This is a genomic window from Thermus albus (assembly GCF_022760855.1).
GTDB classification, from domain to species: domain Bacteria; phylum Deinococcota; class Deinococci; order Deinococcales; family Thermaceae; genus Thermus; species Thermus albus.
Genome location: NZ_JAKTNR010000002.1, coordinates 276192 through 330848, shown reverse-complemented (window position 1 = coordinate 330848; position 54657 = coordinate 276192). Strand labels below are relative to the sequence as shown.

General features: G+C 64.0%; 56 protein-coding genes and 2 pseudogenes (2 of these 58 running past the window's edge). 34 read left to right on the top strand and 24 right to left on the bottom strand.

The features are described from left to right. Together L0D18_RS03595 and hslV are read right to left on the bottom strand one after the other, a co-directional pair. Positions 1-947, bottom strand: the 5' portion of a protein-coding gene (locus tag L0D18_RS03595) for an ATP-dependent protease ATPase subunit HslU (protein WP_243027403.1). 304 nt of this gene lie to the left of the window's left edge; only the first 947 of its 1251 coding nucleotides appear in the window; the start codon lies at positions 945-947; its stop codon lies off the left edge, out of view. Then, entirely contained in the window at positions 944-1486 is a 543-nt protein-coding gene (hslV, locus tag L0D18_RS03590; RefSeq protein WP_243027402.1) for an ATP-dependent protease subunit HslV, read from the bottom strand. Before hslV ends, L0D18_RS03595 begins: the two co-directional genes overlap by 4 nt. 328 nt (positions 1487-1814) lie before the next feature. Here hslV and L0D18_RS03585 point away from each other — a divergent pair, with 328 nt between their 5' ends. The 6 genes from L0D18_RS03585 (at position 1815) to bshA (ending at position 7175) form a co-directional block, all read left to right on the top strand. Next, positions 1815-3209 carry a sigma 54-interacting transcriptional regulator gene (locus L0D18_RS03585; RefSeq protein WP_243027401.1) on the top strand — a complete coding sequence of 465 codons (1395 nt, stop codon included), beginning with the start codon at positions 1815-1817 and terminating at the stop codon, positions 3207-3209. Next, entirely contained in the window at positions 3199-3873 is a 675-nt protein-coding gene (locus tag L0D18_RS03580; protein WP_243027400.1) for a nucleotidyltransferase substrate binding protein, read from the top strand. Before L0D18_RS03585 ends, L0D18_RS03580 begins: the two co-directional genes overlap by 11 nt. Beyond that, complete coding sequence (locus L0D18_RS03575) at positions 3870-5093, top strand: vWA domain-containing protein (protein ID WP_243027399.1); 1224 nt, start codon at positions 3870-3872, stop codon at positions 5091-5093. The genes L0D18_RS03580 and L0D18_RS03575 overlap by 4 nt, the downstream gene beginning before the upstream one ends. 2 nt (positions 5094-5095) lie before the next feature. Continuing rightward, on the top strand, positions 5096-5341 hold the full coding sequence (locus tag L0D18_RS03570) for a hypothetical protein (RefSeq protein ID WP_243027398.1): 246 nt from the start codon (positions 5096-5098) through the stop codon (positions 5339-5341). A gap of 82 nt (positions 5342-5423) precedes the next feature. Continuing rightward, positions 5424-5921, top strand: coding sequence for a hypothetical protein (locus tag L0D18_RS03565; protein WP_243027397.1), 498 nt, complete (start codon positions 5424-5426; stop codon positions 5919-5921). 135 nt (positions 5922-6056) lie between these two features. Further along, a complete protein-coding gene (gene bshA / locus L0D18_RS03560) occupies positions 6057-7175 on the top strand; it encodes an N-acetyl-alpha-D-glucosaminyl L-malate synthase BshA (RefSeq protein WP_243027396.1) in 1119 nt (372 codons plus the stop codon). A gap of 62 nt (positions 7176-7237) precedes the next feature. On the opposite strand, the gene lon is transcribed toward bshA, so the two are convergent. After that, a complete protein-coding gene (gene lon / locus L0D18_RS03555) occupies positions 7238-9664 on the bottom strand; it encodes an endopeptidase La (RefSeq protein WP_243027446.1) in 2427 nt (808 codons plus the stop codon). Positions 9665-9774: 110 nt separating this feature from the next. Here lon and L0D18_RS03550 point away from each other — a divergent pair, with 110 nt between their 5' ends. Genes L0D18_RS03550 through L0D18_RS03535 form a run of 4 tightly spaced genes read left to right on the top strand, consistent with a single transcriptional unit; the run spans position 9775 to position 12790 of the window. Then, positions 9775-10614 carry a DUF1517 domain-containing protein gene (locus tag L0D18_RS03550; protein WP_243027395.1) on the top strand — a complete coding sequence of 280 codons (840 nt, stop codon included), beginning with the start codon at positions 9775-9777 and terminating at the stop codon, positions 10612-10614. Between the two features lie 31 nt (positions 10615-10645). Further along, positions 10646-11584 (top strand): alpha/beta hydrolase-fold protein, encoded by a 939-nt coding sequence (locus L0D18_RS03545; RefSeq protein ID WP_243027394.1) that lies wholly within the window; start codon positions 10646-10648, stop codon positions 11582-11584. Further along, entirely contained in the window at positions 11581-12255 is a 675-nt protein-coding gene (locus tag L0D18_RS03540) for a TerC family protein (protein WP_243027393.1), read from the top strand. The genes L0D18_RS03545 and L0D18_RS03540 overlap by 4 nt, the downstream gene beginning before the upstream one ends. Then, positions 12248-12790: a class I SAM-dependent methyltransferase gene (locus tag L0D18_RS03535; protein ID WP_243027392.1), complete on the top strand. Its 543-nt coding sequence runs from the start codon at positions 12248-12250 to the stop codon at positions 12788-12790. The genes L0D18_RS03540 and L0D18_RS03535 overlap by 8 nt, the downstream gene beginning before the upstream one ends. Here L0D18_RS03535 and L0D18_RS03530 read toward each other — a convergent pair. Continuing rightward, complete coding sequence (locus L0D18_RS03530; RefSeq protein WP_243027391.1) at positions 12780-14765, bottom strand: (Fe-S)-binding protein; 1986 nt, start codon at positions 14763-14765, stop codon at positions 12780-12782. The genes L0D18_RS03535 and L0D18_RS03530 overlap by 11 nt on opposite strands. Before the next feature lie 66 nt (positions 14766-14831). Between L0D18_RS03530 and L0D18_RS03525 the strand changes: the two genes are divergently transcribed. Continuing rightward, the gene (locus L0D18_RS03525) at positions 14832-15032 is read left to right on the top strand and encodes a hypothetical protein (RefSeq protein ID WP_243027390.1); all 201 of its coding nucleotides are present in this window, start codon (positions 14832-14834) and stop codon (positions 15030-15032) included. On the opposite strand, the gene L0D18_RS03520 is transcribed toward L0D18_RS03525, so the two are convergent. From L0D18_RS03520 to L0D18_RS03470, 11 genes are all read right to left on the bottom strand, one after another. Then, complete coding sequence (locus L0D18_RS03520) at positions 15011-15466, bottom strand: divergent PAP2 family protein (protein WP_243027389.1); 456 nt, start codon at positions 15464-15466, stop codon at positions 15011-15013. The genes L0D18_RS03525 and L0D18_RS03520 overlap by 22 nt on opposite strands. After that, positions 15450-16301 (bottom strand): tetrahydrofolate dehydrogenase/cyclohydrolase catalytic domain-containing protein, encoded by an 852-nt coding sequence (locus tag L0D18_RS03515; protein WP_243027388.1) that lies wholly within the window; start codon positions 16299-16301, stop codon positions 15450-15452. Before L0D18_RS03515 ends, L0D18_RS03520 begins: the two co-directional genes overlap by 17 nt. 1 nt (position 16302) lies before the next feature. After that, positions 16303-16758, bottom strand: coding sequence for a transcription antitermination factor NusB (nusB, locus tag L0D18_RS03510; RefSeq protein ID WP_243027387.1), 456 nt, complete (start codon positions 16756-16758; stop codon positions 16303-16305). Further along, positions 16751-17080, bottom strand: a complete 330-nt coding sequence (locus L0D18_RS03505; protein WP_243027445.1) for an Asp23/Gls24 family envelope stress response protein — start codon at positions 17078-17080, stop codon at positions 16751-16753. Before L0D18_RS03505 ends, nusB begins: the two co-directional genes overlap by 8 nt. Positions 17081-17092: 12 nt before the next feature. Further along, positions 17093-18430 carry an acetyl-CoA carboxylase biotin carboxylase subunit gene (gene accC / locus L0D18_RS03500; RefSeq protein ID WP_243027386.1) on the bottom strand — a complete coding sequence of 446 codons (1338 nt, stop codon included), beginning with the start codon at positions 18428-18430 and terminating at the stop codon, positions 17093-17095. Further along, positions 18427-18945: an acetyl-CoA carboxylase biotin carboxyl carrier protein gene (gene accB / locus L0D18_RS03495; RefSeq protein WP_243027444.1), complete on the bottom strand. Its 519-nt coding sequence runs from the start codon at positions 18943-18945 to the stop codon at positions 18427-18429. The genes accC and accB overlap by 4 nt, the downstream gene beginning before the upstream one ends. Before the next feature lie 185 nt (positions 18946-19130). Next, a complete protein-coding gene (gene efp / locus L0D18_RS03490) occupies positions 19131-19685 on the bottom strand; it encodes an elongation factor P (RefSeq protein WP_243027385.1) in 555 nt (184 codons plus the stop codon). Continuing rightward, entirely contained in the window at positions 19682-20584 is a 903-nt protein-coding gene (locus L0D18_RS03485) for a quinate 5-dehydrogenase (RefSeq protein WP_243027384.1), read from the bottom strand. Before L0D18_RS03485 ends, efp begins: the two co-directional genes overlap by 4 nt. 6 nt (positions 20585-20590) lie before the next feature. Beyond that, on the bottom strand, positions 20591-20755 hold the full coding sequence (locus tag L0D18_RS03480) for a hypothetical protein (protein ID WP_243027383.1): 165 nt from the start codon (positions 20753-20755) through the stop codon (positions 20591-20593). 250 nt (positions 20756-21005) lie between these two features. After that, complete coding sequence (gene speB / locus L0D18_RS03475) at positions 21006-21881, bottom strand: agmatinase (RefSeq protein WP_243027382.1); 876 nt, start codon at positions 21879-21881, stop codon at positions 21006-21008. Between the two features lie 24 nt (positions 21882-21905). Beyond that, a complete protein-coding gene (locus L0D18_RS03470; protein WP_243027381.1) occupies positions 21906-23231 on the bottom strand; it encodes a M20/M25/M40 family metallo-hydrolase in 1326 nt (441 codons plus the stop codon). A gap of 17 nt (positions 23232-23248) precedes the next feature. Between L0D18_RS03470 and mglB the strand changes: the two genes are divergently transcribed. From mglB to L0D18_RS03415, 11 genes are all read left to right on the top strand, one after another. After that, on the top strand, positions 23249-23740 hold the full coding sequence (gene mglB, locus L0D18_RS03465; RefSeq protein WP_243027380.1) for a GTPase-activating protein MglB: 492 nt from the start codon (positions 23249-23251) through the stop codon (positions 23738-23740). A gap of 1 nt (position 23741) precedes the next feature. Then, positions 23742-24329, top strand: a complete 588-nt coding sequence (gene mglA, locus L0D18_RS03460) for a GTPase MglA (RefSeq protein WP_243027379.1) — start codon at positions 23742-23744, stop codon at positions 24327-24329. Between the two features lie 181 nt (positions 24330-24510). Then, positions 24511-24615: a cytochrome c oxidase subunit 2A gene (locus L0D18_RS03455; RefSeq protein WP_243027378.1), complete on the top strand. Its 105-nt coding sequence runs from the start codon at positions 24511-24513 to the stop codon at positions 24613-24615. Positions 24616-24618: 3 nt separating this feature from the next. After that, positions 24619-25125, top strand: coding sequence for a cupredoxin domain-containing protein (locus L0D18_RS03450; RefSeq protein ID WP_243027377.1), 507 nt, complete (start codon positions 24619-24621; stop codon positions 25123-25125). 3 nt (positions 25126-25128) lie between these two features. Beyond that, on the top strand, positions 25129-26817 hold the full coding sequence (locus tag L0D18_RS03445; RefSeq protein ID WP_243027376.1) for a b(o/a)3-type cytochrome-c oxidase subunit 1: 1689 nt from the start codon (positions 25129-25131) through the stop codon (positions 26815-26817). 67 nt (positions 26818-26884) lie between these two features. Continuing rightward, positions 26885-27370: a hypothetical protein gene (locus tag L0D18_RS03440; protein WP_243027375.1), complete on the top strand. Its 486-nt coding sequence runs from the start codon at positions 26885-26887 to the stop codon at positions 27368-27370. Further along, the gene (locus L0D18_RS03435; protein WP_243027374.1) at positions 27367-28521 is read left to right on the top strand and encodes an MFS transporter; all 1155 of its coding nucleotides are present in this window, start codon (positions 27367-27369) and stop codon (positions 28519-28521) included. The genes L0D18_RS03440 and L0D18_RS03435 overlap by 4 nt, the downstream gene beginning before the upstream one ends. Before the next feature lie 71 nt (positions 28522-28592). Further along, a complete protein-coding gene (gene rpsO, locus L0D18_RS03430) occupies positions 28593-28862 on the top strand; it encodes a 30S ribosomal protein S15 (RefSeq protein WP_243027373.1) in 270 nt (89 codons plus the stop codon). A 58-nt stretch (positions 28863-28920) separates the two neighbouring features. After that, positions 28921-31065: a polyribonucleotide nucleotidyltransferase gene (pnp, locus tag L0D18_RS03425; RefSeq protein WP_243027372.1), complete on the top strand. Its 2145-nt coding sequence runs from the start codon at positions 28921-28923 to the stop codon at positions 31063-31065. Positions 31066-31122: 57 nt separating this feature from the next. Then, positions 31123-32853 (top strand): ribonuclease J, encoded by a 1731-nt coding sequence (locus L0D18_RS03420; protein ID WP_243027371.1) that lies wholly within the window; start codon positions 31123-31125, stop codon positions 32851-32853. A 3-nt stretch (positions 32854-32856) separates the two neighbouring features. Next, positions 32857-33318: a universal stress protein gene (locus tag L0D18_RS03415; protein WP_243027370.1), complete on the top strand. Its 462-nt coding sequence runs from the start codon at positions 32857-32859 to the stop codon at positions 33316-33318. Here L0D18_RS03415 and L0D18_RS03410 read toward each other — a convergent pair. Genes L0D18_RS03410 through L0D18_RS03400 form a run of 3 tightly spaced genes read right to left on the bottom strand, consistent with a single transcriptional unit; the run spans position 33282 to position 37131 of the window. Next, positions 33282-34247: a sodium:calcium antiporter gene (locus L0D18_RS03410; protein ID WP_243027369.1), complete on the bottom strand. Its 966-nt coding sequence runs from the start codon at positions 34245-34247 to the stop codon at positions 33282-33284. The two genes, L0D18_RS03415 and L0D18_RS03410, sit on opposite strands and share 37 nt — an antisense overlap. Then, positions 34244-34693, bottom strand: a complete 450-nt coding sequence (locus tag L0D18_RS03405) for a CBS domain-containing protein (RefSeq protein WP_243027368.1) — start codon at positions 34691-34693, stop codon at positions 34244-34246. Before L0D18_RS03405 ends, L0D18_RS03410 begins: the two co-directional genes overlap by 4 nt. After that, on the bottom strand, positions 34690-37131 hold the full coding sequence (locus L0D18_RS03400; RefSeq protein WP_243027367.1) for a cation-translocating P-type ATPase: 2442 nt from the start codon (positions 37129-37131) through the stop codon (positions 34690-34692). The genes L0D18_RS03405 and L0D18_RS03400 overlap by 4 nt, the downstream gene beginning before the upstream one ends. A gap of 67 nt (positions 37132-37198) precedes the next feature. Here L0D18_RS03400 and L0D18_RS03395 point away from each other — a divergent pair, with 67 nt between their 5' ends. From L0D18_RS03395 to L0D18_RS03385, 3 genes and pseudogenes are all read left to right on the top strand, one after another. Continuing rightward, complete coding sequence (locus L0D18_RS03395; RefSeq protein ID WP_243027366.1) at positions 37199-37765, top strand: thioredoxin family protein; 567 nt, start codon at positions 37199-37201, stop codon at positions 37763-37765. A gap of 83 nt (positions 37766-37848) precedes the next feature. Next, complete coding sequence (locus L0D18_RS03390; protein WP_243027365.1) at positions 37849-38781, top strand: NAD-dependent epimerase/dehydratase family protein; 933 nt, start codon at positions 37849-37851, stop codon at positions 38779-38781. Between the two features lie 32 nt (positions 38782-38813). Next, positions 38814-39725, top strand: a pseudogene (locus tag L0D18_RS03385) (SLAC1 family transporter); the annotation flags it as partial. A 15-nt stretch (positions 39726-39740) separates the two neighbouring features. Here L0D18_RS03385 and L0D18_RS03380 read toward each other — a convergent pair. Next, positions 39741-41177: a lyase family protein gene (locus tag L0D18_RS03380; protein ID WP_243027364.1), complete on the bottom strand. Its 1437-nt coding sequence runs from the start codon at positions 41175-41177 to the stop codon at positions 39741-39743. 89 nt (positions 41178-41266) lie between these two features. Here L0D18_RS03380 and L0D18_RS03375 point away from each other — a divergent pair, with 89 nt between their 5' ends. From L0D18_RS03375 to L0D18_RS03350, 7 genes and pseudogenes are all read left to right on the top strand, one after another. Continuing rightward, positions 41267-42451 (top strand): ABC transporter substrate-binding protein, encoded by a 1185-nt coding sequence (locus L0D18_RS03375; RefSeq protein WP_243027363.1) that lies wholly within the window; start codon positions 41267-41269, stop codon positions 42449-42451. 50 nt (positions 42452-42501) lie between these two features. Continuing rightward, on the top strand, positions 42502-43377 hold the full coding sequence (locus L0D18_RS03370) for a branched-chain amino acid ABC transporter permease (protein ID WP_243027362.1): 876 nt from the start codon (positions 42502-42504) through the stop codon (positions 43375-43377). Then, on the top strand, positions 43377-44153 hold the full coding sequence (locus L0D18_RS03365) for an ABC transporter ATP-binding protein (RefSeq protein WP_243027361.1): 777 nt from the start codon (positions 43377-43379) through the stop codon (positions 44151-44153). The genes L0D18_RS03370 and L0D18_RS03365 overlap by 1 nt, the downstream gene beginning before the upstream one ends. Then, a pseudogene (locus tag L0D18_RS03360) lies at positions 44144-44659 on the top strand (ABC transporter ATP-binding protein); the annotation flags it as partial. The gene L0D18_RS03365 and the pseudogene L0D18_RS03360, both read left to right, overlap by 10 nt. A 6-nt stretch (positions 44660-44665) precedes the next feature. Continuing rightward, positions 44666-44893 (top strand): ABC transporter ATP-binding protein C-terminal domain-containing protein, encoded by a 228-nt coding sequence (locus L0D18_RS12005; RefSeq protein ID WP_423247892.1) that lies wholly within the window; start codon positions 44666-44668, stop codon positions 44891-44893. Positions 44894-44899: 6 nt separating this feature from the next. After that, positions 44900-46753 carry an AMP-binding protein gene (locus tag L0D18_RS03355; protein ID WP_243027359.1) on the top strand — a complete coding sequence of 618 codons (1854 nt, stop codon included), beginning with the start codon at positions 44900-44902 and terminating at the stop codon, positions 46751-46753. Position 46754: 1 nt separating this feature from the next. Next, positions 46755-47822: a branched-chain amino acid ABC transporter permease gene (locus L0D18_RS03350; RefSeq protein ID WP_243027358.1), complete on the top strand. Its 1068-nt coding sequence runs from the start codon at positions 46755-46757 to the stop codon at positions 47820-47822. On the opposite strand, the gene L0D18_RS03345 is transcribed toward L0D18_RS03350, so the two are convergent. The 4 genes from L0D18_RS03345 to coaE are packed head-to-tail and all read right to left on the bottom strand — an operon-like array spanning position 47819 to position 50084. Continuing rightward, positions 47819-48361 carry a glycerol-3-phosphate acyltransferase gene (locus L0D18_RS03345; RefSeq protein WP_243027357.1) on the bottom strand — a complete coding sequence of 181 codons (543 nt, stop codon included), beginning with the start codon at positions 48359-48361 and terminating at the stop codon, positions 47819-47821. The two genes, L0D18_RS03350 and L0D18_RS03345, sit on opposite strands and share 4 nt — an antisense overlap. A gap of 2 nt (positions 48362-48363) precedes the next feature. Beyond that, positions 48364-48771: a SufE family protein gene (locus L0D18_RS03340; protein ID WP_243027356.1), complete on the bottom strand. Its 408-nt coding sequence runs from the start codon at positions 48769-48771 to the stop codon at positions 48364-48366. A 9-nt stretch (positions 48772-48780) separates the two neighbouring features. Beyond that, on the bottom strand, positions 48781-49473 hold the full coding sequence (locus L0D18_RS03335; RefSeq protein ID WP_243027355.1) for an SDR family oxidoreductase: 693 nt from the start codon (positions 49471-49473) through the stop codon (positions 48781-48783). Between the two features lie 5 nt (positions 49474-49478). After that, on the bottom strand, positions 49479-50084 hold the full coding sequence (gene coaE / locus L0D18_RS03330) for a dephospho-CoA kinase (RefSeq protein WP_243027354.1): 606 nt from the start codon (positions 50082-50084) through the stop codon (positions 49479-49481). Between coaE and L0D18_RS03325 the strand changes: the two genes are divergently transcribed. Further along, entirely contained in the window at positions 50064-51380 is a 1317-nt protein-coding gene (locus L0D18_RS03325; protein ID WP_243027353.1) for an HDIG domain-containing metalloprotein, read from the top strand. The two genes, coaE and L0D18_RS03325, sit on opposite strands and share 21 nt — an antisense overlap. Continuing rightward, the gene (gene amrB, locus L0D18_RS03320; RefSeq protein ID WP_243027352.1) at positions 51337-52449 is read left to right on the top strand and encodes an AmmeMemoRadiSam system protein B; all 1113 of its coding nucleotides are present in this window, start codon (positions 51337-51339) and stop codon (positions 52447-52449) included. The genes L0D18_RS03325 and amrB overlap by 44 nt, the downstream gene beginning before the upstream one ends. On the opposite strand, the gene rnr is transcribed toward amrB, so the two are convergent. Further along, positions 52446-54657, bottom strand: the 3' portion of a protein-coding gene (rnr, locus tag L0D18_RS03315) for a ribonuclease R (protein ID WP_243027351.1). The gene runs 41 nt beyond the window's last position; only the last 2212 of its 2253 coding nucleotides appear in the window; the start codon falls outside the window, past its right edge — the gene reads right to left on this strand; its stop codon occupies positions 52446-52448. The two genes, amrB and rnr, sit on opposite strands and share 4 nt — an antisense overlap.

The window sequence follows — 54657 nt, the reverse complement described above, 5'->3', positions numbered from 1 at the left end:
AACTCCTCGGGGCCCAAGGGGGAAAGCTCCACCCGGATGGGGAAGCGGCCCTGAAGCTCGGGGATTAGGTCCGAGGGCTTGGCCACATGGAAGGCCCCGGCAGCGATGAAGAGCACGTGCTCCGTGGATACCGGCCCGATGCGGGTGGAGACCACCGTACCCTCCACGATGGGCAAAAGGTCCCGCTGCACGCCCTCCCCGGACACATCCGGCCCCACCGTCCCTTCCCGACGGGCCACCTTGTCTATCTCGTCAATGAAGACGATGCCGTCCTCCTGGGCCCGCCTTCTCGCCTCCTCCTTGAGTTCCTCTTTGTCAATCAGGCGCTCGGCGTGCTGGTTCTTGAGTACCTCCCTCGCCTCCTTCACCGTCATGCGCTTGCGCACCGGGCGCTTAGGGAGAAGGCCTTTCAGCATCTCTCCCATGCCCCCAAAACCCTCCCCACCCAAAACCCCCATGAAGGGCAGGCCCATCTCCTCCTCCACCTGCACCTCCACGGAGAGGCTATCCAGCCGTCCCGAGCGCACCTCGGCAAGGGAGGCGCGAAGCAGGGTGGCGAGCTCCTCCTCGGCGAAAGCCAAGGCCTTTTCCTCCACTTTTTTCTTCATCTCCTCGAGGACCAGCCCGTAGCTGGCCTCCGCCAGGTCCCGCACAATAGCGTCCACGTCCCGGCCCACATACCCCACCTCGGTGAACTTGGTGGCCTCCACCTTCACGAAAGGGGCCCCGGCCAGGCGGGCCAGGCGCCGGGCGATCTCCGTCTTGCCCACCCCCGTGGGCCCGATCATGAGGATGTTCTTGGGGGTCACCTCCCGGGCCACCTCGGGAGGAAGCTTCTTCCGGCGGTAGCGGTTCCTTAGGGCCACGGCCACCGCTCGCTTGGCCGCCTCCTGGCCCACGATGTGTTTGGAAAGCTCACGGACAATCTCTGCAGGCGTCAGGTTCATGCCTCCCCCAAGGTTAACACCGTCACCTGGCCCGAGGTGTAGAGATCCACCTCAGCGGCAATCTTAAGGGCCTCCTCGGCGATCTCCCGAGCCGAAAGGCCCGAGTGGCGGTAGAGGGCCTTGGCGGCCGCTAGGGCATAGGGGCCCCCAGAACCCACCGCCAAAAGGGGCTCCTCCGGGGCGATCACCTCCCCGCTTCCGGAAAGGAGCACCAGGGTTTCCCGGTCGGCGGCGATGATCATGGCCTGGAGGTGGCGCAGGACCCTGTCGGTGCGCCAAAGCTTAGCGGTTTCCACCGCTCCCTTTAAGAGGTTCCCCTTAGCCTCCTTGAGCTTTTCCTCAAAGCGCTCCAAAAGGCTTAAGGCATCGGCCACCCCGCCGGCGAAACCCACCAGGACGCCTTCCCCCACCTCGAGGCGCCTCACCTTCACCGCTCCCCGCTTGAGCACGGTCTGGCCGAAGGTAACCTGGCCATCCCCCGCCAAGGCGGTAACCCCGTCCTTGCGCACGGCCAGAATGGTGGTGCCGTGGATCTCCACGAGAGGTACCTTAACCCTTGGGGATGAGAAGGGCGTTAGGCAGGGGTTATGGAGAAGCACGGGCCACAAGGCAGGTCCCCACCCTTAGGCCCCCTGCGGGACCGGGGCTATGACCGGAAGGAGAGGGGAAAGCTGTGCCCCCCTCGTCAAGGCCGCCGGCCGAGCCTCTGGAGCACCGCGGCTATGTCCCCAAATCCTGGTCCGTCCCCCGCTCTGTTGCGCTCCCTATCCAAGGCCCCTTCTGGGGCTCCCGTCCCAGCCTGCCGTGGGTGCCCCCTTACCACTTCCCGCCACAAACCTCTTCCTTTCACGGCCCTAAACTAAGGGGGTGAAGGCCAAGACGCTCGGTGAACTCCGGCGCACCTATCCCTTGGATAGGCTGAGGCGCACGGTGAAAGAGGAAGCCCGGGAAAACCTCCGGGGAAAGCTGCAGGGAGGCGAGCCCCTTTTCCCCGGCATCCACGGGTACGAGGACACCGTGATTCCCGCCCTGGTGCAGGCCATCTTGGCCAAGCAAAACTTCATCCTCCTGGGCACCCGGGGCCAGGCGAAAAGCCGTATCCTGCGTTCCTTGGTAAACCTGTTAGACGAAGAGATCCCCGCCTTGGCTACGGAACTCCGCGATAACCCCTTAAGGCCCATCTCCCCCGAAGGGAAAAGGCTCTTGGAGGAGGCGGGGGATGAGGCCCCCATCGTCTGGATCCCCCGGGAGGAGCGCTATGTGGAAAAGCTGGCCACCCCTGACACCACCGTGGCGGACCTGCTCGGGGACATGGACCCCATCAAGGCAGCGCGAAGGGGTACGGGCCTAGCCGACCTGGAGAGCATCCACTTCGGCCTCCTGCCCCGGGCGAACCGGGGTATCTTCGCCGTGAACGAGCTGGCGGATCTGGCCCCCAAGGTGCAGGTAGCCCTCTTCAACATCCTCGAGGAGGGAGATGTGCAGATCAGGGGCTACCCCATCCGCCTGCCCCTGGACGTCTGGCTGGTCTTCACCGCCAACCCCCAGGACTACACCGCCCGGGGGCGGATCGTCACGCCCCTGAAGGACCGGATTGGCAGCGAAATCCGCACCCACTACCCGAGGACCCTCGAGGAGGGCCTAAAGATAAGCGCCCAGGAGGCCTTTGTGCCGGAAGGGGTCCTGATACCGGAATGGATACGGCTTAGCGTGGAGGCGGTGGCCTTCGCCGCCCGGGAGGACCGCCGGGTGGACCAGACCGCTGGGGTTTCCCAGCGCCTCCCCATAAGCCTCCTGGAGGTGGTAGCGGCCAGCGCCGAGAGGCGGGCCCTCCTCCAGGGCATAAGACCTGTGGCCAGGCCCCTGGACCTCTACGCCGGGCTTCCCGCCATCACGGGGAAGCTGGAGCTGGAGTATGAGGGGGAGCTCCAGGGAGCGGAAAAGGTGGCCCGGGACCTGGTGCAAAGGGCCTTTGGCCTGGTCCTTCCCCGCTACCGCCTTAAGACCGAGGCCATCGTGGCCTACTTTGAGGAGGGGAACCTTCTCACCCTTCCGGAGGGAAACCTGGAGGAAGCCCTAAGGGCTATGGAAGAGGTGCCAGGCCTCCTGGAGGCGGCCCAGGTCCTGGCGGAAAGCCAGGAGGCGGAGGTGCTCCTTTCCGCGGGGGAGTTCATCCTGGAGGGGCTGGTGGGCAGGAGGAAGCTGGCGCGGGGCGAGACCAGCTACCAGGCCGCGGAAAGGGCGAGGGGTTATGACAACTAGCCTGGAGCGGGACAAGGAAGCCGTGCTGAAGACGCTAGCCCCCTACCTTCAGGGCAAAGGGGTGAAGCTGATCCTCTATGGCTCCCACGCCCGGGGAGACGCCCAGCGCGGTTCGGACCTGGACCTAGCCCTCTTGGGCCCCCTGCCCCTCGGGGAGCTCCTTCCCCTCCAAAGGGAAGCCTTGGAGGAAGCCCCGGTGCTTGGACGGGTAGGACCTGGTGGACCTGGAGGAAGTAGATCCCGCCTTTGGCGAAAAGGTTCTGAAGGAAGGGATGGTATGGGCCGAGTTCTAGAACGCCTGGCGATAGCCAAAAGGGCTCTTGGTACCCTGGAAGAGCTGGCATACCGGGAAGCACCAAGCCCGTTAGAACGCGATGCGGCCACACGGCGCTTTGAGCATACCTTTGAGGCCTTTTGGAAGGCCCTCGGAGCTTTTCTAAAGGAGAAGGAAGGGTTGGAGGCGGCAAGCCCCAAACGGGCCTTCCGGCTGGCCCATGAGGTAGGCCTAATGGAGGAAGAAGAGGCCCGCCTGGCCCTATCCATGGCCGACGACCGCCACCTAACGGTTCACACCTACAATGAGGCCTTGGCACAGGCCATCTTCACAAGGCTTGGCGGCTATGCCCGGCTCATGGGCACGGTTCTTTGGGAGGATGATGGATGAGGGCCATCCGCTATAGCCGCTACGAGGGAGGCCTGGAAGACCTTTCCCCCGAGGAGATCCTCAGCCTCCTCGAGGATTTCCTTCTGGACTCGGGCTTTTCCGACCCCTTCCAGCGCTACGACCCGGACCCTGAACGCCGGCCCACCCTCGAGGACCTCTACGACGCCCTCCTCCAGGCCCTCCTCAAAAACGAGCTGGTGCCGGAGGACTGGCTTCGGGAAGCCCGCTTCGCCGAGCGCAAGGAGGACACCCGGCTCCACCAGGCCCTCACCCGCATGCTGGAAAGGCTACGGGAGGCCGGGTACATCCGCCTACCTGGAGAGGACCCTACGCACCCCGCCCAAGGTGGGTACACGGGAGAGGCGGGAGAAGCCCGTTTTGAGCTCACGGAAAAAGCTTCCGACTTCCTGGGCCTCAAGAGCCTCCGGGAACTCCTGGGGGCTTTAGGCCGCAACGCCCCGGGCCTCCACCCCACCCCCCACCACGCCCCAGGGGTGGAAAAAACCGGGGAAACCAAGGGCTTTGAGTGGGGAGACCCCTTGGAGCTCAACGTACCGGAAACCCTCAAAAGGGCCGCCATTAAGAGCCTGGCGGAGCTTTCCCCAGAGGATCTGGTCATAGATTTGGCGGAGTACACCGCCAGCATGAGCACCGTGGTCCTCCTAGACTGTTCCCACTCCATGATCCTCTATGGGGAGGACCGCTTCACCCCCGCCAAGAAGGTGGCCCTGGCCCTGGCCCACCTCATCCGCACCCAGTACCCCGGGGACCGGGTGCGCTTCGTCCTCTTCCACGATAGCGCCGAGGAGATCCCCCTTTCCCGGCTACCCCTGGCCCAGGTGGGGCCCTACCACACCAACACCAAGGCGGGGCTGGAGCTGGCCCGGACCCTCCTCAAGAAGATGGGCGGGGAGATGCGGCAGATGATCCTCATCACCGACGGCAAGCCCTCGGCCATCACCTTGCCCAGCGGGGAGATCTACAAAAACGCCTGGGGCCTGGATCCCTTGATCCTGGCGGAAACCCTGAAGGAGGCCACCTTAGCCCGGAAGGAGGGCATCCCGATCCACACCTTCATGCTGGCCCGGGAGCCCGAGCTTCTGGCCTTCGTGAAGAAGCTCTCCCAGATCACCCGGGGTAAGGCCTACCTCACCCACCCGGGCAACATCGGAAGGTACCTTCTTCTGGACTTCCTGAACAAAAAGGTCAGGAGGAACTGAGCATGAAAAGGGGCCCTTCCCCCGGTCGCCAAACCCTTTGGGTCTTCCGCCTGAGCCTTCTCTTGGAAAGGCTCCGTCCCCGCCTCTACCCCAAGCCTCCCCCCGCCTTGGTCCAGGAATACCAGCAACTCCGCTCCCCCCTCCGCCTGGACCTTCCCTACTATGCGGCCTGTTCAGGCCAGGAGCGCGTCCTGATCCCCTGGGATCAGTACATGGAGGAAGGGGAGGAAATCCTTAGAAGCCTTTGAAGTGGATAAGCCCAGCCAGAGGGCCATCCCCTTGGGGTACGCATCACCCACCCCTTCCCCTGGCCATGGCATCATGAAGGGCATGGGCACCTGGAGGTCCTGCCTTTTCCTGGCCTTGGGCTTCCTGGCCTTTCCTTGGGCCTTGGCCGAGGACTGGCGGCTCACCCGGAGCCAGACCCTAACCCAGGGGAAAGCCCAGGAGTGGCGCTACACCCTGAGTCCTTCTGGAAAGGAATCCCAGGAGCTATGGAGGCGGCTCTCCGAGCAGTACCGGGACCACCTGCGGGCGGGGTACCGGGTGGAGCTTGGGGCCTGGAGGGTGTACTTCCTGGGGGGTAGGCTACGGGTGGAACCCCACTGCCAGGCGGTCAACCCCGCCTGCTTCACCTTCGGGGCTCTCCCCGTGGCCAAGGAGCGCCAGGACCGGTTTCTCCTGGAGCTTTCCGCCCTTTTGGACCAGGCCCTGGTCCAGGCTAACGGCACGGGAGGCGTGGTCAGCCTCCCGCGGCTTTTCCGCCTCGAGGTCCCCAAGAAGGCCAACCCTCCCTACCCCGCAAGCCCCTCGGGCTGGCGTCCGTAAGGACCTTCGTCCCCTGCGGTAAACTGGGGGCATGACCCGTCGGTGGCTAAAGGAAGCACCTAGAAAAACCGCCTCCTCCTTAAGGAGGTGCCGGGAAAGGCAGGCTAAACCCCTTTCCCACCCACGGGTTTTAGCGTGAAGGCCTTGAGGATCGGCCTGGTCGCCTACCCCGGCCTCGGGGGCAGTGGCATCGTGGCCACGGAGCTGGCCCACCGCCTGGCCCAGATGGGCCACCGGGTCTATCTTTTCGCCACGGAAAGGCCCTTCCGCCTCCCCAAGGACAGCCCTGTGGTCTACATCCCTGTGGACCTCCCCTTTTACCCCGTCTTCCCCGGCCCCCTTTACACCCTTTCCCTGGCTGGGGTGCTGGAGCGAGAAGCCAAACGCCTGCAGCTGGACCTGGTCCACACCCACTATGCCATCCCCCACGCCGCCGCCGCCTACCTGGCCCTTGGGGAGGAACTGCCCATAGTGCACACCCTCCATGGCACGGACGTATCGGTTTTGGGGATGGACCCCGCCTTCCATGGGCCCACCCGGAAGGCCCTGCAAAGGGCCAAGGCCACCACCGCGGTCAGCCGGGCCTTGGCCCAGGAGGCAGAGAAGGCCTTTGGGGTTAGCCCCGTGGTGATCCACAACGCGGTGGACCCGGAGCGCTTCTACCCCAGGCCGGAGCGTAAGAAGCTTTATACGGAAGAGGGGGAGTGGCTTTTGGTGCACGCCTCCAACTTCCGCCCCATCAAGAGGGTGCCGGACATCGTCAGGGCCTTCGCCAAGGTGCGGAGAAGGGCAAAGGCCAGGCTTCTCCTTCTGGGCAAGGGCCCGGAGGAGGGGGAGGCCAAGCGGGTGGCCGAGGAGCTGGGGGTGGGGCGCTGGGTTTCCTTCCATCCCCCCACCCCCCACCCGGAGGAGATTCTGGGAGCCGCCGATCTATTTCTCCTGGCCTCGGAGGAGGAATCCTTCGGGCAGGCGGCCCTCGAGGCCCTGGCCAGCGGGGTTCCCGTGGTGGCCACCGCGGTGGGCGGCGTTCCTGAACTGGTTCGCCCCGAGGTGGGGCGCCTGGTGGAGTTGGGGGACCTGGAAGGCTTCGCCCAGGCGGTGCTGGACCTCCTCGCCCATCCCAAACTCCCCAGGATGCGCAAGTTAGCCCGGGAATACGCCATGGCCCATTTCCACCCCGAAAGGATCACCCAGGCCTACCTGGAGGTGTACCAGAAGGCCCTGGGGGCCCCCCCTTGCGGATCGGAAACCTAAACCCCGCCGGGGAAGGTCCCACGGCGGGGAGAAAACGGGGTTCCCGTCACCGGGGCTGCCCCCTAGGCATGGGCCACCACTTCCTTCCTGGCCCGCCCCCTTGCACCCTTGGCCTTGGTCTGCCGGGCCCGTTCCTCCAGGGCCTTAAGCCCCCCCACCAGGGCCAGGTCCAGGACCTGGTCCAGGTGCTCCACGAACTGGAAGGTCATGTTCTGGCGCAGGGGCTTGGGGATGTCGCTGAGATCGGCTTCGTTTTGCTTGGGAAGGATCACCTCCCGGATCCCCGCCCGCCTGGCCCCCAGCACCTTCTCCTTAACCCCCCCGATGGGCAAGACCCGGCCCGTCAAGGTGATCTCCCCGGTCATGGCGATGTCGTGGCGCACGGGCACCTCCGTGAGGGCGCTGACCAAGGCGCTCACGATGGCCACCCCGGCGGAAGGACCTTCCTTGGGAATGGCCCCCGCCGGCACATGGATGTGGATGTCCGACTCCTCAAAGCGCTTCAAGGGGATGCCGAAGCGCTCGGCGTTGCGCTTAGCGTAGGAAAGCGCTGCCCGGGCGGATTCCTTCATCACATCCCCCAGCTGCCCGGTGAGGATCAGGTTGCCCTTGCCGGGCATCACCGAGACCTCCACAAACATGATGTCCCCGCCCACGGGGGTGTAGTACATGCCCGTGGCCACCCCCACCTGGGGCTCGCGGGCCTCGGTTTCCGGGAGGAAGCGGGGAGGGCCTAGGTACCTTTCCAGGTCCCTTTCCGTGATGCGTACCCGTTTCTTGCCCTCTTCCAGAATCTGCCGCGCCGCCTTGCGCAACAAGGAGCCGATCTCCCGTTCCAGCTGGCGCACCCCGGCCTCGCGGGTGTAATGGGTGATGAGGCGCATAAGGGCCGCCTCCGTGATCACCACTTGGCCCTCGAGGAGGCCGGTCTCCCGCATCTGCCGGGGTAGGAGGTAGCGCTTGGCGATCTCCAGCTTCTCCTGCTCAATGTAGCTGGTAAACTCTATGGCCTCCATCCGGTCCCAAAGGGGGGCCGGGATGTTCTGGGGGAAGTTGGCGGTGCAGATGAACATCACCTCGGAAAGGTCAAAGGGCACCCCCAGGTAGTGGTCCACGAACTCCTTGTTCTGAGCGGGGTCCAGGACCTCGAGGAGGGCCGCCGCCGGGTCGCCCTGGTAGGAGATCCCCAGCTTGTCCACCTCGTCCAGGAGGAAGACGGGGTTCTTGGTGCCCGCCTGGCGCAGGCCCTGGATGATGCGGCCGGGCATGGCCCCGATGTAGGTGCGCCGGTGCCCCCGGATGTCGGATTCATCCCGCACACCCCCCAAGGAGATGCGCACATACTTGCGGCCCAGGGCCTCGGCGATGCTCTTGGCGATGGAGGTCTTCCCCACCCCCGGAGGCCCCACGAAGAGGAGGATGGGCCCCTTGTTCACCTCCTCTTTGGGAATCTCCCCCCGATTGGCCCTTTCCGCCTTCAGCTTCCGCACCGCCAGATACTCCAACACCCGGTCCTTCACCTTCTCCAAACCGTAGTGGTCCCGCTCCAGGATCTCCTTGGCCCGGTTTAGGTCCAGGTTGTCCTCGGTGCGCACGTTCCAGGGAAGGTTGACGATCCAGTCCAGATAGGTGCGGATGACGCTGGCCTCGGCGGAATCGGGGTGCATGCGGGCGAAGCGGTTGAGTTCCCGCTCCACCTCCTGCCGCACCACGGGGGGCAGGTCCAGCTCCTCCACCTTCTTGCGGAATTCCTCCACCTCCTCGGCCCCCTCTTCCCCGTGGAGCTCCCGCTGGATGGCCTTCATCTGCTCCCGGAGGAAGTACTCCCTTTGGTTGCGGTCAATCTCCTCCTTGACCTGTTGCTGGATGCGCCTTTGCGTTTCTATGAGCTCCAGCTCCGCCTCGAGGAGGACCAACACCCTTTTGAGCCGCTCCGCCACACTGGGGATTTCCAAAACCCGCTGCTTGTCCTCCAGGCGGAAGTCCATGTGGAAGGCGACGTAATCCGCCAGCTGGCTGGGGTCCTCCAGGTTCAAGATGAACTGCGCCACCTCGGGGGCCAGGTACTTGCCCTCCTTGAGAAGGGCCTGGAACCTATCCTTCACCTCCCGCACCAGGGCCTTGACCAAGGTGGCCTCTCCGGGCTCGTCGGAGAGCACCTCCCCCTTGGCCTCGAGGTGGTCCCCCAGGTCCAGCCACTCCTTCACCCACACCCGGGCAAAGGCCTGGACCAACACCTGGACAGAGCCATCCGGGTTCTTGCGCATCTTGAGGATGTTGCAGGCGGTCCCCACCTCGTAAAGGTCGGAAGGCTTAGGGGTTTCCACCTCCTTGTCCTTCTGGCTCACAATGAGAAGCACCCGTTCCCGGGCCAAGGCCTCGTCAATGGCCCGGATGGAGATGGGCCGGCCAGCATCTATGGGCATCACCATGGTGGGGTAGATGACCGAGCCCCTCACCGGGCAAACGGGCAGGGTTTCTGGCAGCATGGTTTCCCCCCTTTCCTTGATCTCGTCCATATCCTAAGCCTACCTATGTCAAGTTTACTGCATTATGGCGTTTAGCACCAGGCCCCCATTCCTGACGTAAGCTTAAAGCCATGCGCCGCCTCCTCTGGGTCCTTCTTCTGGGACTGGCCATGGCCCTTGCCCAGAAAAGCGGGGGTGGGGTGGGCGGGCGCCCCTACAACCCAAGCCCACCTCCCATGAGCCCTGGCCCCGCCCCCGTCTTCCCCATGCCGGCCCCATCCTACCCCACCCATCCCGGCCCCATCGTGGTCTACCCCGGGGGTGGAGGCACAAGTCTAGGCCTGGTGCCAGTGTTGGTATTTTTTGGATTGATCCTGATGACTGCCTACATGGTGCGGGGCCTCCGCCGGGCAGGGGAAGGTCCCACCGCCAGCGTGGCCAGGTTACGCCTGGCCCTCCTGGCCCGTCCCCAGGTGCAAAGGGCCCTAAGGCGCTTGGCCGAGGAAGCGGACACCACCTCCGCCAAGGGCCTGGCGGACCTGGTGGACGAGGCGGCGCTTTTACTCCTCCGGGAGGAGGCCGCCTGGCGCTTTGGCGATTACCAGGTGGCGGCGGGTTCCGAGGAGGAGGCCCTGGCCCGGTTTGACGCCTGGATGCTGGAGGAGCGAAGCAAGTACCAGGAAACCTTCCGCCACTTTGAGGGGAAAAAGCAGGTGGCGGAGGGATACCAGGCCCTGGTGGAACCCAGGGGACGCTACCTGGCGGTAAGCCTCCTTTTGGCCGACCACAGGCTTCTTCCTCCCCGGTCCCCCTTGACCCGGTCTCGGGCACGGGAGGCCCTTATGGACCTGGCAGGCTCCAGCCCCTATACCCTCATGGCCGCCTACCTCTCCTGGACCCCGGAAAAGGAGGGCGAGGCCCTCACGGAAGAGGAGCTTCTCCTTCTCTACCCCGACCTGGACAAGCTTTGAACGGGCGAAGCCTTCCGGGTAGAGTGGATCCGTGGTACGGGTCTCTCGGCGCACCGTCACCTTCCTACCCCCTCCTGGGGCCCAGGCCTTAATCGGGGATTTCACCGACTGGGAGAAAAACCCCCTTCCCCTTTCAGGCCCCGTCACCCTGGAGTTCCCGGAAGGAGCCTACGTGGAGTATGCCTTTTTGGACGCAAGGGGAGATCCCTTCCCCGACCCCGATAACCCCGAGCGGGCCGACAACCCCTGGTGGACCTACCCCCGGGCCGTCAGGCTTCCCGGCCATCGTTTTGAGGCCCCGCCCGAGCCAAGGGAGGAGCCCAAGGTGGCCCGGCACCGCCTGGGGGAGAGGCGCTACTATGTGGCCGAAACCGGGGCAAGCCCCAAGGCCACCCTGGTAGTCCAGGATGGGGTGGCCTTCTACCGCACCGCAGGCCTGCACAAGGTGGCCCGAGCCCTAGAGGAGGCGGGCGAAATCCCCCCGGTCCGCTTGGTCTTCGTGGAACCCATAGACCGGAACCAGGAGTACCGCTTTTCGGAACGCTACGAGGAGGAGTTTCACCGAGTGCTGGCCGAGGTGGAGGGATTCTATGGCTCCTTAGGGGATCTGGTCCTGGTGGGGGCCTCCTTGGGGGGGCTTTTCTCCTTGTGGCAGGCCTGGCGCCACCCGGATCGCTTCCCCAAGGTCCTGGCCCTCTCCCCAGCGCTGAAAGCCCACCCAGGTGGCACCGACGCCTATCGGGACCGAGAGTGGCTTTTGGGGCAGTACGCCAACGCCCAGGTCCTACCCCGCATCTACCTGGAGGTGGGCCTTTTGGAATGGCTGTTAGCTCCAGCCCGCCGCTTTGCCGCCCTCCTCGCCGACCGCAAGGTTTCCCATGCCTACCGGGAAAGGGCCTCGGGACACAACTGGGTCACGTGGAAACAAGGCCTGGCCCCAGGGCTCAGGTACCTTTTGGGGGAGGCATGAGCGGGGAAGCGCTGTTGGTGCTCCTTTCCGTGGCGGTGCTCGAGGCCCTCCTCTCCGGAGATAATGCCTTGGTGCTGGCGGTGATGGTCAAGCCCCTGCCCACCCACCTCCGCCGCAAGGCCCTGTTCTACGGGGTCCTGGGGGCTTACCTCCTGCGGGGCCTAGCCCTTCTCTTCGCCGTGTACGTGATCCGGCTATGGTGGGTCCAGGTTTTGGGAGGGCTTTACCTCCTCTTCCTCATGCTGCAGCATTTCCGCAACCACCCGGAGGCCCAGCGGCTTCCCGAGGTCACCGCCCGGGAGTTTTGGCGGGTGGTGCTCCTCATCAACCTGGTGGACCTGGCCTTTGCCGTAGACTCCATTTTGGCGGTGGTGGCCTTCTCCAAAGACCTCCTTCTGGTCTTCCTGGGTGTAGCCCTGGGTATCCTTTTCATCCGCCTGGCCGCCAGTTACGTGGTGGCGATAATGGAACGCTATCCCAACCTGGAAAAAGTAGCCTACGCCCTGGTGGGCTGGGCGGGAGTCAAGCTCCTCCTGGAGGGAAGCGCCACCCTGGCCGAGCTTTCCCACCACCCCGAACTGGCCTGGCACCTGCCCAAGCCCGCCTTCTGGGGCGTAACCCTCCTCATCCTCCTGGGGGGAAGCCTTCTAGCCTTCCGCAAACATGCCTAGGGATTGGGATGCCTTTTACCGGGAAACGGAAGGGGAACGAGCCCCTGCCTTCACGGTGCGGGCCTATGGCCCCTTCGTACCCCCTGGGCCCATCCTGGACCTGGCCGGAGGCCTGGGGCGGAACGCCCGCTACTTCCTGCACAGGGGCCATTCCGTGGTCCTGGTGGAAAAGAGCCTCGAGGCCCTGCGCAGGCTGGCCGGCACCCCGGGGCTCACCCTGGTGGATCTGGACCTAGAGGGCCCCAAAGCCCTCTCCCTCCTCCCCCCGGGTCCCTTCGCCGCTATCCTCATGAGCTACTACGTGAACCGCCCTCTTCTTAAGGCCCTCCCTCCCCTGGTGGCCCCAGGAGGGCTTGTCCTGGTGGAGGGCTTTAGCCGCCTAGAAGCCATCCGGCGGAGGAGGCCGGAAAGTCCCTACTACTGGGAACCCTACGAGCTCCTCACCCCTCCCCCCGGCCTTGGGCTACGTGCCTTCGGGGAGGGGTGGATGGAGGGCTACCGGGTCTATGCCGTCTACCAGAAGCCTAAGCCCTAAGCCCCCGGGCCACCAACTCGGCGATGTCCAAAACCTCGGGAGGCGCTTCGTCCTGGGCCACCTCCACATTCATCATGGCCATACAGAAGGGGCACCCCGTGGCGATCACCTCGGCCCCCGTGCCCTTAAGCTCCCGGTAGCGGTTTTCCGATACCCGCATGGCCCCAGGCTCCTCCTCCTTCCAGAACTGGGCCCCCCCAGCCCCACAGCAGAAGCTCCCCTCGCGGGTCCTAGGGGGCTCTTGCAACTGGAACCCCACGGCCTGCAACACCTCGCGGGGTGCCTCGTAAACCCCGTTGTGCCGCCCTAGGTAGCAGGGGTCATGGAAGACCACCTTCCTTGTTTCCTCGGAAACCTTAAGCCTACCCGAGCGCAAAAGCTCGGCGATGAACTCCGAGTGGTGCACCACCCGGTACTCCCCGCCAAAGGCCTGGTATTCGTTGCCCAGGGTATGGAAGCAGTGGGGGCAGGTGGTGACGATGGTCTTGGGAGCCACCTGGTTTAAGGTTTCCACGTTCTCCGTGGCCAGCTGGAAGAAAAGGTACTCGTTGCCCGCTTGCCGGGCGGAATCGCCCGTGCACTTCTCCTTGCGGCCCAGAACCGCCCAGTCCACCCCGCTGGCGTTTAGGATTTCCACCATGCTCCTGGCGATCCTCTGGGCCCGGGGGTCGTAGCTAGCCGCGCATCCCACCCAGTAGAGGACCTCGGGATGGGGCTTTTCCTCCACGGTGGGCACGTTAAGCCCCTCCGCCCAGTCCAGGCGCTTGTCCTGGCCAATGCCCCAGGGATTGCCGGAGCGCTCCATCCCCCTAAAGGCGTTGTTCAGCTCCTGGGGGAAGGCGCCCTCCATGAGCACCTTGGCCCGGCGCACATCCAGGATGTGCAGCATGGGCTCGTTGCCCACCGGGCAGACCTCCACGCAGGCCGTGCAGGTGGTGCAGGCCCAAAGGGCCTCCTCGTTCAGGGCGAAGTCCATGAGGGGCCGGGGGCTTTCCTGGCCGCTGGCAAAGGCAGGGAGGATATCGTTCAGCTCATAGCGCTCGGAAATAACGATGGCCGCTGGGGAAAGAGCCTTTCCCGTGGTGTACGCGGGGCAGGCCTCCTGGCAGCGGTTGCACATGATGCAGGCGTAAGCGTCCAAAAGCCTTTTCCAGGAAAGGTCCTCCAGCTTCTCCGCCCCGAACTTCTCCTCCTCTTTCTCAAAATCCAGAGGCCACAAGGCCCCGGGCTTTTCCTGGCCAAAGGCCAGGTTGATGGGGCCCATCATCAGGTGGATGTGCTTGGAACGGGGGAAGTAGGGAAGAAAGAGCAGGATGGAACCCAGGGCCCCCCACCAGAAGACGTGTTCCAAAACCACCAGGCTAGAGGGGGCAAGCCCGGAAAGGAGGCTGGCTAGGAGGCTCGCCACCGGCTGGAAGGGATCGGGTTCCCCCTGGGCCAGGCCCGCGGCCTTGGAGAGGAGGCGGCTTCCCACATGAAAGGTGATGAAGGCCCCCACAATGGCCGAGTCCCGGGGTATCCCCTGGCGCACCCGCTCGTGGAGGAGCACCTTGGGGTTCCAGGTGAAGTCGTGGGGGGCCACCAGGTAGCGGCGCACCATCAGGCCCAAGATGCCCACCAAGATGGCCGCCGTCAGGATGTCGGCGATGAAGTTATAGGGGTTCCAAACGCCTCCTTGGGTGTGCAGGGGGAAAAAGCCCTCCAGGAGGTCCACCAGGTTGACCAAAAGGTAATAGATAAAGCCATAGAAGACAAGGGCGTGCAGGAGGGACACCCATGGCCGCCGCTTGAACACCGTTTGTTGCGTAAGGGTGAGCCACAGGGCCCTCCCTATACGCTCGGGTAGGCGGTCAAACCGGTCCTCAGGCCGTCCCCGGCGGATGGCCAGGTAGACCCGGCGAAACCCCGTGTAGGCGTAGTACAGGCTTCCGGCCATGAGCAGGATAAAGAGGATTTTCTCCGGTAAAGTCAGCATGGGTAAGACCTCCTTATACTCGGTTAAAGTTTACCCCACCCTGGCAAAGGCGTACAATGGTGGCCCATGGAAGCCGTGGCCTTTGGCATCCTCCTCTTCTTCAGCCTGTTGAACCTCTGGACCTTCCACCGCTTTAAGAGGCCCCTCCTGCCCTTGGTGCTGGTCCTTTTTGCGACTTTCTTCGTCTTCTTTCTTTCCCCAATCCTAGGGCTTTTGGTCTTCCTCCTGGGGCAGACCCTGGCCTTCTACGCCGCCGGGAAAAGGTGAAAGCTGAGGAAGGCCACCAAAGCCCCGAAAAGAGCACCCACCAGGACCTCGAGGTAGGTGTGGCCCAGCAGTTCCTTCAAGGGCTCGGCGGCGGGACCTTTCTGCAACACCTGCTGCAGTTCCTGAACCAACTGGTTGAGGAGCTGGGCATGAAGCCCAGCCGCCCGGCGGATCCCCGTGGCGTCGTACATGACGATGAGGGCGAAAATGGCGGCCACGGCGAACAGGGTGCTGCCAAACCCCTCCTGAAAGCCCACCCCCATGGCCAAAGCGCTCACCGTGGCCGAGTGGGAACTGGGCATCCCCCCGGTTTCCAAGAAACGTTCCCATTGAAACCGGCCCTCCAGCAGGTAATAGATGAAAATCTTCAGGGTCTGGGCCAGGAAGTTGGCCAGGATGGCCGTCCAAAACACCTGGTTAGCCAGAAAGTCCATGCCGCCTGAGTATAGCCGCCTTCACGGTATTGGCCATCAGCATGGCCACGGTCATAGGGCCCACTCCTCCAGGGACGGGGGTAAGGGCGCCCGCCACCTCGGCCACCTCAGGATGGACGTCTCCCACCAACTTCCCCCCCACTCGGTTCACCCCCACGTCCACCACCACCGACCCGGGCCGCACCCACTCCTTCCGCACCAAGTGGGGCTTCCCCACCGCCACCACCAACACCTCCGCCCGCCGGGCGATTTCCGGGAGGTTCCGGGTACGGGAATGGGCCACGGTCACGGTGGCATCCTCCCGCAGGAGGAGGCCGGCGAGGGGCTTGCCCACGATGTTGGACCGACCCAGGACCACCACCTCCTTGCCTCTTAACTCCACCCCATAGTGCTGCAGGAGGCGGACGATCCCTAGGGGCGTGCAGGGGAAAAGCCCCTCGCCCCCGCTCCAAAGCTTGCCCACGTTGAAGGGATGGAAGCCATCCACATCCTTGAGGGGAGAGATGGCCTCTAAAACCCGCTCCGTGCGGATGTGGGCGGGCAAGGGAAGCTGGACCAGGATACCGTCCACCTCGGGATCTTGGTTGAGGGTCTGGATCCGCTCCAAAAGGGTCCCCTCGGGGGTATCCTCGGGAAAGACCTCCACCTGGCTCAAAAGGCCCAGCTCCCGGGCCCTTTTGTCCTTAAGGCGCACGTAGGAAACCGAGGCGGGGTCCTCCCCCAAACGGATCACCCTGAGGGAGGGTACGAAAGGCAAGGAGCTAAGGGTCTGCCTCAGCTCCTGATACACGGTTTTCGCCACCTCGTGGCCGGAAAGAATACGGGCAAGGGTCATCTCAGCCCTCCTTAGGCACCACCTTCAGCTCGCCCCCCTGGATCCGCCGGTACAAGCGGCCGAGAACCCCGTTGACAAAGGCCCCTGAATGCTCTCCCCCATAACGGTTGGCAATCTTCACCGCCACCTCAATCAGGGGAGCGAAGGGGGTGGGTTCGTAAAGCATCTCGTAGGTGGCCAGACGCAACACGGTGAGGTCGGTCTTGGACATCTGGGCGAAATCCCACCCCTCCACCGTCTCCCGTAGCACCTGGTCCACCTCCTCCGCATGGGCCTTGTACCCCTCTAAAAGGCGCCGGGCAAAGGCCACCCCCTCCTGGTCCAGGGGATCTCCGTAGGAGTCCTCCTCTCCTCCCATCTCCTCCAAGGCGTGACGGAAAGCCTCCTCCAGATCCACCCCCCCCTGGGTGTGGGCAAAGAGGGCCCGCATGGCCAGTTCCCTGGCTCGCCTAAGCATGGGCCTCCTTTCGGTACTCCACCTGGGCCACGGTGAGGTTCACCGCCTGAACCTTTTCCCCGGTGGCCAGGAATAGGGCTTCGGCCACTGCCTTTTGCACCACCTGGGCCACCTCGGGAATGGAAACCCCGTAGTCTACGGAAAGAACCAGGTCCACCGTGTACCCCTCGGGGGCACGCTCCACCTTGATGGGCTTCATCCGACGGAAAACCTCACCCAAAGAGCGGGGTGCGGTTTCCAAAAGCCGCACCCCCTGGAGGTCGGAAAGGGCGTGGGCCACCAGGCCCTCGAGGGCATGGTCGCTGATCTCGTACTCCACCATCACACGCCCAGTCTACATCTCCATCCGCCGGGCCACGAAGTTGGTGTAGACCGCACCCCGGCGGAAGAAGGCATTCTGCAAGACCTTCTGGTGGAAGGGGATGGTGGTCTTCAGGCCCGGCCCCTCAATCACCGTTTCGGAAAGGGCCCGCTCCATGCGCCTGATGGCCTCCTCCCGGGTGGGGGCCCAGGCGATGATCTTGGCGATGAGGCTGTCGTAATGGGGTGGGATCTGGTAACCCGCATAGAGGTGGCTGTCCACGCGGATCCCTGGCCCCCCGGGGAAAAGCAAGGTCTCCACCTTGCCGATGGAGGGCCTAAAGCCCTTCTCCGGGTCCTCGGCGTTGATGCGCACCTCTATGGCGTGTCCCCGTACCTCGACATCCTCCTGCTTCAGCCAGAGCTTTTCCCCCATGGCGATACGGAACTGGGCCTGCACCAGGTCCACACCCGTGATCATCTCCGTAACGGGGTGTTCCACCTGGATGCGGGTGTTCATCTCAATGAAGTAGAAATTCCCCTCCTTGTCCACCAAAAACTCCAGGGTGCCCGCCGAGACATACCCCACGTGCCGGGCCAAGCGGGCCGCCGCCTCGGCGATGGCCCTCCGGGTCTCCAGGGGCAAGGTGCTGGGGGCCTCCTCCAATAGCTTCTGGTGTCGCCTTTGGATGGAACAGTCCCTTTCCCAAAGGTGGATGACGGTCTCCCCGTCCCCCAGAACCTGGATCTCTATGTGCTTGGGCTCCTCGATGTACTTCTCCAGGTAGATGGTGGGGTTGCCAAAGGCCGCCCGGGCCTCCTCCTGGGCCTGCTGAATGACCCTTTCCAGCTCCTCCTCAGTATGAACCAGGCGCATTCCCCTGCCGCCACCCCCAGCGGAGGCCTTGAGGATCACAGGATAACCGATCTCCTGCGCAGCCCGCTTAGCCTCTTCCACGCTGGTAAGCTCATCCGTCCCCGGAACCGTGGGCACCCCCGCCTCCCGCGCCACCTTCCTAGCCGTGGCCTTATCTCCCAGGGCCCGCATGTTTTCAGGAGTGGGACCGATAAAGGTGATGCCGTGGTCCCGGCACATCTCCGCGAAGGTGGCGTTTTCCGCTAGAAAGCCGTAGCCGGGATGGATGGCATCGGCTCCGGTAACGATGGCCGCCGAGAGCAGGTTGGGAATGTTCAAGTAGCTCTGCCCAGAAGGAGGTGGCCCAATACAGATGGCCTCGTCCGCCAAAAGCACGGGCAGGCTCTTCTCGTCCGCGGTGGAGTGGGCCACCACCGTCTTGATGCCCAGCTCCTTGGCGGCCCGGATAATCCGGAGGGCGATCTCGCCTCGGTTAGCGATCAGGACCTTTTTCATAGGGGCTGGATGAGGAACAGGGGTTGCCCGTACTCCACCGGCTCCCCATTTTGCACCAGGATCTTTTTGACGATGCCGGAAACCTCCGACTCAATCTCGTTCATCAGCTTCATGGCCTCGATGATGCAGAGCACCTGGCCCTTCTCCACCCGGTCGCCTTCCTTCACGTAGGGTGGGGCATCCGGGGCCGGGGCCCGGTAGAAGGTGCCCACGATGGGGGCCCTCACCTCCACGCAGCCCGCGCACTCCCCTTTAGCCTCCGGAACCTCCTCGATGGGAGGGACCTCAGGCCTGGGGGTTTCACCGTGAGAAGCCGGCACCGGTGCTCCCATGGCTGGCGTGGGCAGGGGAGGAGGAGAAGTGGCGGGGACCAGCACCCCTTGGGGCAAAGCCGCCACCTGCACCTCGCCCCCTCGGCGTACGGTCAGCTTGTAATCAGGGGTCTCCAGGGTGAGCTCGCTCACCCCGTGCTCCACCAGGGCCTGCAAGATCTGTCTCAGCTCCTTGGGCGTCATGGATACACCTCGCGGCATAAAGCTTACCCCATGTGTCCCCAAAACCGCTTTTATACCCCGTCACACCACCCCACCCTGGCTTGGGCTAGGGTGGGAGCCCCGGTAAGGACCTCGGACAGGCGCCATCCCGGTAGGACTTAGAGAACGAACTGAGGGCCTGGGTTCACCCGGTTCCCGGTAACGCCTTAAGCCCGACCCACGTACTGGCCGGTGCGGGTGTCCACCTTGATCACCTCACCGGGCTCCACAAAAAGGGGCACCTGCACCACGGCCCCCGTTTCCAAGGTGGCGGGTTTACTCCCACCGGACACCGTGTCGCCCCGCACCCCAGGAGGGGTATCCACCACCTTGAGTTCCACCACCGTAGGCGGGGTAATCTTCAAGGGACGACCCTCGTACATGTCCCCGAGGACGGTCATGCCCTCCTTGAGGAAACGGGCCGCCTCCACCTGGCCTTTGGGTAGGTGGAACTGCTCATAGGTTTCCAGGTCCATGAACACCAGGTCCTCGCCCTCTTGGTAGAGGTACTGGAGTTCACGGGTTTCCACGTAGATGTCCTCCAGCCTCTCCCCCGAATTAAAGGTGCGCTCAAGGGTGGCTCCCGTCTCCAGGTTTTTAAACTTGGCCACCACCTTGGCCCCACCCCGGCCGAGCTTTTGGTGCTGGTACTCCACGCACTCCCAAAGGCCACCCTCCATCTTTACCTTGGTTCCGGGTCTTAGATCCGTCACGCTGATCATGCTTCCTCCTGAAGTTCCAGGACCTGGGGCCTAAGCCCTAAGAGGTCAATATACCGGAGGTACTCCTCTTCCCCAAGCTCCCGCCCGGCCAAGGCCACCAGCAAGGCCTCCATGACGTTGGTACCGAAGCTCCGCCCGCCCAAGCGAGGGGTGGTGGTGATGAGACGCCTTACCCCCCGTTCCCGCAAGAAGGCCACGTCCTCTTCGGTGGTGGTGTTGGTGAGCACCGACTTGCCCCTCACGTCATCGGGCATATAACGCCTGATGTAGTGCCAGTCCCCCGCTACCAGGTCCGCCCAAGCGTAGTAACGGCTTCGCCAGTCCAAAACCCGCTTCTCCTGCTTTTCCCCCGTGGGGTAAAGGAGCTGGAAGGGAAGCTGGGTGAGGACGGGAAGCAAAAGGAAGGCCAGCTTCTGCAGGAAGGAAAGGGAGTAAAGGGGAACGGGCAACCCCAGGGCAAAGATGAAGTCACCGTAAAGGACCCGAGCCCCAGCTTGGTGCAAGGCCTCGGCCAGGCCGAAGCGGTCCACGGCTGAGGGCAGGAGCACCTTGGTGTTCCGCCAGTCTATTATCCCGGACAGCTGAGCCACCGCCCGGCGCTCGAGGGTGTGTTTGAGGCCTGAGCCATCCACCACAGGCGTCTTACGGGCGACCTCCTTAAGCCTGACGGCATCCCGGATGGCATAGCGCCGACCCCCCGCCCAAAGGTAAAGGTCAATGCCCCCAAGGCCGATGGCCTCCACCTGTCCATCCAACTGGGCAATGAGGCAGAGCGCCCTTTGGAAATCCCCGTCCGTGCCCCGCCTTTCCAGGACCACTTTCTCCCCCAAAAGCTCCAGCTCCACCACCGAGTCGCGCCGGCTAGAGCCCAGTGATACCGAAACCACACGCTTGGTCACGAAGGGCTATTTTAACCCCGCCCAAAGGCCCAGGGCCATCAGAATTCCGGCCAGAAGGAAAAAGGGCCAAACCCTCCGAAGCCCAACGAGCCGGGCCAGGAGGCCGAAGACCAGGCTGCCAAACGCCAGGGCCAAGAAGAGGGCCTCGAGGTTGGCCATGAGGGTCCGCATGGCTCAAGATTAGCGCAAGACCCTCCCGAGAAAGTCCAAAACCCCTTGGCGGAAAACCCCATCCACAAGACCAGAGGGGAGGTGGCCTCCAGGGTAGCAGAAGCGCACTACCGGTATGCCCAACCCCTTAGGGATTTTGCAGGCGGGATCCAGAGCCCTTGGCCTCGTGTCCCTTCCAACCAGCGGCCCCGGGGCCAGGACTCCGTGGACCCCATCCCCAGGGTAACCGCAAGACAAACGGATGAGGCGGCTACTGCCCCCTGGCCTCCAGCCAACCCGCCTGCAAAGCCTTAAGGCCTATGGCGTGGTACACCAGTTGGGCCGCGGTCATCTCCGCATGGAACTGACCAGTTGGGGAAAGCTCCACAAAATCCATGCCCACCACCTCCTTTTCCGCAAAAACCGCCGCAAGGAGGTCCACCACCTGGCGGTAGGAAAGTCCTCCAGGCAAGGGAGTACCCACGCTGGGCATAAAGCTTGGGTCTAGGGCGTCAAAGTCCAGGCTGATGTACACCCGCTCACCCAAAGCCCCCAGTATCTCCTTTAGGGGAAGCCCTTCCCGGTGCAGGCGATGGGCGGGGAAAAGGGCCACCCCCTTTTCCTTGGCGAAGGCCAAGGAGTCTTGGTCTATGGCCCTGATCCCCACCTGCACCAAGGAAAACCCTTCCTGAACTAAGCGGTAGAAGGGGGAAGCATGGGAATACACCGAACCTTGCCACTTAGGGTACAGATCCGCATGGGCATCTATCTGGAGAAGGGAAAACTCCCCCAAGACCTCCCGATGGGCCTGGACCAGGGGGTGGGTGATGGAGTGGTCTCCCCCCAAGGAGACCACGAACTTCCCCGCCCGAAGGTGCGTAAGGGCGGCCTCCCGGATCAGAGCGTGGCTTGCCTCTGCGCTCCCCGCCACCCAAGGGACGAGCTCGGCTGCGTGGATCCCCACCTTTTCAGGGGCCACCTCCAGCTCCAAAAGGAAGGGCTCCAGCTCCCGGCTGGCCAGGAGGATGGCCTCAGGGCCCCGCCTGGCCCCGGGCAAAAAGGAGAGGGAAAGGTCGTAGGGCACGGGCAGGACCACCACCCGAGCCTCCTGGTATGGGGTATCGCGTTCACCAAAGAAAAGACGCATACCCCTAAGAGCCTAGCAGATGGCCTAGCGCCCGAGGAAGAAAAGCTCTAAAAGCCTGAGAAGGGCTAGGGTACCCCGCTCAAAGTCCTGGATCCGGATATGCTCGTTAGGGCTGTGCACCCGGCTACCCGGATACCCCACCCCCAGGCCCACCGCCGGAGCCTTGAGGTGGTGGAGGAAGGGGTGCATGGGACCGGACCCTGCCATGTTGGGATAGAGGACGGCCCTCTCCCCAAAGGCCTCCTCCAGAGCCCTCTTGGCCAGGTTCACGAAGGGATGGGAAAGATCCGAACGGGCGGGATGCTCCCCTTTCTCCAGGACCACCACCTCCACGTCGTGAAAGCCCTGGGCCTCGAGGTGCCGCCTCAAAAGCCCAGGGATCTCCTCCGGGTCCTGATCCGGCACCAGGCGGAAGTCCAGCTTGGCAAAGGCCTCTGCTGGCAACACCGTCTTGGAACCCGGGCCACCGTAGCCTGAATGAAAACCATTCATGTTGACGCAGGGCTCGGCATAAAGCCGTTGGTTGAACTCCAGGTTCCTGGCCCCTCCCAAAAAGTCCCGCACGCCAAAGGCTTCCTTCAGCACCCCCGACTCGTCGGGGATCTCCGCCAGCACCTCCATCTCCTTGGGGGTTAGAGGGCGGACCCGATCGTAAAACCCCGGGACCAGTACCCTTCCCTCCTCGTCCCTCAGGCTGGCAATGGCCCGGCTTAGGCGGTAGATGGGGTTCTCCACCACCGCCCCGTAGGAGGAATGCAGGTCAAAGGCTGCCGTGCGCACCCGAAGCTCCAGGGCCACGATACCCTTAAGCCCCGCATAGAGGTAAGGACGCCCCTTGGCGTCCACCCCACCCGCCTCCCACACCATGGCCTCCGCCGCCAAGAGGTCCTTCTTGTCTCTCACGTAATCCCCCAGGTGGGGGCTTCCCACCTCCTCCTCCCCCTCCACCACGAACTTCACCCGGGGAAGAAAACCGTGCTTCTTCTGGAATAGGCTTAGGGCCACCACCCGGGCCACCAACTCCCCCTTGTCGTCGTGGGTACCCCGCCCATACCAAGCGCCCTCCCGTTCCACCAGGCGAAAGGGCTCCGTTTCCCAGAGTTCCAGGGGATCCGGAGGCTGTACATCGTAGTGATTGTAAAATAAAAGCGCCTTATCCCCCTCGCCTCCTTCAGCGTAAACCACCGGGGGGCCGTAGCCGTGGTGTAGCTCCGCCTTTAGGCCTAGCCCCCCCAATACCTCCGCCACCCTAGCCGCACCCGCCTCGAGGGCCCTTCCCTCTGCGCTCACCGTGGGCAGGGCCACCAACTCCGCCAAAAGCGCCCTAGCCTCCTCCAAAAACGGCCCCATGATAAACTGAGCATACTATGGTGGAACCCTCCTTGGTCCTCTATGGGGCCCTGTACCAGCGGGCCATGGACGTGCTACAGGAAACCCTGCAGGAAACCGGGGCCCGCTATGCGCTCCTGATAGACCGAAAAGGATTCGTCCTGGCCCACAAGGAAGCCCTCTGGGCCCCCAAGCCCCCGCCCCTGGACTCCCTGGCCACCTTGGTGGCGGGCAACGCTGCCGCCACCCAGGCCCTGGCCAAACTGTTGGGCGAGGCCCGCTTCCAGGAAGTGGTGCACCAGGGGGAACGCATGGGGCTATACGTGGACGAAGCCGGCGAGTTTGCCCTTTTGGTCTTGGTCTTTGACGAAAACGCTCCCTTGGGCAAGGTCAAGCTCCACGGCAAACGGGCTGCGGAGGCCCTAGCCCGGTTAGCGGAGGAGGCCTTGGCCAACCCCCCCAAGCTCAACCTAGACACCCAGTACCGCGAGGAAGCCAAGGCCCTCTTGGACGAACTCTTGGGCAACTAGTATGAGCACCATCAACTTCGCCAACCGCGAGATCAACTTCAAAATCGTCTACTACGGCCCGGGGCTATCCGGAAAAACCACCAACCTGAAATGGATTTATAGCAGAATCCCGGAGGGGCGCAAGGGTGAGATGGTTTCCTTGGCCACCGAGGACGAACGCACCCTCTTCTTTGACTTCCTTCCCCTGGACCTCGGCGAGGTCAAAGGCTTCAAGACCCGTTTTCACCTCTATACCGTCCCCGGCCAGGTCTTCTACAACGCCAGCCGCAAGCTCATCCTTAGGGGGGTAGATGGCATCGTATTCGTGGCCGACTCCGCCCCCAACCGGCTCAGGGCCAACGCGGAGAGCATGCGCAACATGCGAGAGAATCTGGCCGAGTACGGGCTTAGGGTAGAGGATATCCCCGTGGTGCTCCAGGTGAATAAGCGGGATCTTCCCGACGCCTTGCCCGTGGAAATGATCCAGGCGGTGGTGGATCCCCAAGGGCGCTTCCCCGTGTTTGAAGCGGTGGCCACCGAAGGCAAGGGGGTGTTTGAAACCCTCAAGGAAGTAAGCCGCCTGGTCCTGGCCAGGGTAGGCAGCACCTAAGCCCTGTCCCTATGGGGCGAGGTGTAGCACCTCGCCCCCTTTTTTTCCACGGATAACCAGCGATCTGCAGTGGGGTTCTTGCTTTCAACTAATGGAAGGGACAAATGTACTTCACCTTCTTCTCAGCTTTTCGCTAACATGGGCACCGTATACGGCAACCTGCCGTAAAGGGAGGAAGGGTATGGAGGAAAAACCGGTCGGCGCCATGGGAGTGATAGTGGTTCTTACCCTCACCATTTTGGTCTTCTGGCTGGGGGTATACTTCACCTTCTTCGCAAGGGGGTAGGGTATGGTGGACGAGCACAAGGCCCACAAGGCAATCCTGGCCTACGAGAAGGGCTGGCTGGCCTTCTCCTTGGTGATGTTGGTGGTCTTTATCGCCCTTATCGCCTATACCTTGGCCACCCATAGCGCCGGGGTCATCCCTGCAGGGAAACTGGAGCACGTGGACCCCACCAAGGTGCGGACGGAAGGCCCTTGGGCTGACCCTACCCAGGCGGTGGTTCAGACGGGCCCCAACCAGTACACGGTCTACGCCTTGGCCTTCGCCTTTGGGTACCAACCCAACCCCATAGAGGTTCCCAAGGGGGCCGAGATCATCTTCAAGCTCACCAGCCCCGACGTCATCCACGGCTTCCACGTGGAGGGCACCAACATCAACGTGGAGGTCCTCCCCGGGGAGGTTTCCACGGTGCGGTACACCTTCAAGAAAGCCGGCGAGTACCGCATCATCTGCAACCAGTACTGCGGCATAGGCCACCAGAACATGTTTGGCAAAATCGTGGTGAAGGAGTGAGCCATGGCGGTGCGCAGCTCAGACATTAGCCGCATATACGAGGCTTACCCGGAGAAAAAGGCTACCCTTTACTTCCTGGTCCTGGGCTTCATTGCCGTCATCATCGGAAGCCTTTTCGGTCCCTTCCAGGCCCTGAACTATGGCAACGTGGACGCCTATCCTCTCCTTAAGCGCCTCCTCCCCTTCGTCCAGTCCTACTACCAAGGCCTTACCCTGCACGGGGTGCTGAATGCCATCGTCTTCACCCAGCTATTTGCCCAGGCCAGCATGGTCTATCTACCTGCCAGGGAGCTGAACATGCGCCCTAACATGGGGCTCATGTGGCTCTCCTGGTGGATGGCCTTTATCGGCCTGGTAATGGCGGCCTTGCCCTTGTTGGCCAACGAGGCCACCGTCCTTTACACCTTTTACCCTCCCCTTCAGGGCCACTGGGCCTTTTACCTGGGGGCCAGCATCTTCGTGCTCTCCACCTGGGTGAGCATCTACATCGTTCTTGACCTCTGGCGGCGCTGGAAGGCCCAGCACCCCGGCCAGGTAACCCCCTTGGCCACCTATATGGCGGTGGTCTTCTGGCTCATGTGGTTTATCGCCTCCATCGGCCTGGTCCTGGAGGCGGTGCTCTTCCTCCTCCCCTGGTCCTTCGGCCTCAGCAAAGGGGTTGATCCCCTGATCGCCCGCACCCTCTTCTGGTGGACAGGCCACCCCATCGTCTACTTCTGGCTCATACCGGCCTACGCCATCATCTACACCGTGCTGCCCAAACAGGCGGGGGGCAAACTGGTATCCGACCCCATGGCCCGCCTGGCCTTCCTCCTCTTCCTGCTTCTCTCCACCCCCGTGGGCTTCCACCACCAGTTCGCTGACCCTGGGATCGACCCCACCTGGAAGATGATCCACTCCATCCTCACCATGTTCGTGGCCGTGCCCAGCCTGATGACCGCCTTCACCGTCGCGGCCAGCTTGGAGTTTGCTGGAAGAATGCGGGGTGGCAAAGGGCTTTTAGGCTGGATCGCAAAGTTGCCTTGGGGCAATCCCGCCTTTGTAGCCCCCGTACTGGGCCTTATCGGCTTTATCCCCGGTGGTGCGGGAGGCTTGGTGAATGCCAGCTTCACCCTAGACTACGTGGTCCACAATACCGCGTGGATTCCCGGCCACTTCCACCTGCAGGTGGCGAGCTTGGTAACCCTTACCGCCATGGGCTCCCTGTGGTGGCTCATCCCTAACCTCACCGGAAAGCCCATCTCCGATGCGCAAAGGCGCCTGGGGCTGGCGGTGGTCTGGCTTTGGTTCCTTGGCATGATGCTCATGGCCCTGGGCCTCCACTGGCAGGGGCTCCTTAACGTGCCCCGCCGGGCCTACATTGCCCAGGTACCGGATGCGTACACCCATGCGGCTGTCCCCATGGTCTTCAACATCCTGGCGGGTATCATCCTTCTGGTGGCCCTCATCCTCTTCATCTACGGCCTCTTCAGCGTTCTCCTGGGCCGGGAGCGCCGGGTGGAGCTGGCCGAGGCCCCGGTACCCTTCGCCGAAGTGATCTCAGGCCCGGAGGACCGCCCCCTGGTACAGGCCATGGACCGCATCGGCTTCTGGTTCCTGGTGGCGGTGATCCTGGTGCTTTTGGCCTACGGCCCTACCCTGGTACAACTCTTCAGCAACCTCAACCCAGTGCCTGGCATGCGCCTTTGGTAGGCTTAGGACACCCCCAAGGGCCAGGAAACCCCTGGCCCTTGACCTTTTTGGCCAAAACGAAAAGGCTATGAACGTGGGCTTTATCCCTAGCCGCGGACTCCCTTGGGTGGTCACGCTTTCCCTTCTTCCCTTCCTTCTCCAGTTTCTAGGACTGGGGTTGGCGGATAGGCTGGGGCAGGGGCTTTGCGGCAGCGCCCTGGGGGTTTCCGAAGCCGAAGCGGTCATGTATGGCTTGGTGAGCGAGTATTACTTTTATGGGCAGGTTTTCCTGATCCTTTTGGCCCTGAAAGCCACCTACGCCCTAGTCCTCTGGGTTCTCCGCCTCATGTATCCCGATAGGGATCCCCCGTTTGCCCCCCTGGCCTGGAGGGTGGGCATTGGGCTTTCTGGGGTTTTTATCCTCCTCTTCCTTGTTACCCGCACCCTGCCCTTGCCCTTCTTCACCCCCTTAGGCCCTGCTCTCCTCTCCCCCGCCCCCTTGGATCCCCTCTCGGTCATGATGGTTCTGCCCGAGCCCTTCCTGCTGGGTCTTTACCTCCGATACCGACCATGAAGCTTCCTCTTCAGGTATACCTGTTGGGCCTTGTCAGCTTCCTCATGGATGTGGCCAGCGAGATGGTCTATCCCCTGCTACCCCTTTTTCTGACCAGCCTAGGGGCGGGCGCAGGGGTGCTGGGCTTGGTGGAGGGCATCGCCGAGGCCACGGCCAGCCTCTTCAAGGTGGTGGGCGGAAGGATTTCCGACCGCTTGGGCCGAAGAAAACCCTTACTCCTCCTGGGATATGGCTTGCCCGCCTTCCTGAGACCCATTTTGGCCCTAGCCCAAAGCCCTGCCCATGTGCTCCTCTACCGTTTCCTGGACCGCACCGGTAAGGGCTTGCGCACCGCACCCCGTGATGCCTTACTGGCGGAGAGCGTGGACCAGGGTGCCTTTGGCCGGGCCTACGGCCTCCACCGGGGCCTGGACACCCTGGGAGCCACCGTAGGCCCCTTCTTGGCCTTTCTCCTCCTACCCCAACTGGGAATCCGGGGCGTGTTTTGGGCGTCGGCTATCCCGGCCTTTCTGGCCTTCATGGCCCTCTTTTGGGTACGGGAGGCCAAGGCCCCACGGGCCAGAACCCCCCTACCCCCCCTCCGCCTCACCTACTTAGGTACCCTTCCCGTCCCGTACCGCCGGTTTCTCCTGGTCTCCGGCCTCTTCGCCTTGGCCCTCTCCTCCAATGCCTTTCTGCTCCTTCGCCTGAAGGAGCTGGGTCTAACCCCAGAGGCCGTGACCCTGGCCTACACGGGCTACAACCTTCTCTACGCTCTGCTGGCCTATCCTCTGGGTAGCCTGGCGGACCGGGTGGGCTTAAGGCGGGTGGTGGCATGGGGGTTTGGCCTCTACGCCCTGGTGTATCTGGGCTTTGCCCTGGCAAAAACCGCCCTGGCAGGTGTGGCCCTACTTCTCCTCTATGCCCTTTATTCGGCTGCCTTCGAGGGAGCCAGCCGGGCCTATCTGGCCACCTTGGTACCCCAGGAAACGAAGGCCACCGCCATCGGACTCTACCACACGGTGGTGGGGGTTTTGCTCTTGCCGGCCAGCGTGATCTTCGGCTTTCTTTGGCAGAGCTACGGACCCGGGCTGGCCTTCGGCGTGGGAGCGGGCCTGGCCCTTTTGGCCCTCACCCTCTTCCTGCTTGACGGAAAGAGGAGGAGGCCCTAACCTGGAGGAGGTCCTTAGGGACCTCGAGGAGGAAGGGGCCAAAAGCGCTTTCCCCCCTGACGGAGGTAAAGATGCCCATCAGCAAAGAGGAGAAGCAAAAGGTCATAGAGGAGTTCGCCCGCTTCCCCGGGGACACGGGGAGCACCGAGGTGCAGGTGGCCTTGCTCACCTTGCGCATCAACCGGCTTTCCGAGCACCTGAAGGTGCACAAGCACGACCACCACTCCCATCGGGGTCTTTTGATGATGGTAGGGCAGCGGCGCAGGCTTCTGCGCTACCTGGAGCGGGAAGACCCCGAGCGCTACCAGGCCCTGGTTGAGAAACTGGGCCTGAGGAAGTAAACTGGTATGTAGGTCGGGGGCGGGGCCTTAGGGCTCCGCCTTTCGCTTGAGGACAACTATGGCAGAAGCCACGCCCAACACACCCCAAGCCCATCGGTACGAAACCCAGGTGGCCGGCCGCCTCTTGGTCCTAGAGACGGGGAAATACGCCAAGCAGGCTTCCGGCTCGGTCCTGGTACGCTATGGCGACACCGTGGTCTTGGCCACGGCCCAGGCCTCGGAAGAACCCATAGAGGCAGACTTTCTCCCCCTCACCGTGGAGTTTGAGGAGCGGCACTACGCCGTGGGCAAGATTCCCGGAAGCTTCATGCGCCGGGAGGGGCGGCCGGGGGAAAAGGCCATCCTTTCCGCCCGCATGACCGATAGGCCCATCCGCCCCCTCTTCCCCAAGGGGTTCCGGCACGAGGTCCAGGTGATCGTCACCGTGCTCTCCGCCGACCAGAAGAACCCTCCGGACATCCTGGGGCCCACGGCGGCCAGCGCCGCCCTCATGCTCTCGGACATCCCCTGGGAAGGCCCTGTGGCGGCGGTACGGGTAGGCCTCATCGGGGGGCAGTTTATCCTAAACCCCACCTTGCAGGAGCTTTCGGAAAGCGCCCTGGACCTGGTGGTGGCGGGAAGCCGGGACGCCATCCTCATGGTGGAGGCCGGCGCCCTCGAGGTGGACGAGGAAACCCTGGTCCAGGCCCTGGAGTTCGCCCATCGGGAGATGCAGCCCATCCTGGACCTGCAAGAGGCCATGGCCCGGGCCCTGGGTAAGCCCAAGATGGCCTGGACCCCTCCGGAAAGCCTCAGCGAGGAGGAAAAGGAGGCCTTCTACCGCCTGGCCCTGGATAGGGGGCTTTCCGCGGTCCTGCAAACCGCCAGCAAGGGGGAGAGGAGCCGGGCCCTCGAGGCCTTTGCGGAAAGCCTTATCCTCGAGGCCTTGCCCAAGGGGGAGGACGGCACCCTTGACGAAAGCAGAAAACCCCTCTACGAAAGCGCCTTCGCCGAGATGGTGCGCAAGGAGCTGAGGCGGTTGGTCCTGGAGGAGGGCAAGCGGGCGGATGGCCGTACACCCAAGGACCTCCGGCCCATCTGGATCGAGGTGGACGTCCTCCCCCGCACCCACGGCTCCGCCGTCTTCACCCGGGGGGAAACCCAGGTACTGGGCACCGTCACCCTGGGCACAGGCCGGGATGAGCAGATCATTGACGACCTGGGGATTGACGAGACGGAGAAGTTCCTGGTCCACTACAACTTCCCCCCCTTCTCCACCGGGGAGGTGAAGCGCCTAAGGGGGGTTTCCCGGCGCGAGGTGGGGCACGGCAACCTGGCCAAACGGGCCCTCAAGGCCGTCCTACCCCCGGAGGAGGCCTTCCCCTACACCATCCGGGTGGTGGGGGACGTGCTGGAGTCCAACGGCAGTAGCTCCATGGCCACGGTTTGCGCCGGCTGCCTGGCCCTCATGGATGCCGGGGTGCCCATCCGGGCCCCGGTGGCCGGGGTGGCCATGGGCCTGGTGTGGGAAGGGGAGCGGTCGGTGATCCTCACCGACATCCTGGGGCTGGAGGACGCCCTTGGGGACATGGACTTCAAGGTGGCGGTGACCCGAAAAGGGGTCACGGCGCTTCAGATGGACAACAAGGTGGGCGGGCTTCCCCGGGAGGTGCTGAAGGAGGCCCTCATGCAGGCCCGGGAGGCCCGGCTTCGGATTCTGGACCTCATGGAAAGCGTCCTCCCCGCCCCGCGCCCCGAGCTCAAGCCCTTCGCCCCCCGGATCCTCTCCTTGAAGGTGCCCGTGGAGAAGATTGGCCTGGTCATTGGGCCTGGGGGGAAGAACGTGCGGGCCCTCGAGGAGCTAGGGGTAGAGGTGGACATCGAGGAGGACGGTACGGTGCGCATCTACTCCAGCGACATGGAGGCCGCCCAAAGGGCTAAGAAGCGCATTGAGGAGCTCACCATGGAGGCCAAGGTGGGCGAGATCTACGAGGGCACCGTCACCAAGATCACCCCCTTCGGGGCCTTCATCAGCCTCTTTCCGGGCACCGAGGGCCTTTTGCACATCAGTCAAATCGCCCCCGGGCGTGTGGAACGGGTGGAGGACCACCTCAAGGTGGGGGACGTGATCAAGGTCAAGGTGCACCGCATCGACGAGCGGGGCAAGATCGACCTCATCCGCCCCGAGCTCGAGGGCAAGATTCCCCCCAGGCGGCGGAGCTAGTTCTAGGCGTCTTTTCTTTCGGCACAATCCCGGCCCGGCTGGGAAGATGGGAGGTTTATGGAAAGCCAAGAGCGCAAACCACGGAAACGACGGCGCAGAAGACCGCCCGACGTCACCCCCATTGCGCCTGGGGAGGGCAGGGACCACGTAGAGATCGTGCCCCTAGGGGGTATGGGGGAGATCGGTAAGAACATCACCGCTTTTCGCTTCCGGGACGAGATCTTCGTGCTGGATGGGGGGCTAGCCTTCCCCGATGAGGGGATGCCCGGGGTGGACCTCCTTATCCCCCGGGTGGACTACCTCATAGAAAACCGCCACCTCATCAAGGCCTGGGTGCTCACCCACGGCCACGAGGACCACATCGGGGGGCTTCCCTTCATCCTCCCCATGGTGTTTGGCAAGGAGAGCCAGGTACCCATTTATGGCGCCAAGCTCACCCTGGGGCTTCTAAGGGGAAAGCTGGAGGAGTTCGGCCTTAGGCCAGGAAGCTTCAACCTCAAGGAGATCAGCCCCGACGACCGCATCGCGGTAGGCCGCTACTTCACCCTAGACCTCTTCCGCATGACCCACTCCATCCCCGACAACTCCGGCCTGGTGATCCGCACCCCCATTGGCACCATCGTGCACACCGGGGACTTCAAGCTGGACGCCACCCCCATTGACGGGAAGGTATCCCACCTGGCCAAGGTGGCCCAGGCGGGTGCCGAGGGCGTTTTGCTCCTCATCGCCGACTCCACCAACGCGGAGCGGCCTGGCTACACCCCGAGCGAGATGGAGATCGCCAAGGAGCTGGACCGGGTGATCGGCCGCGCCCCAGGCAGGGTCTTCGTCACCACCTTCGCCAGCCACATCCACCGCATCCAAGCCGTGATCTGGGCGGCGGAGAAGTACGGGCGCAAGGTGGCCATGGAGGGGCGGAGCATGGTGCGCTTTAGCCGTATCGCCCTGGAGCTGGGCTACCTTAAGGTGAAGGACCGCCTCTATGCCCTCGAGGAGGTGAAGGACCTGCCCGATCACCAGGTCCTCATCCTGGCCACGGGAAGCCAGGGCCAGCCCATGTCCGTCCTCCATCGCCTGGCCTTTGAGGGGCACGCCAAGATGGCCATCAAGCCCGGGGACACGGTGATCCTCTCCAGCAGCCCCATCCCCGGCAACGAGGAGGCGGTGAACCGGGTCATCAATCGCCTCTACGCCCTAGGGGCCTACGTCCTTTACCCTCCCACCTACAAGGTCCACGCCTCCGGCCACGCCTCCCAGGAGGAGCTCAAGCTCATCCTGAACCTCACCACCCCCCGTTTCTTCATGCCCTGGCACGGGGAGGTGCGCCACCAGACCAACTTCAAGTGGCTGGCGGAGTCCATGAGCCGCCCGCCGGAAAAGACCCTCATTGGGGAAAACGGGGCCGTCTACCGCCTCACCCGGGAAAGCTTTGAGAAGGTGGCGGCGGTTCCTTCTGGAGTGCTCTATGTGGATGGTCTGGGCGTGGGGGACATCACGGAGGAGATCCTGGCCGACCGCCAGCACATGGCGGAGGAGGGGATCGTGGTCATCACCGCCCTGGCGGGGCGCGATCCCGTGGTGGAGGTGGTTTCCCGGGGCTTCGTCAAAGCCGGGGAACGGCTATTGGGTGAGGTGAAGCGCATGGCCCTCGAGGCCCTGCAAAACGGGGTGCGGGAGAAAAAGTCCTTAGAGCGCATCCGCGACGACATCTACTACCCGGTGAAGAAGTTCTTGAAAAAGGCCACGGGACGCGACCCGGTGATCCTGCCCGTGGTGATTGAGGGGTAAAGCATGTACCAAAGCCTCCTCCTTCCCACCGATGGAAGTCCAGCAGCGGAAGCTGGGGTAAGGGAGGGCCTCCGCCTGGCCAAGGCCCTGGGGGCCCGGGTGGCCTTTCTCTACGCCCTCGAGCCCCTAGGGCCCAGGCTTCTCCTTGGCCCCGAGACCCTTCCCTACTACCAGGCCCTGGTGGAGGACCTGCGCCAGGAAGGTTTGGCCGCCCTGGACCGGGCCACCCACATGGCAGAAGAGATGGGAGTGGGCTTTGAAGCCCATCTCCTGGAGGGACGGGCAGCGGAGGTGATCCTAAAGGAAGTCATGAAGCACGACCTTGTGGTCATGGCCACCCATGGGCGCACGGGGCTGGATGCGGTGCTTTTGGGCAGCGTCACCCAGGAGGTGGTCCGCCGAAGCCCCAAGCCCGTCTTGGTGGTGCCCTACCGCACCAGGGGGAGCGAGGCCGCCAGCAGGTAAAGGGCCAGGATGGCCCAGGAGTCGTAGGCCAGAACCCAAAGCTTCCTCAGGCTCTGGTACATGAGCCCGGTGAGCACCGTGCCCGCCATACCCAGGAGGACCAGAACGCTGAAAAGGTGGCCTCCCCCTACCTGGGCTAACAGGGGGCCAGGAGCCAGGAGGTCGGCATAGGAGAGCAAAAAGGTATTGAACATGACGCTTCCCAACACGTTGCCCAAGGCCAGATCTACCGCCCCCAGGCGGGCGGCGGCCAGGGTCACCGTGGCCTCGGGTAAGGTGGTGACCAGTCCCACCAGAAAGGTGCCCACCCAGGCCTGGCCGAGCCCCGTCTCCCGGGCCAGGGCCGCGGCCAAACCCGGGAGTACCACCGCCGCCCCCACCAATACCCCTGCCCCTAGCAGGTAACGGCCGAGGGCCTTCGGTAAAGGGATATGGGCATAGGCCTCCTCCTCCAGGGCCTCGTCGCGGGGAAAACGCCTGGCGTAGCGAAAGGAAAGCCAAAGGGCGAAAAGGTAAAGGGGAAAAAGGGCCAGGGCGAACCCCCCGATCCGTCCCAAGCCCCTTTCCGCCAAAAGGCCCATTCCCGCCAAGGACAGAAGCAGGATGGCTAGCCCCAGGCTCAGGGCATGCCCCTGGCTGGCCCGGGCGGTGAGGGGACGAGGGTGGACGGCATCCAGCACGGTGAGGAGCAGGAAGTTCACCATGCTGGCTCCCAAAAGGTTCCCCACGGCGATCTCGGGAAGATCTTGAAAAACCGCGCTGGTCACGTTGAAAAGCTCCGGCAAGCTGGTGGTGATGCCCACCAGAAAAAGGCCCATGAAGGTGCGGCCAAGCCCCGTTTTCTCCGCCAGGACGTCCCCATAGAAGGCCACCTGCCGCCCGGCCAGCAGGATGACCGCCGCCACCGCCAAGAAGGCGATCCCGGTCATAGCTGGGGCTGGAGTAGGCGAAGCAGGTCAAACCGGGTAATGATCCCCACGGGTTTCCCCTCTCCGTCCACCACAGGAACGTGGTTGATATCGTAGGCCAACATGAGGTCCAGTATGCGAGAAAGGGGTTCCTCCGGCCCCACGGCGTGCACCGGGCTGGTCATGATCTCCTCCACCCGGGTGCGCCTGGCCTCGGCCAAGGCCTCCTCCAACCCGTCGGCCCCCATAAAGCGGCCCAAGAGCATGGGGGCCCGGAAGGTGGAAAAGGGCACGCCTCGTTCCTTCAGGAAATCGCTTTCGGTCACGATGCCTATCAGGTGCCCCTCTTCATCCACCACCAGGACGCTCCCAATGCCTTTTCCCAGCATCAGCCGGGCCACCTCCACCAGAGAAGTTTCGGGAAGCACGGTTACCACAGGACTGGTCATGGCGTCTTTGGCCTTCATCGCCTAGCCTCCTTCCGCCATACTAATCGGTCCACCCCCTCCGCCATAAGCCAGGCCAGAAGGGCAAGGACCAAAACCAACCCCCAGATCCAGGCCGGAATCCCCACCGCCTCCCACACCCCGGGGGCCAGATTGCCCAGAAGGATTTGGATCAGGATACCCAGGGCCACGGCTCCGTGCAGGTAAGGATTCGGAAGGGGAATCAGGTGGGTGTGCCGGGCAGCGTAGGCGAAGAAGAGCTGGCCCAGGGTCATGAAGTGGAAGGTGGCGGTGCGGGCTACCTCAACGAGCTCCCCCTGAACCCCAGCGCGGCCCATCCACCCGGAAAGCCCCGCCAGGATGCCCAGGGCGAAGGCGGCCTTAACGCTTCCCGTAAGCAAGATGAACCTCAAAGAAGGCGGATCCAAAAGGGGGCTTTCCTTAGGCCTGGGCGGCCGGTCCAGCACCCCAGGGTTGCGGTCCAAAGCCAGGGCCAGGGCCGGTAGGCCATCGGTGACCAGGTTGATCCAAAGAATCTGCACTGCGGTGAGGGGAAGGAGCAGATGTCCAGCCTCGTCCCTCAAGTTTAAGAGGGCAGCAAATACCATTCCCAAGGTTACCACCAAGACCTCGGAAAGGTTGGTGGAAAAGAGGAAGCGGATGAACTTCTGGATGTTCTCATAGATGCTCCGCCCCTCCTCAATGGCCGCCACGATGGTGGCGAAGTTATCGTCCATCAGGACCAGGTCCGCCACTTCCCGGGAGACGTCCGAGCCCCTCAGCCCCATGGCCACCCCCACATCGGCCCGCTTGAGGGCCGGGGCATCGTTCACCCCATCCCCGGTCATGGCCACCACCTCCCCTGCTTTCTGAAAAGCTGCTACTATGCGCAGCTTATCCTCCGGCTTAACCCTGGCGAAGACATCCACCTCTAGAAGCTCTTCGTCGGAGAGTTCCCCGATCTCGTCCCCGGTGGCCACCACTTCCGCAGGAATACCCACCTGGCGGGCGATGGCCAAAGCCGTGGCCGGGTGATCCCCCGTGACCATCACCACCCGAACCCCGGCCTTCAACACCTTGGCCACCGCCTCCGGTACCTCCGGGCGGGGCGGGTCCAGGAGAAGGACGAAGCCCAGGAAGCTTAACCCTTCCTCCCGCTCCCCTTCGCCCCACGCCAAGGCCAACACGCGAAAACCCCGCTGAGCCTGGGCCTCTGCTTCCCCTAAAAGGGCCAGCTTCTCCTCTTCTGGTAAGGCCAGGCGGGGTATGAGGGCCTCGGGAGCCCCTTTCAGGAAACTGCCCCCAGGCGTGGTCACCCGCATGTACTTCCAGGCGCTGTCAAAGGGCCGTTCGGAAAGCCTGGGGTGTTCTTGGCGTACCCGCTTTATATCCAGGCGTTCGGCCGCATACCGCAAAAGGCCCAGTTCCAAGGGGTCCCCCGCTCCCGTCTCCAAATCGGCGTCGTTGCAGAGGACCATGGCCAAAAGGGCCCCTTGGGGGTCCGGCCCCACCACCTGCTGCACCTCCATGCGGTTTTCCGTAAGGGTGCCCGTCTTGTCGGTGGCGATCACCGTGACGCTCCCCAAGGCTTCCACGGCCGCAAGGCGGCGCACCACCGCCTTGCGGCGGGCCATGCGCTCCACCCCCAGGGCCAAGGCCAAGGTAAGCACAGCAGGAAGCCCCTCCGGCACCGCCGCCACCGCTAAGGCTACGGCGAAGAGGAACACCTGGGCGGAAAAGCCTTCCACCAGAAAACCCAAGGCCACCAGCCCTGCGGCAAGGACCAACACCCAACGGGCCACCCGATGGCCAAAGGCCTCGAGGCGCCGCTCCAGCGGAGTTTTTTCCTCCTCCATCTCCGCCAGAAGCCCGGCGATGCGGCCCATGGCGCTTCTTAGGCCGGTGCGGGTCACCTCTAAGAGGGCCCTGCCCCGCACCATAAGGGTGCCGGAAAAGACCTCTTCCCCCTCCCCCTTTTCCACGGGCACGCTTTCCCCGGTGAGGACGCTTTCGTCCACCATGACCCCACTGGCCTCGAGGAGCACCCCATCCGCCGGAATCCGGTCCCCCGCCTCCAGGCGCACCACATCCCCCGGGACCAGGTCCCGGCTTGGAAGGCGTTGAAAATGCCCATCCCTCAACACCCAGACCAAGGGCTCCGCCAGGGCTTTCAGGCGCCTTAAGGCCTCCTCCGAGCGCTTCTCCTGAAGAGTTCCCAAGGTGGCGTTCAAAAGGAGGATGGCCAGGATGGCCAAGGATTCCAGGGGAAGCCCATGGGCTCCCTCAAAAACCCAAAGGCCTAGGTCCACCACCAAGGCGAAGAGGAGGATGTAGATGAGAGGGCTCTGAAACTGGCGCAGGAACTTCCGCCCCAGGGGCTCGGGCGGCTTTTCCGGAAGGGCGTTAGGACCGTATTGCGCTAAGCGTTTCCGTGCCTCCTCTGAGGTGAGTCCCCGCATGGGGGCATGATACCAAGGTCTCTGGGCGCTTATTGTCCCTAGGGGTGGCTTGGGGTATGATGGAGCCATGCTGCAGTATCCTGAACTGCCCCTAGAAAGCCCGCTGATTGATGCCGAGCTTCCCGATCCCAGGGGTGGACGCTATCGGCTTTCCCAGTTCCAAGAGCCCTTCTTGGCCGTTATCTTCATGTGCAACCACTGCCCCTACGTCAAGGGCTCCATCAAGGAGATCGTGGCCCTAGCGGAGAAGTACCGGGGCCAGGTGGCCTTCGTGGGCATCAACCCCAACGACTACGAGCGTTATCCCGATGATGCCCCGGACAAGATGGTGGAGTTCGCCAAGGAGCACGGCATCTTCTTCCCTTATCTCCTGGATGAAACCCAGGAAGTGGCCAAGGCCTACAAGGCCTTGCGCACCCCCGAGGTCTTCCTCTTTGACCAAAACCGCCTTCTCCGCTACCATGGCCGGGTCAACGACAATCCCAAGTTTCCCGACCAGGTGCAAAGCCACGATCTGGAAACGGCCATAGAAGCCCTGCTCCGAGGTGAAGAACCCCCCCTCAAGGAGGCCCCCGCCCTGGGGTGCACCATCAAGTGGCGGCCCGGCAACGAACCTGAGGTCAAAATCGGCTAACGGGCCTTCCTTGGTGGGGTAGGATGGGCTAGGCCCAGAGCCCGCCTATGGGGAGGCGGTCCAAGGGCTTTTCCGAGGTGCCTATGCGCGTACTGGTAACGGGTGGAGCGGGGTTTATCGGCAGCCATATTGTGGAAAACCTTTTGCAGGAAGGTATAGAGCTGGCCGTCCTGGACAATCTCTCCACGGGTAAGCGGGAAAATGTGCCCAAAGGGGTCTACTTCTACAAGGTGGACCTGCGGGACCGCGAAGGCCTGGAACGGGTCTTCCGGGAGTTCCGCCCCACCCACGTTTCCCACCAAGCGGCCCAGGCCTCGGTGAAGGTGAGCGTGGACAACCCGCTTCTGGACTTTGAGGTGAACCTCCTAGGGGGCCTGAACCTCCTGGAGGCCATGAGGAAGTGGGGGGCAGAAAAAATCCTCTTCGCCTCCACGGGCGGGGCCATCTACGGGGAGGTGCCGGAGGGGGAAGAGGCCGAGGAAACCTGGCCCCCCAAACCCAAAAGCCCCTATGCCGCCAGCAAGGCGGGCTTTGAGCACTACCTTTCCGCCTACGGGCAGAACTACGGGCTCAAGTGGGTCTCCCTGCGCTACGCCAACGTCTATGGCCCCCGGCAAGACCCCCACGGGGAGGCTGGGGTGGTGGCCATCTTCTCGGAAAGGGTGCTCAAAGGGGAGCCGGTAACCCTCTACGCCCGGAAGACCCCGGGGGACGAGGGATGCGTGCGGGACTACATCTACGTGGGGGACGTGGTGCGGGCCCACAACCTGGCCCTAAAGGGCCTGGAAGGGGTCTACAACGTGGGGACCGGGGAAGGGCACACCACCATGGAGGTCTTAAAGGCCGTGGCCCAGGCCGCCGGGCGGACCCCCCAGGTCAACCCTGCCCCCCCGCGCCCAGGGGACCTGGAGCGGAGCGTCCTCTCCCCCCACAAGCTCATGGCCCATGGCTGGCGGCCCGAGGTGAGTTTCTCCGAGGGCATCCGGTTGACCGTGGAACATTTCCGGAACCGTTGACATACCCCCCTACCCTATCCCATCATGGGGGCATGAGCGTCCGATTCTTCCACCCCGCTTGGTTTGCCATGATCATGGGAGGGAGTGGGGTAGCCTTGGCCCTCCACCGCTTCCGCCTCGAGGCCCCAGCCCTCTTTGTATATGGGTTGATGGGCCTCCTCTTTCTGGTAAGCCTGGCCATGTTTGGGATGAAGCTCCTCCGTTATCCCGCAAAGGCCTGGGAGGAGCTCCACCACCCCCTCCTCTCCCAGCTCTACGCCACCTTCCCCCTGGCCTTTTTGCTGCTAGGCCTAGCCAGCCACGAGGTGGCAGGATGGGAGGGGGTGGCCCTTTTCCTCTTTGGGGTGGGAGCCCCTTTGGTGGTGATCCTCAGCCTCCTCGTGGGATACTTGGTCTTTACCCGGATGCGCCTTCCCTTTGAGGCGGCCAACGGCGCCTGGTTCATCCCCCCGGTCTCCGCCATCGTGGTCCCCTTGGCAGGCGGCCCTCTTCTCCCCCTTCTGGGGCCTTGGGCCCGGGAGGCCTTCTACATGATGCTCATGCTCCTCGGCCTTGGCCTCGTCCTCTTCCTTTGGGTGGGGGCGACGCTGTTTGCCCGTCTCTACGCCCATGAGCGCCCCGCCCCGGGGTTGGTGCCCAGCCTCTTCGTGGGGCTGGCCCCGGTAGGGGTGGGCATCCTGGCCCCCCTTTCCCTCCTAAAGGGCGCCCGGGCCGCTGGTCTTTACGGGGGAGGCCTCGAGGGGGTCTACCTCCTCGGCACCGCCCTTTGGGGCTTAGGCGGCTGGTGGTTCGTCCTGGTCTCAGCCCTACTTGTGGAAAACCTCCTCCTACACCGGATACGCCTCCGCTTCCAACCCGGCCTCTGGGCCATGGTCTTTCCCACCGCTGCCTTTACCCTGGCCACCCAGGCCCTGGCACAAGGCCTCAAAAGCCCCGTCCTCCACACCCTAGCCTATAGCCTATTCGCGGTGCTTCTGGCCTTCTTCCTCCCCCTCCTCTTCCGCAGCCTCCTGGCTTTCCTGCGCCTGGAGGTGCTCAAACCCCTGGGCCAACCCGCGCCGGGCCAAGCGCACCCTAGCCCGCAGGGCGGATAAAAGTTTCCGATCCTCCCGGAGCCGTTTCTTGGCCTGGGCCAAAGCCCCCCTTCTCGCCTGGGGCCCTACCCCCCCCAGGACCTCCCTGCGGGCAAAAAAACCTTCCAGGCACATCCAGGCGATGAGCTCCTCCCTTTCCACCCCCAAAAGCTCGGGGCGAACCCCAGGCAAAGCTCCCTGCACCCGCCGGTAGGCCTCGGCCAGAGGAACCCCCTTGCGCACCAAAAGGTCCACCGCCTCCGAGGCCAAGACCTCCGGGGAAAGCTCCTCCAGTAGAAGGGAAGGCTCAAACTGGCTTTCCTGAAGGGCCACCCGGGTCAGCTCCAAGACCGCCTCAGCGCTTTCCAAAAGTCCCGCCAAGGGCTCCAATACCCCGGTGGAATGATCGTTGAGGTCGGTGAACGGGGTGTTATGGTTCAGGAAGGCCAACGTACCCACCCCCCCCAGAAGGTGGCCCGCATAGATGCGGGCGTGCTCCAGCACCACAGGATTCCGCTTCTGCGGCATAAAGCTGGAACCCTGGGAAAGCCCCTCCCCCACCACAAAGGCCCCCCGCTCCGCCCAGAAAAGGAGGTCGGTAAGGAATCGGGAAAGGCTAGCCCCCATTCCCCCCAAGGCCGCGGCCAGCTCCAAGGCATAATCCCCCGAGGCCACGGCGTCCAAGGTGTTCTCCACGGGTCCGGCGAAACCCAAAAGGGCCGCCAGCCGCGCCCGGTCTACGGGATAGGGGTTTCCCGCCAGGGCGCTGGCCCCCAAAGGAGAGCGGTCCAGGGTATCCAAAGCCCTTCTTAGCCGGCGGAAATCCCTCTCCAAAAGCGCCGCTATCCCCAGGAGGTAATGGTCTAAGGTGGAGGGCTGGGCCGGCTGGTGGTGGGTGCGAAGGACCAAGGGCACCCCGGCGTGGGATTGCGCCACCTGCAAGACCATTTCCCGCAGGCGCAGGAAGTCCCCCAGCAAGGCCACCACCCGGTCCCTGAGGTAAGCGCGGAAGACGGTAAGGTCCAGGTCGTTGCGGGAAAGCCCCCGGCGGATGGCCCCCGCCACCTCCTCCCCCCAGTGCTCGGAAAGTTGGGCGTAGATGGAAAAGAACACATCCTCCACCTCCCCGGTGAAGCTGGGAAGCGGGAGGGTGCGGAGCTCCCTCAAGGCCGCCACCGCCTCCCCCGCCTTGGGAATGCCCAGCCGGGAAAGCTCCAGGGCATAGGCGGTCAGGGCGTCAAAGAAATGTGGGACCAAGGCCTCCCGGGCAAAGCGGTAATGGCGGCCTAGGACGAAGCGGCGGTAAACGGCGTGCCAACGCATGCTTTCATCCTAGACCTTCCCGGAGGACTTGCCGGGTAGCCTCGGGCATGGTATCGTTTCACCGAGTACAACCCGAAAGGAGGCGCACGATGAAACGCAGGGAGTTCTTGCAGAAGCTGGGTGTGGGTACCTTGGCTGCGGTGGGCATGCCCTACATCGCCACCGCGCAAGCGCGGCCGGTGAAGCTGGCCACCCTCCTTCCCCTCACCGGTCCCTTCGCCTTCGCCGGTAACGCCGGACGCGAAGGCTTCGTGGATGGGGTGGACTACGTGAACGAGGTCCTGGGGGGCGTTGGCGGCCGCAAACTGGAGCTCATTGTAGAGGATACCGGCTACGACGTGGCTAAGGGCACCGCTGCCTTCAACCGGGTGGTGTCCCGGGAGCGGCCCGAGGAGCTCCTCTTTGTCTACGGCGATTCCACCGGCCTTTCCAAGGCCTTGGCCCCGGAGATCGCCCGCATGAACCTACCCTACTCCGCCACCAGTTTCGCCAACGAACTGGCCGACCCCAAGACCTACCCCACCATCTTCGTCTTCGGCCCCACCTACAACGACATGATGGAAGCCCTCCTAAGGCAGATCCGTCTACAGAAGGGCCGGGCTAAGATCGCCTTGGTCTACTCCAACACCGAGTTCGGCCGCGACCCCATCCCCTACGCCAAGGAAAGGGCCAAGGCCTTGGGCATGGAGGTGGTCCACGAGGAGGTAACCCCTCCCGCCTTCACCGACGCCACCCCCATCGTCTTGAACCTGCGCCGGGCCAACCCCGACTTCGTGATCCTCCAGGGCTACGCCCTCTCCGCCGAACCCCTGATCCTGCGCACCGCTCGGGAACAGGGCTTGAAGGCGCAGTTTATGGGCACGTATTACTCGGCGGAGCTGGCCCTGATCCAGCGGGCCGGTCCCGCTGCCGAGGGGTTCACCGTCACTTACCATAACGCCTACTGGTACGACACCCTGGTGCCGGCCGTGGACGAGATGCGGAAGTTCCGGCAGAAAAAGGGGCGCGACATTTCCTACCGCCCCACCTACTACATGGGCAGCCTGGCGGTGGCCCTGGCCATCGCCGAGGCCATGCGCCGGGCAGCGGGTGCGGGCAAGCTGACCCGGGCCGGGGTGGTGGAATACCTGGAGAAACTTGGGGACTACAACGGCCTGGGGCTCTTGCATAACTTCCAGTTCGTAAACCATCGCCTTCCCTACACCAAACTCTACCGGGCTAGCGTGAAGGACGGCCGCTTCAACGCCATCACCGACTGGATCAAACTGGCCTAGCCCCTATCCCGCACCTAGGTGGCCGCACCTGGGGGCCTTGCTACACGCCCATGTCTGACCTTTTACCGTACCTCATCGGCGGCCTGGCCAACGGGGCCCTTTACGGCCTTCTGGCTCTAGGCTTCGTCCTGGTATACCGGGCCACCAGCGTGGTGAACTTCGCCATCGGGGAGTTCCTGCTAGTAGGGGCTTACCTCACCTACACCTTCGCCCTTTTTCTGCCCCTCCCCCTGGCCATGCTGGCTGCCCTGCCCATGGCCTTTCTCTTTGGACTCCTGGTGGAGCGGGGTTTTGTGCGGCCGCTTTTGGGGCGGAACGTGGTGGCGGTGATCATGGCCACCATCGGGTTGGCCGCAGCCCTGGATGGCGGGGTGCAGCTCCTGTGGGGACCGGACCTCAAGTACCTCCAGGGGGAACTTCCCCAGCTGGGCTTCCAGCTAGGGGACACCTTCGTACCCTCCCGGGCTGTCTGGAACCTCCTTCTGGCCTTGCCCCTGGGATTCGGCCTCCTTTGGCTCCTCAGGAAAAGCCGCTATGGAGTCCTGGTGCGGGCCATCTCCGAGCGGGAGGTGGCGGCCCTGGCCCTGGGCATCCCCACCACCCGGATCCTGGCGGGGGTTTGGGGAATCTCCGCCCTCCTCGCCACCCTGGCCGGAGCCCTCCTGGCCGTGGCCAGCGGGGTAGGGCATAACCTGGTTTTCTTTGGGCTTAAGGTCTTCCCCGTGGCCATCTTGGGCGGGTTGGACTCGGTGGGAGGGGCCTTGTTGGCGGGGTTCCTCCTGGGGGTCCTCGAGGCCCTTTCCGGACGCTACCTGGAACCCCTCCTTCCGGGCTTCACCGAAGCCCTGCCCTTCGTGGTGGTGCTTCTGGTACTTATGGTGCGGCCATATGGCCTCTTGGGCGAACGCCAGATTGAGAGGGTGTGATGCTTTCGGTGGAGAACCTGAAGGTGGTCTACCGCGGAGTGATCCTGGCCCTGGATGGGGTTTCCCTGGAGGTAAGGGAAGGGGAAGCGGTGGCCCTCCTGGGGCCCAACGGGGCGGGCAAGAGTTCCTTGGTGCGGGCGGTGGCAGGGCTTCTTCCCAAGTTTGAGGGGCGGGTGCTGGATGGGCACGTCCGCCTCTTTGGCCAGGAGGCCACCCACCTGGATCCGGTGCGCATCACGGGCCTTGGGCTTACCGCGGTCCTCGAGGGGCGCCCCCTCTTCCGGTACCTGACCCCCATTGAAAACCTGGTGGCCGCCGGCCATCGCCTTTCCTCCCGGGAGCTGAAGGAGGGCATGGAGGAGGTCTTCGCCCGCTTCCCCAGGCTTTACGAGCGTCGCCACGAACAGGCGGGTTACCTCTCGGGAGGCGAGCAACAGATGCTCCTTTTGGGTATGGCCCTCCTCACCCGCCCCAAGGTCTTGGTGGTGGACGAGCCCTCCTTGGGCCTCGCCCCTAAGCTGGTGGAGGAAGTGATGCGCACCTTGGACGCCCTGAGAAAGGAGAAAAAACTGAGCCTCCTCCTGGTGGAGCAAAACGCCCGGGCAGCCCTGGCCATCGTGGACCGCGTCTATGTGTTGGAGCGGGGCCGGGTGGTGTTTGAAGGCGACGCCCAAGCCGCCCAGGAAGACCAGGACGTGATGGAGTTCTACCTAGGCAAGGAGGAGGTAGGCTTCCGCCAAGCCAAGCGTTACCGAAGGAGGAAGCGGTGGGTGTGATCCTCGAGGCTAAGAACCTCCACCTCTCCTTCAAGGGGGTGAAGGCCCTGGTGGGCGTGGAGTTCAGCGTAGCCGAAGGCGAGTTCTTCGCGGTGATCGGGCCCAATGGGGCTGGGAAAACCACGCTTCTGAACGTGCTTTCCGGGGTGTATGAGCCCGACAAGGGCGAGGTGGTCTTCCTGGGCCAAAACCTGCGGGGGAAAAGCCCCCAGGATAGGGCCCGCATGGGCCTAGCCCGCACCTTCCAGGGCCTGGAGATCTTCCGGGGCATGAGCGTTTTGGAAAACGTGAAGCTAGGGGCCGAGCTGGCCCTGCCCGCCTACCCCCTGGCCCTACCCCGGGCCGAGCGGGAATGGCAACTTAGGGCCTGGGCCGAGGAAGTCCTGGACTACCTCCACCTCTCCCCCTTCCGCCACGCCCCTGCGGGCATGCTTCCCTATGGGTTGCAAAAGCGGGTGGAGGTAGCCCGGGCCCTGGCCAGCCGACCCAAACTCCTCCTCCTGGACGAGCCCATGGCCGGGCTTTCCTTGGAGGAGAAGCAGGACCTGGCCCGGTTTCTCCTGGACGCCCGGGAGGAGTGGGGGGTAACCCTCCTCTGGGTGGAGCACGACCTAAGGGCAGTCCTGGAGCTTTCCGACAGAGTCCTGGTCCTCTCCTACGGGGAGGTGCTCTACCATGGCCCTCCCCAAGGGGTGCGCCAGGATCCCAAGGTGGCGGAAGCCTACCTGGGGCAAACTTGAGGCGCTATGGAAGGGACGCTTCTTGCCTACCTGTACCAGCATGCCCAGCGGGAGCCAGAAGCCCCAGCCCTCCGGGTGAAGCGGCTGGGAATCTGGCAGAAGACCTCCTGGAAGGACCTTTTGCATCGCACCCTTAGCCTGGCGGGAGGGCTATGGGCCCTGGGCCTAAGGGAGGGGGAGGTCCTGGCCATCCTCGGCCACAATGCCCCCGAGTGGGTGGAGGCCGAGCTGGCCGCCCAGACCCTAGGGGCCTTGCCCATGGGCATCTACGCCGACGCCATGCCCGAGGAGGTGGGCTACTTCCTGGAGTTCACCGGGGCCAAGGGGATCGTGGTTTCCGACGAGGAGCAACTGGACAAGGTCTATCCCCATCTGCACCTTTTGGACTTCGTCCTGGTCTGGGAGGAGGCGGGGATGTCCCGCCACTTCCAGGGCAAGGTGCGCCGGTTCAGCCAAGCCTTTGGGGACCCCAGGGTGGGGGAGGAGGCCTTAAAAAGGCGTCACCCCAAGGAGATCGCCCTTCTCGCCCCCACCTCGGGCACCACGGGAAGGAGCAAGCTGGCCATGCTCTCCCACGAAAACCTCTTGGCTGGCCACTTCGCCCTTCGGGAAGCCTTGGGCTTTCAAAGGGGCGCCTGGGTTTTCAGCTACCTGCCCTTACCCTGGATCGGGGAGCAGATGCTCACCGTGGTCCAGGGCCTGGTGGAAGGCTCCACCGTACACTTCCCCGAGGACCCCACCACCTTAAGGGAAGACCTTAAGGAGGTTCAGCCCGACTTTTTCCTGGCCCCTCCGAGGCTTTGGGAGGACATGGCCAGCCTCATCCAAAGCCGCATGGCAGACGCCGACCTTCTCAAGGCCTTCTTCTACCGGGTGGGGATGGGGTCCCTCCTGGAGGGGGCAAGCCGGGAGTTTCGGGGGGAGAAGGTGGGCCTTTGGCTGAACCTCAAGAGGGCCCTCTTCTACCCCCTCATCGCCAGGCCCCTAAGGGCCAGGCTGGGCCTTGCTGCCTGCCGCATCGCCGTCACCGGAGGCGCCCCCTTGGGCCCCGAGGTCTTTACCTTCTTCCGCGCCCTGGGCCTGGACATCCGCCAGGTCTATGGCCAGTCGGAAACCGCCGCCGCCACCACCGCCCACGCCACCGGGGACGCCCCACCCGAGACCGTGGGGCCACCTCTTCCCCACACCGAGGTGCGCATCAGCGAGGAGGGGGAGATCCTGGTCAAGGGACCCCAGGCCTTCCAGGGCTACTTCCGCCAGGAGAAGGCCACGGAGGAAAGCTTCACCGAGGATGGGTTCTTCCGCACCGGGGATGCCGGCTTCTTTGACGAGCGGGGGCACCTGGTGATCCTAGGCCGGGTTAAGGAGGTGGGGGCCCTCTTGGACGGCACCCGTTTTGCCCCCCAGTTTTTGGAAAACCGCCTGAAGTACTCCCCCTACATTCGCGAGGCCGTGGTTCTGGGGCATGGGAAACCCTTTGTGACCGCCCTCATAGAGCTGGATCCGGAAAACGTGCAGAACTGGGCCCGTAGGCGAGGCATTCCCTTCACCACCTACCTCTCCCTTACCGAGAGGCCCGAGGTGAGAGCCCTGATCGCCGAGGAGATCCGCATGGTGAACAAGACCCTACCCGAAAAGCTCAGGATCCAGCGCTTCGCCATCCTTCCCAAGGAACTCCACCCCGACGACGAGGAGATCACCCGCACCCGCAAGGTTCGGCGCCAGGTGGTGGAGGCCCGCTACGGCCCGGTGATCCAGGCCCTTTACGGCGAAGGTGGGCGGGTGGAGGTGGTGCTCCCCATCCGCTACCTGGAGGGGGAAGGGAGGCTCGAGGCCACCTTGGAGGTGCAGGAGGTCTAGGATGTATCGCCTTGCCAAACAGCTGACCGATGCCTTCAGCCGGCGCTTCGCCCGGGCGGTGCGGGAAACCTACGGGGAGGACGAGGCCTACGCCAGCACGCCCCTGGGGCGCTTGGCCTTGGGGGTCTTCCTGCTTCTCCTCCTTCTCCTGTCTTTTCTTCTCTCCCCCTACCCCATGTACGTGGCCACCCTGGTGGCCATCGGGGCCTTAAGCGCCCTGGGCCTGCACCTTCTGGTGGGAGGTGCGGGGCAGATATCCTTGGGCCACGCCGCCTTCATGGGGGTTGGGGCCTACACCGCAAGCCATCTCGTTGGCCTATTGGCCCCCGTGGGCATCCTGCTTGGGGGCGGGATCGCCGCTCTCTTTGGCCTGGTCCTAGGCCTTCCCTCCCTGCGCATCAAAGGGGTGTACCTGGCCATCGCCACCCTGGCCTTCCAGTTTCTGGCGGACTACGTGTTCAAAAACTGGGAGGCGGTGACGGGAGGGATCCGGGGACGCACCCTGCCCCCTGCCGGGCTTTTCGGCCTCTCCCTGGACACCCCGGAAAGGCTATGGTACCTGGTCCTCCTCTTCGCCCTGCCCCTTTTCTTCTATGCCAAGCGCCTTCTCATGACCCGGGCGGGCCGGGCCTTCATGGCGGTGCGGGACAACGACCTCTCCGCCCGGGTGGCCGGGGTTGACCTGGTGCGGGTGAAGCTTCTGGCCTTCGCCCTCTCCGCCTTCTACGCCGGGGTGGCGGGGGGGCTTTTGGCCCAGCTTTACAAGGCGGTGACCCCCGAGTACTTCCCTCTTTCCGTGAGCATCCAGTACCTGGCCATGGTGATCGTGGGCGGGGCAGGCACGGTGCTGGGGGCGGTTTTGGGGGCCTTTTTCGTGCTCCTGATCCCCGAGGTTCTGAATAGCCTGGTGGGGGCCCTGGGACCCCAGTACGCCGCCACCTTGGCCGCCTGGCGCAACGTGGTCTTCGGTCTTCTCATCCTGATCTTCCTGATCCTGGAACCCTTGGGGCTTGTGGGGCTATGGGGAAGGATCCGCAACTACTTCCGCACCTGGCCCCTGCCCTACTAACGGTCCCAATCCCTAAGATGGCGCAGGGCCACGGGAAGGCCAAGCCCTAGGCCGAAGAGGAGGAAGGCGAACGAGGGGTGAAGAAAAGCCGCCAGGAGGGGTTGGGCCACGGCTATGGCCAAAGCCACCCGGTAAGGCTTTCGGAACAGGACTTGGAGAAGGGCAAAAAGAAGGAAGGAACCCAAAAGCAAGCGGGGATCCACGGCAAAAAGCACCCCAGCCCCCGTGGCCAGGCCCTTGCCGCCACGGAAGGCCAGCCAGGGCGAAAAGGTATGGCCCCACACCGCCCCCACCCCTCCGGCCAGACCCCCCAAGGGACTCCCCGCCATCCCCTCCCCTAAGGCCACCGCCAGAACACCCTTAAAGACGTCCAGGAGGAGAACCAGAAGGCCAGGCACCAGCCCTAAGACCCGGTAGGCGTTCAGGGCCCCGGGGTTGCCCGAGCCTTCCCTTAGGAGGTTTCTTCCCCTAAGGGCCCCGAACCAGTAGGCCACGGGAAAGCTTCCCAGGAAGTAGCCCAGGAGGAAGGCCAGGAACATGGCTATAAGGCCCTTCGCACTTGGTCTTGCAGCCGCAAAAGGGCCGCCTCGAGGCCCCTTAGGCGCAAGGGGGTGAGGAGCTCCTCCAGCCCCGCCCCCTGGTAAAAGGTGGGGGGTACCGCCAGCACGGTCTCGGGAGGCTCGCCCTCGAGGCCCTCCTTCAGCAGGCCCGCAAAGGCCCTCACCGTGGGGGCTTCATCGGGAACAAAGAAGTAAAGCCTAACCCTGCCCTCCTCCACCTCCGCCTTAAGGAAGAAAGGGGTCTGGCACTCGTGTACCCGTTCCAACTCCACTTCCTGGGGCGGGGTGGGCACCTTCTTGGCGTAGTCCAGGAGGACCTGGGCTTTGAGCTCCTTGGGCAAGGTGCGGATCAGGTCCAAAGCTTCCTGCAGCTTCTTGGGCAAGGCCATGGTCCCAGCTTAGCCCCCCTTGGGCGCGGTATGGGTGGGGCGGAGCTCCATCTCGCTCACCAAGGCCCTCTCCGGCATCTCTGCCGCAAAGACCACCGCCTGGGCCACATCAAGAGGGGAAAGCTTCCAGGAGGCGCCCACCGCATTGCCGGCAAAGCCCGTGTCCACCGAGCCTGGAAGGATGTTCACCACCCGCACCCCTTCCTCCCTAAGCTCCAGCATGGCCGCCCCCATAAGGCCCAGAAGGCCAAACTTGCTGGCGTTGTAGGCGGCCCCGCCCTTGAAGGCGTTTTTGCCCGCCAGGCTCCCGATGTTCACCACCGTGCCCTTGGAGGCCAAGAGGGCCGGCAAGGCCGCCTTGAGGCCCAAAAAGGGACCCACCAGGTTCACCTCCAAAACCTGGCGGAGCTCCTCCTCGCTTAGCTCAGAAATGGGCTTTTGCAGACCGATGCCGGCGTTATTCACCAGGAGGTCCAGCCGGCCATAGGCCTGCAAAAGGCCCGCCACCGCCCGCTGCCAATCCGCCGAAGACCGCACATCGCCAGGAAAGGCCAAGGCCCCTTCCCCCAGCTCCGCCGCCAAGGCCTGAAGCCGATTTTCGTCCCGGGCCAAGAGGCCCACCCGGTACCCCTTCCCGTGGAGGGCCCGGGCGATGGCCTCCCCGATCCCCCGGCTTGCCCCCGATACCAAGGCCACCCGCATGCCCTCTAGCTTAGCCCAAAGCGCTCCCGGATGCGGGTAAGAATCTCCCTTAGCCCCTCCTCCAACTCCCCGAATCCCCCCCGGTTCTGCAAAATCCAGGTGGCCCGCCTCCTCTTCTCCTCCTCGGGCATCTGGGCCTTCTCCCGGGCCAAGACCTCCTCCCGGGAAAACCCAGAGCGCTCCATCACCCGCCGGATGCGCTCCTCCAGGGGGGCGACCACCAAAAGGGTCCCATCCAGGCGGGCCTCCCACCCCTTTTCAAAAAGAAGGGGGATCTCCAGGAAGACCAAAGGAGCCTTAAGCTGGGCAAGCTCCTGGGCCAAAAGCCGGCGGATCTCCGGGTGGAGGAGGTCCTCCAGGGCCTTTAGCCGTTCGGGATCGGAAAAGACCACCTGGGCAAGGGCCCTTCGGTCCAGCTCCTCCCCCTTAAAGGCCTCCGGGAAAATCCTTTTCAGTTCCTCCTTCTTGTTCTCCCTGGCCCTTTGGGCCAGCTCGTCCAGGTCCAACACCGGGTATCCCCAGGCCCGCAAGAGGGAAGCCACCGTGCTTTTGCCACTGCCGATATTCCCGGTGATGCCGATAATAATGGGGTGCTTCGCCCGATCGCCCATAGGGACTTTCCCTTTTATACCCCCAAGGGGGCCATCCCCGTGGGGGGTGCTTTACGGGACCTTCTTCTGGGGAAAAGGCCCTGGGACCTGGACTTCGCGGCCCCCGAACCCGTGCGGGCGGCGGAGGAAGCCCAAGGGCACCTTGGGGGCACCCTTTTCCCCTTGGACCCCGAGCGGGGCCAGTACCGCCTGGTGACGGGAAAGCTTGTCCTGGACTTCTCCCCCCTGGAAGGCAGCCTGGAGGAAGACCTTCTTAAGCGGGATTTCCGCCTGAATGCCCTGGCCTGGAAGGGGGGGCGGGTGTGGGGGCTAAAGGGCGTGGAGGACGACCTTAGGAAAAAGGTCCTGGTCCCAGTGCGGGAGGAAAACCTCTACCAAGACAGCCTTAGAAGCCTAAGGGCGGTGCGTCTGGCAGCCAGCCTAGGCCTTGGCCTGCCCGGGAAAACCCGCAACGCCCTTTCCCGCCACGCCCGCTTCCTCAGAGAGCACCCCGAAGCCCTGCCGGCCCGGGAACGGGTAAAGGAGGAGCTCACCCGCCTCCTCCTATCCCCGCGGGCGGCTTGGGGTCTACACGTATTGGAAAGGGTGGGGCTTTTGGACCCTTATCTTCCCGAACTCCGCCTTTTGGTGGGACTGGAGCAAGGAGGGGTCCACCACCTGGACGCCTGGCGGCATACCCTTTCCGTGGTCTTCCACCTCCTTTGGCTTTGGCCGGAGGCGCCTTTGGAGGCCCGGCTGGCCGCCCTTTTCCACGACGTGGGCAAGCCCTTAACCCGCCGCTTTGACCCCCAGGTGGGCCGCTTCCGCTTCCTGGGGCATGCGGAGGTGGGGGCGGAGATGGCCAAGGCCGCCCTCCTTTGGCTCCGTTTTCCCAAGGAGGCCGTGGAAAAGGTGGAGGCTTTGGTGCGCCGCCACATGGACCGGTTACCGGACGAGGCCAAAGCCCTGCGGCGCTTCCTCTTCCGCCGAAAGGACCTTCTGCCCCACCTGGTCTACCTCATGGCCGCAGACCGCCTGGGCACAAGGGGGGTGGAGGAGGAGGCCTGGGGGGTCTTGGAAGCCCATCAAAAGGCCTTAGCTCAGCCCCTGCCCACCCGTCCCCTCCTTTCCGGGCAGGAGGTGATGGCCCTCCTTTCCCTAAGGCCCGGCCCCCTGGTGGGAAAGGCCCTGGAAGCCCTCCTCTTGGCCCAGGTGGAAGGACGGGTGACAACCCCAGAGGAGGCCAGGGCCTATCTCCTATATTGGAAGGGCCATGGAGCGGATACGCCTGCGGGAACCCCAGATCACCCCTATTGAGGGGGGGTTTCTGGTTTCCGACCCCTACGGGGTCTTCTCCAAACCCCTGGCCCTTACGGAAGGAGGGCTTTTTCTCCTCTCCCTCCTGGAGGGACGCACCCTGGAGGAGGTGCAGGAGGAGGTATTTAAAGCCCACGGGGTACTGGTACCTAAGAAGGAGTTGGAGGAGCTGCTCAAGGCCTTGGAGGAGGCCGGGCTCCTCCTTACCGGGGAGGTGGAGAGGCGGCTTAAGGAGGAAGAGGACAAGCTGAAAAAGGAGCGCCCCATGCGCCTTTCGGGCCTCTCCTACCCTGCCGGGCAGGAGGAGGCCAAAGCCTTCCTCGAGGCCTTCCGGGCCAGCTTCCCTGGGGAAGCCGGGCCCCGCCCCGAGGTCCTCCTCCTACCCCACCTGGAACCCAGCCGGGTGCCCGAGGTCTACGGGGCCGCCTTGGCGGCCCTGGAAAGCCTGCCTCCGCCGGAACGCCTCTACCTGGTGGGGGTGGCCCACCGGCCCCTCACGGAAAAGGCCGCGGCCCTTCCCGTTCCCTTCCACACCCCCTTCGGCCCCGCCCTCCCCGACCTCCCTGCCCTCCAGGCCTTAGACACCCTCCTCCCCTACGAGCTTTTCAACACACCCCTGGCCTTCCGGGAGGAGCACAGCCTGGAGCTTCCCCTCTTCTTCCTCAAGGGCGTCTTTCCAGAGGCCAAGGTTCTCCCCCTTCTGGTGGGCCGGGGAAGCCCCCAGTTAGGCGAGGCCCTGAGGGTGGTCTTAAGGGACTATCCTGGCCTGGTGGTACTGGCGGTGGACCTTTCCCATGTGGGACCCCGGTTTGGGGACCCACCCCTATCCCGCACCCTGGCGGAGGAGGCAAGGAGGCGGGACTTAGGGTTCCTGGAAAGGCTTTCCCAGGGGGAACCGGAAGCCGCCTTGGCCCACCTGGGAAACAACCCCACCCGCATTGACGGGGTGGAGGTGGTGCGAAGCCTAGCCCCCCTCCTCTTAGGACGGGAGGGCCAGGTCCTGGCCTATCGCCTGGACCTCGAGGCCCCCACCCTCTCCGCGGTGGGAGCGGGGACCCTGGCCCTTTAGCGCCGCCGGCGGCGCCTTCTGGTACGGGTTTCCGCCGGACGATGCACGGGGCCCTCGTCCTTGGGGGTCCACTCGCCGAAGTAGACGGTGTTCACCGTGGCCCTTTCGGGCCGGTCGTCGCGGTTCCTATCCTTGGGCGGTCCTACCACTTTGCGCATGGCTACCTCCTTGGCCTCTTTCCCCCGGGCCGGCTTGGCCCGGGCATCCTCTTTATGAACCTCCTCCTGGTAGGGCAGGAAGTCTATTTGCCGAAGCCTGGGATTGGCGGCAGCAATCACCACCTCCATCTCGTCCCCTAGGCGGATTCTCTTACCCTTAGGGCCCAAAAGGGCCAGGGCCTCCTCGCTATAGGTGTAGGGGCCCAGGGCCTCGAGGCGCACCAGGCCTTCCACCCCGTTTCTCAGCATGACAAAGGCGCCAAAGCTGGCCACCCCGGTCACCTTGCCCAGGAAACGCTCCCCCAGGTGGAGCTCCGCCCACTTGGCCATGTAGTACTTGGTGAGCTCCCTCTCCGCCGCCTCCGCCTTCCTCTCCATCTCCGAGGCCTGCTCGGCGATGGCGGGGAAGGTCTCCTGCCAGCGGGCCTTCTTGGCCGGGGTGAGGCTGCGCCGGAGGATGGCCTTCAGCACCCGATGCACCACCAGATCGGGGTAGCGGCGGATGGGGCTGGTGAAGTGCAGGTAGTGCTCCATGGCCAGGCCGAAATGCCCCAGGTTCTCGGCGGCATACCGGGCCAGGCGCAAGGAGCGCAGGACCAGGTTGGCCACCACGGGCTCTTCCGGGCGCCCCTTGGCCTCCAGAAGCACCCGTTGCAAGGCCTTGGAGGAAAGCTTCTCCGGCAGGGGGTACCCCAGCCGGGCCAAGGCGGTGCGGAGCTTCCCGTAGGCCTCCTCCAAGGGCTCCTCGTGCACCCGAAAGAGCCCAGGCAGCCCCTTTTTCACCAGGTGCTCGGCCACCACCTGGTTGGCGAGGAGCATGAGCTCCTCAATGAGGCTTCGCGCCCTGGGCTCCTCCTGGGGGATGAGGTGCAGGGTGCCGTTTTCCACCTCCACCTTGACCTCAGGGAAGCTGAAGTCCAAGGATCCCGCCTCGAGGCGCCTTTGCCTAAGCCTCTGGGTGAGGTCCAGTAGCTCCTTCAGGTCCTGGGCCAAGAAGGCGTGCTCCTCGGGCAGGCCAAACCCCTCGGCAAAGGCCTCCACCTCGGTGTAGGTGAGGCGGGCCACGCTCCTGATCACCCCTTCGGCGAAGCGGACCCGTTGGATGTGGAGCTCCTGGTCCAAATCCACCAACACAGAGAGCACCAGGCGGTCCTCATGGGGCTTTAAGGAGCAGACCCCGTTGGAAAGCCTTTCGGGTAGCATGGGCAAAACCCGCCCCGGTAGGTAGACGCTGGTCCCTCTCTGAAGCGCCTCCTGGTCCAGGGGGCTACCCTCCTTCACGTAATGGGAAACGTCAGCGATGTGCACCCCCACCCGGTAGCCGGTGGGAAGTACCTCCAGGTGGATGGCGTCGTCAAAGTCCTTGGCGTCCACCCCGTCAATGGTGAAAACCCTTAGGTGACGGAAGTCTTGCCGCCTCCTGAGCTCGGCCTCGGGGATCTCCAGGGGGATGGCCTCCGCTTCCTTTAGCACCTCCTCCGGGAACTCGGCCCTCAGGCCATACTTGGCGATCACCGCCTCGGTTTCCGTTTCCGGGACGTCCCCCTCGCCCAGGTACTCCAAGAACTCCCCATAGGGACGCCGGTGGTAGTGCACCTTGACCACGATCCGGCTCCCCCGCTTGAGGCCATGAAGCCCCTCGGGAAGTAGCCTCAGTTCCGGAAGCCCCGGCTCATCGGGAAGGAGCACGGCATACCCCTTACGGAAATCCAGGGTACCCACGAGCCGCTCCCGGGCCCGCTTCAGGACGCGCTCCACCACCCCCCAGGGCTTCCCGTCCCGGCCCGGGGGCATGACCCGGGCCTCCACCAGGTCATCCGGCCAGGCCTCCCCCGTATAGCCTGGGGGGATGAAAAGGTCCTTCTCGGGAAGGCGCACGAAGCCGTAGCCATCCCGGTGCAGGCTAATGGGCCCCTGCACCCGGTTGGGCAAAAAGTACTGGCTTCCCTTCTTCTCCAGAAGGCCCTCCCGTACCAGGGCCTTCAGGTAGGCCTTGGCCTCCCGCTTTTCCAATCCGAAGCGCCTGAGGATCTCCTCCAGGCGATGGGGC

What these genes read in the sequence shown, in the direction of transcription:
- L0D18_RS03580 (WP_243027400.1), top strand. Translation starts at nt 3,199, where the DNA reads ATGACAACTAGCCTGGAGCGGGACAAGGAAGCCGTGCTGAAGACGCTA.
- L0D18_RS03575 (WP_243027399.1), top strand. Translation starts at nt 3,870, where the DNA reads ATGAGGGCCATCCGCTATAGCCGCTACGAGGGAGGCCTGGAAGACCTT.
- L0D18_RS03570 (WP_243027398.1), top strand. Translation starts at nt 5,096, where the DNA reads ATGAAAAGGGGCCCTTCCCCCGGTCGCCAAACCCTTTGGGTCTTCCGC.
- L0D18_RS03565 (WP_243027397.1), top strand. Translation starts at nt 5,424, where the DNA reads ATGGGCACCTGGAGGTCCTGCCTTTTCCTGGCCTTGGGCTTCCTGGCC.
- lon (WP_243027446.1), bottom strand. Translation starts at nt 9,664, where the DNA reads ATGCTGCCAGAAACCCTGCCCGTTTGCCCGGTGAGGGGCTCGGTCATC.
- L0D18_RS03550 (WP_243027395.1), top strand. Translation starts at nt 9,775, where the DNA reads ATGCGCCGCCTCCTCTGGGTCCTTCTTCTGGGACTGGCCATGGCCCTT.
- L0D18_RS03540 (WP_243027393.1), top strand. Translation starts at nt 11,581, where the DNA reads ATGAGCGGGGAAGCGCTGTTGGTGCTCCTTTCCGTGGCGGTGCTCGAG.
- L0D18_RS03535 (WP_243027392.1), top strand. Translation starts at nt 12,248, where the DNA reads ATGCCTAGGGATTGGGATGCCTTTTACCGGGAAACGGAAGGGGAACGA.
- L0D18_RS03530 (WP_243027391.1), bottom strand. Translation starts at nt 14,765, where the DNA reads ATGCTGACTTTACCGGAGAAAATCCTCTTTATCCTGCTCATGGCCGGA.
- L0D18_RS03525 (WP_243027390.1), top strand. Translation starts at nt 14,832, where the DNA reads ATGGAAGCCGTGGCCTTTGGCATCCTCCTCTTCTTCAGCCTGTTGAAC.
- L0D18_RS03520 (WP_243027389.1), bottom strand. Translation starts at nt 15,466, where the DNA reads ATGGACTTTCTGGCTAACCAGGTGTTTTGGACGGCCATCCTGGCCAAC.
- L0D18_RS03515 (WP_243027388.1), bottom strand. Translation starts at nt 16,301, where the DNA reads ATGACCCTTGCCCGTATTCTTTCCGGCCACGAGGTGGCGAAAACCGTG.
- nusB (WP_243027387.1), bottom strand. Translation starts at nt 16,758, where the DNA reads ATGCTTAGGCGAGCCAGGGAACTGGCCATGCGGGCCCTCTTTGCCCAC.
- L0D18_RS03505 (WP_243027445.1), bottom strand. Translation starts at nt 17,080, where the DNA reads ATGGTGGAGTACGAGATCAGCGACCATGCCCTCGAGGGCCTGGTGGCC.
- accC (WP_243027386.1), bottom strand. Translation starts at nt 18,430, where the DNA reads ATGAAAAAGGTCCTGATCGCTAACCGAGGCGAGATCGCCCTCCGGATT.
- accB (WP_243027444.1), bottom strand. Translation starts at nt 18,945, where the DNA reads ATGACGCCCAAGGAGCTGAGACAGATCTTGCAGGCCCTGGTGGAGCAC.
- efp (WP_243027385.1), bottom strand. Translation starts at nt 19,685, where the DNA reads ATGATCAGCGTGACGGATCTAAGACCCGGAACCAAGGTAAAGATGGAG.
- L0D18_RS03480 (WP_243027383.1), bottom strand. Translation starts at nt 20,755, where the DNA reads ATGCGGACCCTCATGGCCAACCTCGAGGCCCTCTTCTTGGCCCTGGCG.
- speB (WP_243027382.1), bottom strand. Translation starts at nt 21,881, where the DNA reads ATGCGTCTTTTCTTTGGTGAACGCGATACCCCATACCAGGAGGCTCGG.
- L0D18_RS03470 (WP_243027381.1), bottom strand. Translation starts at nt 23,231, where the DNA reads ATGGGGCCGTTTTTGGAGGAGGCTAGGGCGCTTTTGGCGGAGTTGGTG.
- mglB (WP_243027380.1), top strand. Translation starts at nt 23,249, where the DNA reads ATGGTGGAACCCTCCTTGGTCCTCTATGGGGCCCTGTACCAGCGGGCC.
- mglA (WP_243027379.1), top strand. Translation starts at nt 23,742, where the DNA reads ATGAGCACCATCAACTTCGCCAACCGCGAGATCAACTTCAAAATCGTC.
- L0D18_RS03455 (WP_243027378.1), top strand. Translation starts at nt 24,511, where the DNA reads ATGGAGGAAAAACCGGTCGGCGCCATGGGAGTGATAGTGGTTCTTACC.
- L0D18_RS03450 (WP_243027377.1), top strand. Translation starts at nt 24,619, where the DNA reads ATGGTGGACGAGCACAAGGCCCACAAGGCAATCCTGGCCTACGAGAAG.
- L0D18_RS03445 (WP_243027376.1), top strand. Translation starts at nt 25,129, where the DNA reads ATGGCGGTGCGCAGCTCAGACATTAGCCGCATATACGAGGCTTACCCG.
- L0D18_RS03440 (WP_243027375.1), top strand. Translation starts at nt 26,885, where the DNA reads ATGAACGTGGGCTTTATCCCTAGCCGCGGACTCCCTTGGGTGGTCACG.
- L0D18_RS03435 (WP_243027374.1), top strand. Translation starts at nt 27,367, where the DNA reads ATGAAGCTTCCTCTTCAGGTATACCTGTTGGGCCTTGTCAGCTTCCTC.
- rpsO (WP_243027373.1), top strand. Translation starts at nt 28,593, where the DNA reads ATGCCCATCAGCAAAGAGGAGAAGCAAAAGGTCATAGAGGAGTTCGCC.
- pnp (WP_243027372.1), top strand. Translation starts at nt 28,921, where the DNA reads ATGGCAGAAGCCACGCCCAACACACCCCAAGCCCATCGGTACGAAACC.
- L0D18_RS03420 (WP_243027371.1), top strand. Translation starts at nt 31,123, where the DNA reads ATGGAAAGCCAAGAGCGCAAACCACGGAAACGACGGCGCAGAAGACCG.
- L0D18_RS03415 (WP_243027370.1), top strand. Translation starts at nt 32,857, where the DNA reads ATGTACCAAAGCCTCCTCCTTCCCACCGATGGAAGTCCAGCAGCGGAA.
- L0D18_RS03410 (WP_243027369.1), bottom strand. Translation starts at nt 34,247, where the DNA reads ATGACCGGGATCGCCTTCTTGGCGGTGGCGGCGGTCATCCTGCTGGCC.
- L0D18_RS03405 (WP_243027368.1), bottom strand. Translation starts at nt 34,693, where the DNA reads ATGAAGGCCAAAGACGCCATGACCAGTCCTGTGGTAACCGTGCTTCCC.
- L0D18_RS03400 (WP_243027367.1), bottom strand. Translation starts at nt 37,131, where the DNA reads ATGCGGGGACTCACCTCAGAGGAGGCACGGAAACGCTTAGCGCAATAC.
- L0D18_RS03395 (WP_243027366.1), top strand. Translation starts at nt 37,199, where the DNA reads ATGCTGCAGTATCCTGAACTGCCCCTAGAAAGCCCGCTGATTGATGCC.
- L0D18_RS03390 (WP_243027365.1), top strand. Translation starts at nt 37,849, where the DNA reads ATGCGCGTACTGGTAACGGGTGGAGCGGGGTTTATCGGCAGCCATATT.
- L0D18_RS03380 (WP_243027364.1), bottom strand. Translation starts at nt 41,177, where the DNA reads ATGCGTTGGCACGCCGTTTACCGCCGCTTCGTCCTAGGCCGCCATTAC.
- L0D18_RS03375 (WP_243027363.1), top strand. Translation starts at nt 41,267, where the DNA reads ATGAAACGCAGGGAGTTCTTGCAGAAGCTGGGTGTGGGTACCTTGGCT.
- L0D18_RS03370 (WP_243027362.1), top strand. Translation starts at nt 42,502, where the DNA reads ATGTCTGACCTTTTACCGTACCTCATCGGCGGCCTGGCCAACGGGGCC.
- L0D18_RS03365 (WP_243027361.1), top strand. Translation starts at nt 43,377, where the DNA reads ATGCTTTCGGTGGAGAACCTGAAGGTGGTCTACCGCGGAGTGATCCTG.
- L0D18_RS12005 (WP_423247892.1), top strand. Translation starts at nt 44,666, where the DNA reads ATGGCCGGGCTTTCCTTGGAGGAGAAGCAGGACCTGGCCCGGTTTCTC.
- L0D18_RS03355 (WP_243027359.1), top strand. Translation starts at nt 44,900, where the DNA reads ATGGAAGGGACGCTTCTTGCCTACCTGTACCAGCATGCCCAGCGGGAG.
- L0D18_RS03350 (WP_243027358.1), top strand. Translation starts at nt 46,755, where the DNA reads ATGTATCGCCTTGCCAAACAGCTGACCGATGCCTTCAGCCGGCGCTTC.
- L0D18_RS03345 (WP_243027357.1), bottom strand. Translation starts at nt 48,361, where the DNA reads ATGTTCCTGGCCTTCCTCCTGGGCTACTTCCTGGGAAGCTTTCCCGTG.
- L0D18_RS03340 (WP_243027356.1), bottom strand. Translation starts at nt 48,771, where the DNA reads ATGGCCTTGCCCAAGAAGCTGCAGGAAGCTTTGGACCTGATCCGCACC.
- L0D18_RS03335 (WP_243027355.1), bottom strand. Translation starts at nt 49,473, where the DNA reads ATGCGGGTGGCCTTGGTATCGGGGGCAAGCCGGGGGATCGGGGAGGCC.
- coaE (WP_243027354.1), bottom strand. Translation starts at nt 50,084, where the DNA reads ATGGGCGATCGGGCGAAGCACCCCATTATTATCGGCATCACCGGGAAT.
- amrB (WP_243027352.1), top strand. Translation starts at nt 51,337, where the DNA reads ATGGAGCGGATACGCCTGCGGGAACCCCAGATCACCCCTATTGAGGGG.